This is a genomic window from Candidatus Thiodiazotropha sp. LNASS1 (assembly GCF_964212655.1).
GTDB lineage: Bacteria > Pseudomonadota > Gammaproteobacteria > Chromatiales > Chromatiaceae > Thiodiazotropha.
In genome coordinates, this window is sequence record NZ_OZ156465.1 from 4,266,445 (window position 1) to 4,323,270 (window position 56,826).

Consider the following 56,826-nt stretch of genomic DNA (forward strand, 5'->3'; position numbering starts at 1 on the left):
AGTCCCGTGGAACGATTTATCAGAAGCTTGAAAACCGAATGGATGCCTGAGATCGGCTATCGCACTTTTGAGGAAGCGAAGCACCATATCACGGAGTATATTATTGGATACTATAGCCAGTTTAGGCCACATACTCACAATGATGGATTGGCACCCAGGGTAGTTGAGCAACAGTACTGGAATGCACAGAAAACCGTGGCCAAAAATACTTGACCACTACACATTGCTATTTCCATGTATATAGGTACTTTTATAAGTGTATTAGCTTGGGGAGGATGGATTGTGATTATTACTGCTAATTATGCAATATAGTATGGAGCACATCATAAAGGCTAAAAATGTATAACGAGACAGGGGGTCTCGTTAACGTAACTGTTGAACTAAACCGCTACGCGGGGCCATCCACGCCCCACCCCTGAGTCATCATCAACCAGACTCCTAAAGGACCACTGTTGGTCTACCACACAGGAGTCAACCGATGACACAACTTCGCGAACAGATGATAGACGCCATGACCGTGCGTGGATTTTCGCCGCGTACCCACCAGAGCTATCTGATGGCGGTGAAGGATCTGGCCCGTTATTATCAGCGTCCCCCGGATCAACTCGGTGAGGATGAGTTGCAAGCTTACTTTCTGTATCTGGTCAAGGAGCGGCACTTAAGCGATGCCAGTTGCCGGCTCTATCGCCATGCCATCCGTTTCTTCTATCTCGAAGTGCTCCAGCAAGCGTCGTTCGATGTGAAGATCCAGGTGCCCAAACGCAGGCAACGTATCCCGGAGTTACTCCAGCGATCGGAGATCGTACGCATGCTCAATGCCTGTTCCAACCGTAAGCACCATATGCTATTGCTGACCTGTTATGGCTGCGGCCTGCGGGTCAGTGAACTGGTCAAACTCAAGCTTCGGCATATCGATGGAGAACGCGGATTGCTGCGCATCGATCAGGGCAAGGGTGGTAAGGACCGTTATGTGGGCTTGCCGCCGACGTTGCTCAAGCACCTACGTGACTATTGGCACGTTGAGAAACCTGCGCGCTGGCTGTTTCCCAATGAACAGCATCCCGATGAAGCGCTATCGATCAGCACGCCGCAGAAGGTATTCCGACGGGCCAAGCGCCAGGCGGGCATCACCAAGGTGGGTGGCATCCACAGCTTGAGACACGCCTATGCTACCCATCAACTGCAGGCCGGCATGGCGGTGCAGCAGTTGCAGTATCAACTGGGCCACCGCAGCATCCAATCGACCTTGCGCTATGTACATTGGGTGTTCAATGATCGTCAGAGCGATCGCCGTGGCGCCGATTTGATTGCAGCGCTGGGGCTGCGCGATGGCTGAGGCCATCGACCTGCAAACCCTGCTCAAGCGCCACCTGCCCACCTACCGCCAACACCACCGTCTCGATCTGCGCCGCTGTCAGGTATTGTCACATCTGATGCAGTGCCGGACTGAAGCCATGGGTGGGGTACGCTTAGCCTGTGACCCTTGTCAGGCGCATCAAAACCACTACTATGCCTGTCGCGACCGTCACTGCCCGCGCTGTCAGTGGCAGGCCTCGCGGCAGTGGGCGGACAAGCAGTTGCGTGCCCAATTGCCGGTAACCTATCACCACTTGGTGTTCACCCTGCCCGAGACCCTCAACGGTTGGATCGAACTGCATCCTCAGCTGATCACGACCTTGCTGTTTCAAACAACCTGGGAGACGCTGCAGGCCTTCGCTGAAGACCCCAAGCGCTTGGGCGGGGGGTTGGGGATGACCGCGGTGTTGCACACCTGGGGCTCGACGTTGACACGCCATGTGCACCTGCACTGCCTGGTGCCGGGCGGCGTGCTGAGCCCGCAAGGCGAGTGGAAACCGAGCAAGAGCGATTATCTGTTTCCTGTGCGTGCGCTCTCAAGGCGCTTTCGCGGTCTGATGGTCAGCCGATTGCGGGCCTGTGCCCAAGGTGGGGAGCTCTCACGCATCAGTCACCCGGGCGAGATCGATCTCATCCTGGAGCGGTTGATGGGACAAGACTGGGTGGTCTACAGCAAGCCCTGTCTGCGCACCGAGCATGTCATCGACTATCTGGCCCGATACACTCACCGCACTGCCGTCAGCAACCGCCGACTCCTGGGCTTGGAGCAGGATCAGGTTGGCTTGCGCTACAAAGACTACCGGGACCGGCGCTGGAAGGTCATGCAGTTGTCTGTCGATGTGTTGATCCAGCGTTTTCTGCTGCATGTACTACCCAAGGGCCTGATGCGTATCCGCCATTACGGCTTCCTGGCCAATGCCTGCCGGGCCAAGCAGTTGCCCCGCATCCTTAAGGCGATCGCCGAGGCAGGCCTACAAGCGGTGGTTGAATCAGAAACAGAGAAGCAGGTGGCCCGTTGGTGTTTTGCCTGTCCCAGCTGTCAACGACCGATGCGTGTAATCGCACAACTAGCGCCGCAATGGCAACGCATGGAAGGCGGATGACGATGCCCTAGCCTGAGCGTCGGCGTCATCCAGACACTTGATCAGCTCAAGCGCTGAGGTCAAAGTGCGGCCAATCCTCTGAAAATAGGTTATTATCGGTACAAAAGGGAGCCGCAAGCCGTGCTCGAACCACAGGGAGGTCGGTCAAAACCGCTCCCAACAGCCCTAGCGCAACGGAACGCTGTCACGCCAATCTCCCTCAGGTGCAAGGCGCCAAAAACAAATTCTTATTAATAGAGAGTGGGCAGCCGCCCCAAGGTCGGCTTAGTCCAACAGGCGTTTATCCCGCATGCGGAAAACGCACGAGGGATAAACACTACACGGTTAGCGTAATAATATGGATATGAACACTGAGCTTTTGAACGAAATAAACAACGCATTATGGATACTGGTTTACCTGGTTGGTACAGCCATCACCCTACATGTCATAAAAACAACAATTCTCTCCATCAAAGAATATCGAAAATTGATGGAGAATAAGTTTTATGAAACAACAAATGCTTTCTTCGAGAATGGTGACTATGCTGAAGTCACTCGGTTATGCGAAGAACAAATTCGGAAAAAGCCAAAAGACGCTTACGGATATTGGTTTATGGGCAAGGCTCAGTATGAACTGGGTAATTACGAAAATGCACTTTCTAATTTCAAAGCAACATTAGAAATACACCCTACTTGGGAAAAAGACTGGGTTCAGCCATACTACGAGAAAATAGAACATGCAAAACAAAACGCTAACAATTAGCTCCACAGGACAAAATACTCGCTGTGAGCCTCCCCAAAAATAATTGACACCTCAATAACAACGAGAGGTGTTACATGAGAAAGAATCATTCTTTAGATATAAAGATACAGGCAGTACTTAAAGCCAGCAGACCAGGAATTCTAGCCAGTGAGGTAGCCGAGGAGATAGGCATACATACATTTTCGCTGTATCGTTGGAAAAAGGAACTGCGAGATGCGGGGTTACTCAATAGAATGCCAAAGAAAATAGACTTTCAGGCAGACCTAAAGCTAAAGGACCAGCTGAAACAGCTGGAAAAAGAGAACAAGCAGCTAAAGATGGAGAATGCTGTCTTAAAAAAACTCAAGGAGCTAGGCGAAGCCAAAAAAAAGAAGCCTTCCAAGTAATTGATGATTTACACCATGAATATGGTATTGCGCCTCTTTGTCGGTTGTTGGGGGTCACCCGTGGTGGCTATTATGCATGGAGGAACCGACCTGGATCTTTACGAGATGTGTACAACAGCATGGTTGTGAAAGAAATTGTACAGATTCATCGAGAGGTAAAGGAAATATACGGTAGCCCGAGGATGACTCGAGAGTTGAAAAACAGGGGTTATTCACGTTGTGAGAACACAGTTGCTAATCTGATGAGGGAAGCAGGAATACGGGCAAAAATGGATCGACGATACAAGCCCAGGCAATGGCAACCTGGCTCTAAGATTGCTAAGAAGAACCTTTTGCTTGATATGCCCATGCCAGACAAGCCCCATGAAGTATGGGTAGCAGACTTCACCTACACGCGGCTTTACGGTGAGTATGTGTATTTATCGGTTATTATGGATCTATGTAGCCGAGAATTGGTAGGAGAAGAGATTGGCAAAACAAGAGACGCTGAATTGATCGCACGAACCTTTAACAAGGCAAGGAAAAAACATCCTAATGCGATACCGAAGATATTTCATTCAGATCGCGGTATTGAGTATGCAAATCATAAGATTGGTAAAATGTTGAGTGATATGTCAATTAAGCAAAGCATGTCGGGCAAGGGTAACTGCTATGATAATGCTCATATGGAGTCATTTTTTCATACCTATAAGTCTGAAATGTATTATACGGAAAGATTTTCTGATCTTGAGGACTTTAAAAGAAAAACGAAGAACTATATTCGTTTTTATAATCGGAAGAGATTACACTCAAGTTTGGGTTACATGTCTCCGGAGCAATATGCAAAGTCGAAAATTTAATGTGTCAACTTATTTTGGGGAACATCACTGCGCTCGCATTTTGCCCGTGAGCTAGGCGTTAGTTGCCCATAAGGATTCAGAGCATTGTTTGAGAAAAAGCCAATAGTCAAAGAGATCAAGTTAGGTCGTGAATACGATTTTTCGTATGAAAACTTTGTACTGGCAACGCAGCATGAGGTTTATCTCTTAATCGAGAAGTCCGAAGGCTTGATCTACGGTATTAAGTTCAAATCTAGGTTAGTGAAGTACGGCAGTCCAAACGACGAAGTTCGAGGTGGGCATCCATTAACAAAATACGGCTTGGGCTTTTATGGCCTCTTCGAGGTAGAGAATTCGCCGTGGATAAAAGAGCAAATCGAATTAAACAAGGTCCACCCTCGACATAGTGATTCATTGTTTTCTGGGCTTTCACACTTCGTAGCGTGCTTTCAAGATGTAATGCTTGAAGTAACATCAAAGTCTTATGAAGAGTTTCAAATAACCCAAGAAGAATTGGATTTAATACTTCAAGAGCAGGTGTCAAATCTTGAGGCATAAAAAATAGTAACGAGACAGGGGGTCTCGTTAACGTAACTGTTATGCACAATAAGGATCGACACATGGAGCAATGCACCAACCCAGAATGCAAAAAGCAATTTCGCGTTACCAAAATTGGCGGAGGCGTTCCTGGTGGCAAAGAACGTGAGGAGGTTATTTGCCCCTACTGTAATACCGTAGTGCGCACCGAAATGACATCTGCCTCTTTCATCACCAGTAAACTCGAAGATCAATAGCAAAGGAGTGCCTTATGAGCGAAGAGCACAAAGCAAAAATCGGCATTCCAGCCGATCACAACCTAGTTCAAACTGATACCAAATGGGAGCAGCGCAAGAGTCTGGATACCGACACCTACTGGTATGACGAAGTTGATGGAGAAGGAAACGTAGTCGCAAAGTGGGTTGTTAAAGACTCAACCTCCGTCTATCCACCTTTCGGAAGAGATATTTCTTTCGAGAAAGTCGGTTGAATGCATAAAAATACATAACGAGACAGAAGGTCTCGTTAATGTAGCTGTTAGGTTTCTCGAAACCACGGTGAGAACCTCTTGGTTTAACTATTACCGTGGCATATTGGAGAAAAGAAATGAAAAATATATTTGGAATAGTATTTTTTCTAGCATTATTCGGGCTAAGTGGGCTTGTGAGTGTTGAAGCTAGCACTCAAGAAGAGAGGCAGAAATTATTTTCACAATGCTATAAAGATCCTGCCGCCGATACGGCAAAGTATGGGCATGGTGGTAACTGTTATGCTCACTGTCTTCCCGGAGAATGCGAGCGCCTCGGATTTGTCATAAGAACCAATTTATTTAATATTTGTAGAAATAATCCAAATGCTGACGCTCAACGTTATGGGCATGGCGGTAATTGTTGTGCACACATAACTCGAAGTGAAGGTGATCTAGTCAATCGTCAAGCAGGGAAGCGCCTATGTAACTTCGACACGAATCCTAATGTATCGTTGGAAGATTTGGTTGAGGTATATAATGCAGGTTGTACTGTTGCATTAGCAGTAGGTTACACCTGCGTGCCAATTCCACAATAGAAAACCTAACCAGGGCCTCCAATCGACCTCAGCAGATCCCCCGATAAAGTGGATACTTTCTGATAACTTCAGGAGGTAAATGTGCCGAGATACAATCAACCAAGGAAAACTTGGAAATACACAAAAGATTTTAAGGTAAAAGCAGTAAAATTGAGTTACCAGCCAGACATACAGGTAAAACAAGTAGCGGAAGGACTGGATATACATCCTTTTATGCTATCCAGGTGGCGAAAAGAGTACCGCGAAGGTAAGCTTCAAGGAGATAATCAGAAGAGAGTTGGCGTGACGAAACATAAGACAACTGTGAGTCAGAGAGAGCTAAGGGAGAATGCCCGTTTAAAGCAAGAAAATGCACGTCTCAAGAAGGAGAATGACCTTCTAAAAAAGTGGCAACGGTATCTGGCGGAACAACATCAGAACGATTTGGATTTATCCAAAGGCATGGACAAGAGCTAGGTGTCAGATACCTGTGTAATTGGTTAGGCGTGAGTACAAGTGGCTACTATGCCTGGTCAAAGAGAAAAGAGCCGAGACGTATTAAAGAAGATCGAAGATTACTCATATTGATTGAAGCGATCTATTACAAGAGTCGCTGTACATACGGTAGTCCACGTGTCTATCAGGCTCTAAAAAAGCAGGGTGTACGTGTTGGTCGTAAGCGTGTGGAAAGACTGATGCGACAGGCAGGGCTTCAAGCGAGGGCGATGAAGTACTACCGGCAACTGGCAGGATTACACCGATTCTTTATGAGTATTGGTAATTTACGCACAGAAGTAGGTAAGCCGAAAGCGATCAATCAGCAATGGGTGGCAGATCTGACTTATATTAAGGTAGGTAAACAATGGCGCTATCTGGCAATAGTGATGGATCTATACTCCAGGAGAATTATAGGTTGGTCCCTGAGCCAGTCAAAAAATACAAAATTGACGATAGCCGCTCTGATGATTGCGATCAAAAGACGGCGGCCCGAAAAGGGACTGATATTTCATACCGATCGTGGATCAGAGTATCGATCTTACGATGTACTGAGAGTGCTAAAGACACAGGGGATTATACCGAGTATGAATCGACCCTACCATAGTGTGGACAACGCAGAAATGGAGTCATTCTTTAAGTCACTTAAGGGTGATGTAATTAGAGGTAAAACTTATATGGATGAAGTAGATTTGAGAAGTGATTTATGTAGTTACATCAATTATTTCTATAATAGGGAGAGATTGCACTCCAGTTTAGGATATAGGTCGCCTGTTGAATTCGAAGCTATGCAGGCTTGAAAAATGTGGTATCCATTATTTCGGGGGAAGTCCACTCGCTACCGCTCGGCGATTGAGGCCAGGCGTTATGTTGCTTAGGGGTTCTAGCATGAGAAACTTTTGCGTCACGGATGTAAAAGGGCAGTTTAATGGCTAAGAAAACTCTAGATGCCACACCGGAAAAACGTATTTTTTTATCGATTATCTCGGAATACGACTTAAAGAGATCGATATGTGAATTAATAGACAACGCGATTGATCTTTGGACTAGAACCAAGAGAGAGGGCTTGGTAATTCGAATCGAGTTAGATACTCGGCAACAATCGATATCTATACATGACAATGCGGGAGGCCTCGAGGAGGATAGACTCGATCATATTATAAGTCCCGGAAAAACTAGCAACGATATTGATGATAGCGTGATCGGATATTTCGGCGTGGGTAGCAAGAGGGCTGTTGTTGCTCTCGCAAAAGATATTAGTATTAAATCTAGGTTTGGTACTGAAAAAACGTTTCTGGTAAAGCTTGATGAGGATTGGATAACGAATGACTCAAGTTGGCATTTGCCATATGCAGAAGCTCCGACGCCGCTAAGCCCTTCATCAACAGTAATTGAACTAGGTAAACTTCGAATTCATGTTAGTGAAGATGATACTGAAGTACTTAAAGCTCAATTGTCAGAAATTTATGCGCGATTTATTGAAAGCGGGATAACTATTAAAATAGATGGTGAAATACTGGGGCCAATTCATTTTGATGATGAGTGGTCTTATCCGCCTAAACTTTTGCCGACTAGATTCACAGGTGCTGTGGAAATTGAAGGCAGAGTGGTCGAGGTCGAGATTCTATCGGGATTGATAGATCACCCAGGTGATCCAGATGATAGTTATGGGGTTTTTGTTTACTGCAACAACAGGTTAATTTCTAAAGGGCTCAAAGACTACTCAGTTGGGTTCACCTCGGGCTTGGTAGGTAATCCTCACTACAATGTTTCATTGGCTAGGACTATTGTTTCTATAAAAGGACAATCGCAAGACATGCCTTGGGATAGTAGTAAAAGTAGCATAAATGCGAAACATGAAATATGGCAATCAATCCGTAAAAGCGTAATTGATGCAACTAAAAGATATGCGCAAGTATCTAGGAGTCTTCAAGGTGCATGGGACAAGGAGGTGTTTAAACACTCCACTGGGCATATCGAAAATGCAAAGCTAGACAATATTGAAAACATCCCCAAAAGCTATCTCCCGAAGCCTGCACCTAGCAGAACAAAATGGCATCAAAAAATAATCAATAAGAATGCAGCCACTTTAAGAAAGAAGCGTTGGGCCGCCGGTATATTAGATAGTATTTTGGCTGCAGATATGATTTTTGGAGGGCCGTTAGCACATAAAAATCGAATCAGCTTAATAGTTTTGGATAGCACATTAGAAATAGCATACAAAGAGTACTTAGTTAGTGAAGTGGGGATTGGCGTTCGTAAATTTAAAGAAATTTCTGAAAATCGCAAAAGAGTACAAGACGAAGTTCTAAAGCATATCCCTCTAGATGAAGATGAAGTTAAGAAAATCGATCATTATTATAAATTGAGATGTGATCTGATCCATCAAAGAGCGACTCCAAATGTTGGTGATGATGATATAGAGGATTACCGCGCAATTGTGGGGGAGGTTTTGGAGGTGATGTTTGGTATCGAGTTGTGACATTAGTAACATAATTATAAGTTATGCCAAATAGAGAGAGTCACAAAAGTCTTGGTAGAGCATGCCTAATTGCTCCACTAATTGCGCCTGTTCTATATTATATCGGCGCTTTGATTGCGATGGTTATCGAACCAAATAATAGAGTGAGTTTAATAAGTGCTTTAATATTTATAATGAGTATCGGCATTCCAGTTAGCTATGTTGTAACTTTGGTATTAGGCTTGCCAATTTACCAAATTCTAAAAAATAAAGGGGTACTTACTTTAACTAATATCAGTCTAAGCGGTGTGTTATTAGGAGCTGTTGTGTTCTTATTATTTATTGGGTGTGTATCAACTATGAATGTAATAGAGTTTGTTAGCGTCTCTGCTATTGGTGCTACGTTGGGCGGCTCTGTTGCCCTGACATTCGGAATTATATCAGGCATAACCAGGCCTTCCATCGGACGCAGTCGCTAACGCGCCTGCTCCGCTGAAGGCAACGTTATACCTCTGATAAATAGAAGCTTTTATCCACATCGACATGTACACAAATTGTGCCTAAACTTAACTCATGGACGTTGAGTGGGATCCAAGGAAGGCGGCTGAAAATCTCCGTAAACACGGAGTCGATTTCGCTGATGCAGTGATTGCCCCGGAGGACGAAAACGACCTCACGATCGAAGATCGCGATCATCCAGAACAACGCTTTAAAACATTGGGATTAGGACCAGATCTCAAAGTTCTTTTTGTTGTTCATGCTGAGCGTAACGAAAATTTAATTCGCATTATATCTGCCCGGGACGCGGATCGCAGTCAAACCAAACAGTATTATCAAGGCCTGAGCTATGAGTGAAAATTTCAGTAAAGGAAAGCGTGGCGCAATTATCAAACCCGACCCAAATAAGGTTCGTATTACTATTCGTTTGGATGCCGATATTATCGGACACTTCAAGAGCCTGGTACATGCTGCAGGAGGCGGGAACTACCAATCTCTCATCAACGAAGCATTGCGTGAGCACATCAAAGCACACGATAAATCTCTGGAAGATGCGTTACGTAAGGTCATCAGAGAAGAATTAAAGCAAGCGGGGTGAAAGGTATAACCATGCGACCCAATCCGACGCGGCAGAGCCGCACGGCTGGCCTTAATCGTTAGATTGCTTTTTGGCAGAATTTGTAGGAATCCCGGCCAACTCTCAATAGGAAAAGCCACCGACTACTTGAATGCCGTCCGGTTATTGTCTAAAACTAAAACACCTCGATTGCGGCAAAAGGATTGGCAGGAATAACAGGAAATGCAGAGTGTTTGGTCAAACACTGGGAGCTTACCGTTTGCGTCGGAGGATTGGATGGCGCCAGTGGGACAGACGCCAACACAACGTTTCGAGCGGGTGCAATCCGACGTGAAGGATATTTTCCCGAATAGCTGATCTCTGATCGTCCGGTAGTTTGCCAACGGCGATGCCTCTATGGCCTTGAGTAACAAAGCCCGCATTGCCGGAACCCGTTTGTTCCCGTACGGCTGCTGTTCCGCGCCGTCATGCAAGCGCCCCACCATGACTGCGGCGGCAGAGGCCGAGCGCTCCCGGAATAATGTAAAAAACTGGCGACGAGAAAGCGATGGGGCCTGATATTCGAGTTCTTCCCTGTTCTGTATCAATTTGACGGCGTGGCTGGGGACAATATCCTTCAGCCGGTCGTGAGCGGCGGTAACGCTGTCCAGGATATGACTGTTCGCGCATTCGCTACAAGCAGTCAAGTTGATGTGTAACCCGTCAGGGAAAACCAGTGCAAACAGCACCATCACTTCCGGATGGGCCAAGTAGCCGAGGCATGAAAGCCGCGCATGGGCATCATTATCCGGCTGTCCCTTGCATCCGAGTACGGGAAGCGGATGGTCAGCAAGGTCGGACAGGAGGCGAGGTAGGGAAAGACCCGGGGAAGAGAGTGCCGCCGTCGGGCAAACCGAGAGACACGCAAGGCATTGAGTGCAAGTGCCGGTGTTGATGTGCAGACCTCCTTGGCCCCATGAAATGGTATCCATCGGACAAATGTCCATGCACTTGGTACAGCGATTGGCAGTGCAGCGATGACGGACACACCGTGATCGGTCGACGGTGACTGCCGTCTCGGGGGCTAGCGTCTTCAAAGCGTAGCCGCTCAGGGGCACAATCATGGCAGCAATACCATGCCCGGCTGCCGCAGGGCACCAAGGACGAAGCGCCGGGTCAGGTCGGCGAGCTTCCTGTAAAATGCTGTGCACGAGCCCTCTTTCATAGCCTCTGTAAACGGAACTATCCACTGACCCAGGTGTTCATCGAGCAAGCTGCGTTCCAACTCGGCTAAGCGGTTCCGTTCATTGGATTCAGTATGACCGTTGCCTAGGCGGGCATTTAACAGATAGAGGAATTCCAACTCCACAGCCACATGGTCGGGCATCTCGGTGAACGCCTCGGCGACATGGAATCCGCCTTCGCGGTAAAGGGCCAGCACCGCCATGGTGGTATCGCCCATAACGATGTTTCCGCGGTCCAGGTAAACCGATCCGTAGGGTTTGGATCGGATATTGAAAGGACCGAGGAACAGGCGGGTGTAATCGATCCGTAGGTCCTCGTAGCTGATCTCACGGAAGCAAGCACCCATGACTTGCGCTGCCGCGGCATATTCAGAATCCAGGGCCGACAAGGCCTGTTCCAGCTGGCCAAAGATGTCCTCTTCCAGAAAGGCTTCCTCCGGCTCGTAATAGCAGGCACTGAGCATACGGCAGGCGTCCGCTTTGGCTTGATGTCGGCGCTGTACGTCGTTTTGAAGGTTTTCCATGGAAATCCCTTTAAAGCAAAGGGCTGGGGCCAACGACCCCAGCACCAATTCATCGTGCGTGCGATCCTCAAACGGTCGGATCGTTGTAACTTCGGATATAGAAGACGTTGGGTTCGGTTCCTTCCTCTTCCTTTAGCCGAGTCGTTTTCTGAGCGGCGAGGATCTTGGCGATCGCGCTATTGGGATCATTTTGATCACCGAAGATCCGGGCGTCTGCCGGGCACGCCTCAACACATGACGGTAGTTCACCGACGCTTGTTCTGTGATAACAGAACGTACACTTCTCGATGATACCCATGTTGCGCACCGGCGGATAATCGCCTGAATTGAACCTGTTCTCGCTGGGCGGCGTCGCACCGGCCGTCTTGGCTACTTCGGCTCCCGATGCCGTGCATCCGGCGATGGCCGGGCTCTCATCGAGCCACTCCGGATGGACCGGAAAATCGAACTGATTGAAACTGATGACGCTGTAGGTTCCGCCGTCGAGACTGGAATCGTCCAGCTCCTGAGAACTATAGGGGCAGGCGTCCAGGCAGGCCCCGCAGCCAATGCACCTTTCCTGGTTGAAGAGCGTCGTACCGTCGGGCGCCTTGAACATGGCTTTGGGCTCGGTGGGACATTCTTCGATACAGGGAGGATTGCTGCAATGATTGCACAGCACTGGCATTTGCACATAGGTAGTGTTAGGAAACTCGCCCTCTGTCTTCATGACGAAGTCGGCCCAGTTGAAACTCTGATTGTGGGCCCGAGCCTGGGTGTTGTTTTCTGCCTTGCAGGCCAACGCACAACTGCCGCAACCTGTGCATTGGTGCAGATCGATTACCATTCCATATTTGACTGACATGATCTTATCCCCGTTAATTAATTCGGTCGATGGCTAGAGCTTCTGGATCTTGACGCGCGACACGGCATGACGGGCGGTCGAGCCGCTGAGGCGGTCGTAATCGGCCGGCAGCAGTTCGTTGTTGTTGAACCCGCGCGGGACATGTTTGCCGTAGTCCGCGCTGGCCAACCGGCCGTAGGCCCAGTGGCCCATGCCGAAGGTCTTGTTGACCGTGCCCGGGCGAACGCCTTCCCAGAGTTTGACTTGAATTTTCACACTCTTTTCTGGCGATGTTACCGTTACCCAGTCTCCGTCTGTCAGCTTCAGTTTCTGGGCATCCTTGGGATTGATCTTGAGGACATCTGTGTGACTGATATCGCCCGGATCGACCTTCTTGAATTCATAGAATTCGTTTAAGTTCTGTGACCGACCCTCGCGGCTCAACCGGCTACGGCTGTCCATGAAGACGAAAGGAAATTCGTTCTCGTCGCCATGGTATTTAGCCGGTTCCCAATGCGGTACAAAGACCTGCTCGCCGCGACCCGCGTATTGGGTGACTTCCATGACCTTGTCGATGCTGACCTCGTATTTCTCGGCGTGCATGCCGAGCACCTTCTTCAAAGTCTCGCTGTAGAACTCGAACTTATGGGTCTCTGTTTTGAAGCCCTTCTCCCACTTTTTCTTGAAAGGATACTGGTCGGACTGCCACAGACCGAGTTTCACGAATTCCTGCCATCCGTTGATCTTCTCGCCACTATGGTATTTGGTGGGATTCCATTGCTTCTCGGTCATGACCTTGACGACGATTTCGGCGAACTGCGCCTCGTTTTCAGCTGCCTTGCCGGTTTCAGGATCCTTCAATTCGGTTTGGAAGTAGTCGAACAGGTTCGGGAAGCCTTTTTCCTTCAGCTTCTTGGCCAGCATCCAGACCACTTCGGTCTCGTCGATGCGGGTGTCCCACAGTGGCTTGACCAAAGGTTGCTGCAGGCCTATGTAACTGTAGCGGTTGTACTTGCTCGGCACCAGGCCCCAGCGTTCGAACATATGGAACGATGCCGGCAGCACAATATCGGCAAACTGGCTCATCTCCGAGGGATTGGTCACGATGTGCGCGAAGAAGGGAACTTTCTCCAACGCCTTTTCCCAACGGGTCGCACCGGTGCACGAGAAGGTGAAATTGTTCCAATAACCGATGGCCACTTTGATTTCGTAAGGATCTTCGTCGAGGATCCCGTCGGCCGCCCGGTTGGTGACCACGCCGCCGCCCGGTTTTTTCTTGAGTGAGGGGAATTCAAGGGTGCCACGCTGGTCGATCTTCTTGTGTTTCACTCCTTTTTGGGCGATTTCGTCCAGGTACGGCTTGAATTTCTCCTTGTAAAGCGGAATATGGGTATAGGGCGCCTTCATCTTCTGCAGTGTGCCACCCTTGTTGTCGGCGCCGCCGACCAGGCCGTTGAGGGCATGGGCCGCAAGGGCGCCATAGGCGCCGCGTGGCTGCATGGCGGCACCCGGCGCCATCCATACCATGACGTTGGGTGCTGCTTTTCCGAAACCGATCGCCACGCGCCGGATCTGTTCCGCCGGCACCAGACAAATCTTTTCCGCCCATTCGGGAGTCCGGTCCTTAAGCTCGAGGTTCCACCACTTGACAACGCCATGGGTGAGTTTTTCGTCGAACGCCGTCTCGTCCACCATTGCGCCGGTCTTGAAGGCGTTGACACCGTCCTTGAAGTCACCGACGAACTCCCGGCTCCATAGCCCTTCAGTCAGAATGACATGTGCAAGTGCGAGGGCAAGCGCACTGTCTTCCCCCGGTTTGACCGGCATCCATTCGTGGGCCTTGGATGCGGTCGCCGAAAGGCGTGGGTCCACCGCAACAACGGTCGCCTGATCGAGAACCTTGCCCCATTGGCGGATGGCGTTGGGTACCTGGCGGTTGGAGGCGATGGGATCGCCGCCGAAGCAGATCACGTATTTGCTGTTCTCCAGGTCGTAATCGCGGTAGTCCCAATAACCTTCGGTGTAGTAGGAGCCGAATTTTTCCGCCTCGGCGCAGATGGCGCTGTGGGAGATATTGTTGGGAGAGCCGAAAATCCTGGGCAGCGCACCATAGATGACGTCGCGGCAATAGGTATAACGGCCGCGCATCAGCATAAATTTTTCCGTTTCGTTGTTTTTGCGCAATTCCATCATCTTGTCGGCGATAGTATCCAATGCCTCGTCCCATGAAACCGCCACGAACTTGGGATCGACGCCGCGCCCCTTCTTCGGATTGGTGCGCTTCATCGGCACCTTGATGCGGTCGGGATCGTACATCTGCCCGATAGCCAGATGCCCGCGTGGACAGACGTAGCCATTACTGCTCTTGGAAAGATGATGGCCGCGGACCTTGACCACCCGGCCTTCCTGAACGAAGGCCTCGGCAGCGCACCAGGAGGTACAGCCCTGGCAGACGGTCGGCACCCATTTGCCTTTGCCGGGAGAGGCGGGCTTGGGTGCGGGGCCATCGGCCGGCGGATCTTCAGCCATTGCCTCGCGCACCATGGCGGAGGTCGCGATAAGGCCACCAGTAGCGACAGAACTCTTGATAAAATCTCTACGATTAAGTTTCATGCTCCTCCTCCTATTTGGTCTTTTCAGGAAAATCCTGAGTAGTGTTCAATGTTCAAGAATCGATGACATGGTGGAAAACCAATTGTCGGTTCTCCACGAGCCGGATAATCAAGTTCTTAATTGTTCTTCGTTTTCGTTTTCGTCTTCGACTTCTTCCCAACCGGTAATCATCGCTTTGATATGGGCGGTCGGGGTATGTCCGGCGGTAGCCAGGTAGACATGGACGATCAGGAAGATCAACATCAGGTAGGCAGCACTGGCATGCGCCACGGCTACCCACTCCAGTGGCAGATTGGCCAGTCCGTACTCAGGCCAGACATCGTAGAACAGGTAGAGCCAGCCGCTGAACCATATGGTCGGTCCAATCACCAGCAACACGAACAGGTAGGCGAGGCGCTGCAGCGGATTATGCTTGTACCGCGTGGTCTGCCGGAACGGGTGCGGGGCATTGGTGAAGATGCCGACTGCGTAGTACTTGATCATGGCATCGGCCTTCTCCAGGGTAGGCATGTACTGCTTCCACTCCCCTGTGGTGAAGTGCCAGAAGATAGCGAAGATCCAGAGGCCGACCAGGGTCCAGGCAGCGATAGTGTGGTAGCCGACCACCTGCTCGAAGCCGAACAGGGAGTAGATACCGTGCACCTCGAAGCCGGTGACCAGCAGGGTAATGATCAGCGCCGCCTGGGACCAGTGCCAGAAACGCTCGAAACGTTTGAACACGTAGATTTTCTTTGGCATGACTTTATCCCTTCTTTTGGCTTGAGATAACGCGAATCGCGCCGTGCAAGAGCACGCCAATCAGCGCCAGCAATGCCATGGTCAAGAACAGTTTATCGAGTATGGGCAGGCTGCCAATGCCCGGCATATAAAGACCTTCAACATCTTTCATGCGGCCATCCCTGCTGTGACAGGACACGCAGGCGAGAGCATCCTCGGCTGGCGCGACCATGTGATTGACGGGGATGCGCATTTCGGTTTCGACAAAGCCGACCTGACCGCTGAACTCCCTGCCTGCCACCTTCATTGCGGCATCGATGGATGCCGGCCAGTCAAAGGTCTTCCAGTAGCCATCGTTCTTCTTTCCGAACAAGCTCGCCGGCACGAGGGTCGCCTTTTCCTCATCGATGGGTTGTTTCCCACGCAAGGTCTTGACCGGCCATATGCGGGCTTTGGGATCATCAGGACCACCCGCGAGAGTGTTGAGCTGCACGACCCCGGAGGGATCGATGCTGTCATCCATGGTTGTGAATTCGATCTGGCCACTGAACCAGACGTATTCCGGCACCAGGTTTTCGGCCCACTGAGCGCTTCCCCGTTGTGATGAGTACGTGATGCGTCCCTCGCCATCCTTTTCGACGATCGCCTTGCCCTTTTCATTGAGACGACCGGCCGTCGACCAATCCCAATAGGTTTTTGTCGGCAGGCCGCCACGCGCCAGAGCGGGGATATGGCATGTCTGGCAGGCGATCCGGTCTACGTGATTGTTTAGCTTGGGGTTGGCGCTTTCCGGGTGGGGCGTCAGGCCGTGGCAGGATTCGCAGGTGGCGCGGCTGCCACCAACGACGTCTATACCGTGTTCATCCTTGCTCGCAGGCTCATACTGGCTCCCCATCATCTGGTGCCATTCGGTTTTGTGGCATGTGGTGCAGCTATAACCGAGCCCGTCTTGCGCCATGTGCACGTCGAGGTGGCGGGGGGCTGTCGCCAGCGATGAATCGAGGTCGCCCTGTTTGATGCCATCACCCCCGTCACTGTAGAAATGACACCCACCACAGGATTGCACGGTTGGCTTGCCGACCTGTTTCGCCAGTTCGGATAAGTTCGGTTTGCGGACCACCTCGCGCGCCTTGGACTTGTCCCATTCCACATGGCAGGCCGGGCACTTGACACGCAGCTGATGCATTTTGTTGGACGCATAGGTCCCGGTGGTGTCATGACAGGCGAGGCAATCGACCTGTTCTTCGGCCGTGAAGTCGAAACCTTCGTCTTTCCATTCGTTGCTGATATGACAGCGGGCGCAATAGGGTCCGTTCGACGAGGTCGCAAACATCGTGCTGTTCAGGACGTTCCTTTTGCCGACCAACTGTCCCGTCTTGCCGTTCGGAATTTCCCAATTCCAGTGACTGGACGTATGCACCTGCTTGGCAGCCAGGTTATGGCAACTGAGGCACGCCTTCGTCAGCTCCATGCCGGACTTAAATCTCTGCTGCAAGACCTCGAAGCTGGAATGATCGGCGGTCGACTGTTGCAAGGGCGTTGGCGTGACCGTTTCCGGCTTTATTTCAAAAGCCCCGTGGGAGCTGTTGATAGTCAAACCTATAAAAAAAAGCGATGCCAAGCGCCCTAGTTTCCCGATCATTTTGCGTAACCTATTATTTTTGGTAATTAGACCTCTTCCCAAAATACCTACACTCTCTTGGGATCCTGGTCCAGGCCTTTCTCCCGATTGGAGGGTGTCAGTGGTACTCCTAACCAATAGGGTTATAGGCCGTTGAGCGGCTCGATGCGGCAGCGAGCATCGCCAATTATCCCGTCTCCTTGAGAAAGTTCGGGCGTGAAACGTGCGCGCCCCTCTCATCCGCAGGTGATAAACAACTGTACAGCGACTACTGGAAAAACCGAAAAGTGACTACAAGAAACTGCAGAAAGACAACGATATAAATCGGATTACATTCTTATTGTTAGAGCACAAGCTACCATCATTGATATATATCTTGAATGACACAGATCAACGAAAACAATGATCAGCCAATACGGTACAAACCAGGTCAACTTCGCGCAGCTACACCTGTTCGGTTATCGGTTTGAGTTTTGGTATCGGGACTTTCGAAGTAAATTCCAGACCGGGCTTTACGGTTTCAGGCATCCCAGCGCTTGTGACGGTTATCCACTGAAGCCGGTCCGATGTATCCGGGAGAATCTGATCCTATCGGAGTGGTCGATCATTGAGCGGATCCTATTGCCACTTGATTTAATGACCACCACGTAGTGTGTGATCGTCTCCAAGCTCAGCACGTATCGGCGACAGAATCGCACCAACAAAGCCTTGTGGGAGTTCGACAATATCATTAAGAGCCTTTACTTGCTCGACTACGTCGACCTGCCGATGCGTAGGAGTAATGTCCACAAGGCGCTGAACCGTTACGAAGCCTGCTATTGGTTGGGCGCGCCATCGCCTATGCACCCTAGCGTTAAAATACAATCGATAAAGTAATTATTGTTAAGTTAAACATCAGCATGATGCTCTCGCAGAGATAATTATTTATCTCAAATTTTCAATATGGAGGGAATAAATGGGGACATCCATCACATGTATTTTCTTAAAACACATACAAATCAGTAAGATGGCAAGAAATGGTCCAGTGTGATTATTGTAATATTGCGTTGGGTGTCCCGGAAATTGGCACGAGCAACTTCATATACTCATCGTGTGGATGACAACTATATCAGTAAAACAATGAAAGAGTACTGTCGAGAAGCATGTAGCAAGATATCTGTTGCACTAAATCAAGTTATTCGACAGGCTCGTTAGGCGTAATAGAAATGCGAAGATACATTGTATGGAGCTGTGTATTTATTCTTTTTGATTATATCGGGCTGCTTTTACTCTAATACTGATTTTGTTCGCGTTGAGCCAGGTAAGCATGTACCAGTTCCAGAGAATACGAAGCCGAATACGAATTATGGATGGGTAAAGGTAAATCGAAGTGAAGCGAAAGGTTTTATGGTTCGTGTAGGAAATTTAACGTACAAGAGGATAATAAAGCCACACATGGTTAACGGCGATATAACTTTTGAGGCTGCTGTGTCTGCGTTTGCTGCTTTTGCAGAGAAAGAAGTAGAGCGAAGAGACTATTGTGAATCTGCATTCGTTCCGGAGAAGGCAAGAAAACTATATGGCTCAAATACTCAACCAGAAATGAATATTTATGTGGAATGTAGGCGCTAACAATATTTCGCCTAACAAAAACTTCAACTACGCGCCTATCGGCGCCGGACGCACTAACGTGCGGCGGTTAAGTTGGCGTTCGGGTCACTTGAATAATGGCGATAATGTACATACAATGTACGTATGATAAAGTTTGAATGGAATTCAGCTAAAGCTACAGCGAATATAAAAAAACACGGTATATCCTTTGAAGAAGCTAAGTCTGTGTTTTATGACGAGTTTGCTGTTCAATTCTATGATTCTGAGAACTCCGAGCTGGAAGAAGACCGTTTTCTCATGCTTGGTCTTAGCAGCGAGTCAAGAATCTTGATTGTTTGCCATTGCGAAAGAGATTCCGGTAATACAATTCGGATAATTTCCGCTAGAAAGGCAACGAGTAGAGAGCGTATATATTACGCAGGTGACTCATCATGAAAAAAGAATACGATCTTTCTAAAATGAAATCTCGAAAGAATCCTTATGCTTCGAAACTTAAAAAGCCAATTACTATGAGGCTTAGTGAAGATGTAATAGAGTACTTTAAAGACATGGCTGAAGAGTCCGGAGTACCTTATCAAAGTTTAATAAATCTATATCTTCGTGATTGCGTGGCCCATAATCGAAAGGTGGATATTTCATGGAACAAACAACCCTAACCAGTCCATAAAACCGACGCGAAAAACACACTCGGCTTATGGAGACGTCAGGCGACAGTAATGCACCCAGATAATAACCAGGCATCAGCGGTAGAGTTATCTTCTTTCAATCCCAAAGGCGATTTGCCTATGGTCGAAAAATGGCTAAGGTATCCCCATGTGGCGCGCTGGTGGGGCAATCCCAAGGAGGCGATTGCTGCGATCCGGAACCACGACACTTTGGCTTCAGCTATTATCTTGGTCGATAGCACTCCAATCGGCTATCTTTGTTGGCAGACACCTACCCACAAAGAGCTTGCGGATACAGGACTCGCTGACCTACCCGCAGATTTGGTCGATATCGATATCATGATCGGAGAGCCGTCTGCCTTGGGACACGGATATGGTCCCGAGGCTTTGTCCCAACTACTTGCAAAGTTACGCGATGATGGTGTCCAAATTGTCGGCATGGCCACCGCTGAATCCAATCAACGTGCCAGGAAAGCTTTTAAGAAGGCTGGGTTTAGATTATTCCGAACCTTTACCGAATCAGGTGAGCAAATGCGTTACTTAACCAGAGAACCCGATACTGCCGCCTAACAAACGCATGCAGACTGACCGCTTCAAGCACCGCGCGCTTTCCGCGGCCGCTGAGTTGAGCATTAGCCGAAAAGAGAGGAGTCACACATGATCGAACCAAAAAGCTCATTTCCTGTATTTACGGTTAAGAACCTCGATGCAGCGAAATCTTTCTATACAGAGAACCTTGGCTTTGATGTTGTCTTTTCGGGTGATTGGTACATTCACCTGGTTTCAAAGTCGGGCGTTCAGCTGGGTTTTCTGCTGCCAGATCAACCTACCCAACCCCCAATATTTCAAAAGCCATACATTGGTGAAGGCGTTATTTTCAGCTTGGAAGTGGAAGATGCAGATACCGCTTTCGCAGCAGCAAAATCTAGTTCACTCAACATCGTGCTTGAGTTGCGGTCCGAGGATTGGGGGCAACGTCACTTTTGCATCCAAGACCCGAACGGGATTTATTTAGACATTGTTCAGTCTTTTGAACCGACCGAAGAATATCAGGATGATTATGTCTCGGAATAATAGCCTCGCAGACCTAAAAAATATCGGCAAGAAAATTGCCGGTAGGTTGAATGAGGTTGGGATATTTTCCGAAGACGATTTAAGGCGAGTCGGTGCTGTTGGCGCACATCGCTTGATCAAGGAGAGGTATCCAGACGAAACGCTGGCGGTCTGTTACTACCTGTATTCATTTGAAGGGGCTTTGACTGACGAGCATTGGGATGAAATCGGTGAACAGAGAAAACAACAGCTCAAGGCACAAATCGGCTAACAAGGCGCTGTGCTTCATTGCCGCCGGTGAGCTTTGTCGTTAAGCCTCAAAAGTATCGTAGTGACTGCCAATGGCAAAAATATAGATAAGAGAATCGTCAAACTTATATATGAGCCTGTCTTTTTGGCTAATCCGCCACGACCAAAAGCCAGTGAGATTATGACGAAGGGCTTCAGGCTTCCCTAAACCTGTCGTTGGATCATCGTGCAACATTTCTTTCAAAATTGCGTAAAGGTTTTTGTGCATACGTTTATCGCGTTGTCGCAAATCTTCGTATACAAGCCATGTTTTTCCCTCAAATACTAAGGATCTCATCCATTTGCCCTTCCGTGGGGGTATATCCTTTACCTGCCTTATTGGTTGTACTTGATTCAGCGATCTGGCGCATCAGGCTGGTACCTTGCAGAACGTACAGTGTCTCCTGGTCTCGTTCCCAATCTTCTGCGCTCATCACTACAAAGTCTGCACCGCTTCGGTGGGTTACACGTAGTGGGGTGTGGTGGCTAACAACCTGTTCTACAAAGGATTTTAATCTTTCTCTAAAATTATTTACTGTGGTGGTGTACATTGCAGGCGCCTTCGAAACGTACGGTATTGCCGTACAGTCTAGATGAGAAGCCTTAGCATTTTCGGGTTTTTCATCAGCCTCGTTATGTTCAATCATCGAAAAGCATGGATATAAGAGAATACCGAGAATCAGACTGGAACCAGGTATGGACAATTATCGAAAAGGTCTTTCGTGCGGGTGAAACCTATGCATTTTCACCCGAGATCAGTGAGCTGGAAGCCCGCAATGTCTGGATAGAGATGCCGAAAAAAACCTATGTGGCAATAGCCGATGACGATGAAATCCTGGGCACATATTATATAAAACCCAATCAACCCGATCTTGGTTCTCATGTTTGTAATTGCGGCTATATAGTTTCCGAAAGCGCCCGGGGTAAAGGTGTGGCTTCGAGATTGTGCAAGCATTCTCAGCAGGTGGCGGTGGAGTTGGGTTTTCGTGCAATGCAATACAATCTGGTTGTTTCCACAAATGAAGGTGCAATTCGTTTATGGATCAAGCTCGGTTTTGAGGTTGTCGGTATATTGCCGAACGCATATAAAAGCAAAAGCGCCGGCTACGTCGATGCGCTTGTAATGTACAAAGAACTTAAAACATAATAATTGGGTCGCCCGGGACGTTGGTTCGCTTTGGGTGTTTCCCCCTCTTGCATGGACCATGGAAAGGGACGCGATTACCGGGTGACTCGATGAAGCACGAAGCCATCCCGTTCCGGATCTGATTCAAACACCCAGCTGGGAATGTGATGCTAAATATGGTTCGTACTACCAGTCATCTCGTGAATAGATCCAAATAACCGGTTAACGTGGAGCTATCTGAATCCCAATTTAGGCCGGGATAGCGAATTCCGTTTGAGTCCCATATACTTGGCACTTCGGTTTTCTTCGGTCTATTCAGATTTATTCCATTGTCTGAGTAGAATGTGGGCTATAAACAATCAAACCTGAGAGGTGGATTTTCATCATGACCACGAAACATGACGGCGCCGTTCGCACAAGCAATCGTAAACTTTTAGCTTGGGTTGATGAGATCGCTCGGTTATGTGAACCGGACCGTATTTACTGGTGCGATGGTTCCCAGGAAGAGTACGATCGCTTGTGTGACGAGATGGTGAAAAGCGGTACCTTGATTCGCCTGAATCCGGAGAAGCGGCCCAACAGTTACCTGGCCCGTTCCCATCCGAGCGACGTGGCTCGCGTTGAGGAACGAACCTATATCTGCTCTAAAAGGGAAGAGGATGCCGGGCCGACCAATAATTGGATGGATCCCAAGAAGATGAAAACGATCCTGAATGGATTGTTCAAAGGCTGCATGCGGGGCAGGACGATGTATGTGATCCCATTCAGTATGGGACCGCTCGGCTCTCACATCGCCCATATCGGTATTGAAATCTCCGACTCCGCTTATGTCGCGGTTAACCAACGCATCATGACCCGCATGGGGCAGAAAGTGCTCGATGTGCTGGGTGACGAGGGTGAATTCGTGCCATGCGTGCACTCGGTTGGCGCACCCTTGACACCGGGGGAAGAGGACGTCCCCTGGCCCTGCGCCGGCAACATCGAGGATAAGTACATTACCCATTTTCCCGAGACCCGGGAGATCTGGTCGTTCGGAAGTGGTTACGGTGGCAATGCCCTGTTGGGCAAGAAATGCTTTGCGCTGCGAATCGCCTCGGTGATGGGGCGGGATGAGGGCTGGTTGGCCGAACATATGTTGATCATGGGTGTGGAAACGCCCGAGAAGAAGAAGTTCTTCGTGGCGGCTGCCTTCCCCAGCGCCTGCGGAAAAACCAATTTTGCAATGCTCAAGTCGCCAGAAGGATTTGAGGGCTGGAAGGTCACCACCATAGGTGATGATATTGCCTGGATAAAACCCAATCCTGAGGACGGTAAGTTTTACGCCATCAATCCGGAGTACGGACTGTTCGGCGTTGCTCCGGGCACCAATGAATCATCCAACCCCAATGCGCTTGCCGCATTGCGTGAAAACTGTATCTTCACCAACTGCGCCCTGACGGATGATGGGGATATATGGTGGGAGGGGCTGACGGAAGATCCGCCAGAGCACATGATCGACTGGCGTGGAGATGATTGGAACATAGGTTGCGGTCGCCCGGCGGCCCATCCCAATGCACGTTTCACCGCCCCCGCCGCCGCTTGTCCTTCGATTGATCCGGAATGGGAGAATCCTGCCGGTGTTCCAATCACCGCCTTTCTGTTTGGCGGGCGTGTCAGTCACAACTTTCCATTGGTATTTCAGAGCTACAACTGGGAGCATGGTGTCTACATGGCAGCGACCATGGGCTCGGAAGCGACCGCCGCCTCCATCGGTCAGGCCGCCATGCGACGCGATCCCATGGCCATGTTGCCGTTCTGTGGTTACAACATGGCGGACTACCTGAAACACTGGCTGCGTATCGGACGTAAAAACGTTGCGACACCACCTGCCATATTCCGGGTGAACTGGTTCCGCAAGGATGAACACGGCCGTTTCATCTGGCCAGGCTTCAGCGAGAACATGCGGGTGCTCAAGTGGATAGTCGACCGTTGCAGCGGCTATGGTCATGCCGTCGAGAGTCCCTTGGGCTGGGTTCCCTCCCATGGTTCCCTCAACTGGGATGGGTTGGAATTCGACAAGGCCGATTTTTTTGAAATCATGAATATCGATCGGGAAGTGGCGCGCCATGAAACCATTGATCAGGAAGAGTTGTTCACCCGTTTTGGTGATCACCTTCCCCGCGAAATGGAACTTGAACGCGAGCTTCAGCTGGCGCGGTTGTATCACTCTCCAAAATATTGGGATTTGTCTGCAACCTGTGATTGAGCAATGTGAGGTATAGGCCACAGAAACATCTTGGTCCTCATCGATAACCTGTTCTCACCCCTCCGCATGACCGACAGCACCGCCCTTCGGGGCGGTGTCGGTCGGCATCCTCATTCCAAACCATTATTTTTTTAAATAAAACCATGTCCGTTTTTTGTCTGAGGTGCGGCAAGCCGCACCCTTGTATCTCTTCTGATGAATTGTTTAGCTAGCAATTCATCACACGGTGATAAGACCTGCACCGCACCCTGAGACCACGAGTCTGTTTTGTAGATACAGGCTATCACCGATTCTCTATAAACTGAATGGTATCGGAGTCCCTCCGGCATTACGGAGAGAGGCTGCATGAACAAGGTGAGTGAAGAGAATGAAAGCGATAATTGGCATTGATGTGAGTAAAAATAAGCTGGATTGTCTGTGGTTACGCAGTATCGAACCACGCAAGGTCAAGTCGAAGGTCTTTCCTAATACACCAGCCGGCCATGACCACCTACTCGATTGGTCACAAAAACAGACTGGTCAGCCACTGAGTGGGTTACGCTTTGTCATGGAGGCGACTGGCATCTACCACGAGCGTCTAGCCTACGGTCTGCATGAGCAAGGTGGTGAAGTCGCGGTGCTTAACCCGGCCCAGGTGAGAGATTACGCCAAGGGTATCGCGGTGCACACCAAGACCGACAGAAAGGACTCGCTGGTGTTAGCCTTGTATGGCGCCAAAGAACCCCTGCATCTGTGGAGACCGGAACCGGCAGAGATACGTAAACTCAAAGAGTTACTGTCACGGCTGGAGGCATTGCAAGGCGATATCCAGCGTGAACGCAACCGCCTGGAGAAGGCCTTGTCAGGGATCAGTCATCTAGAGGTTGGGCACTCCATCTCGACCGTGCTCAAAGGCCTGGAGCAAGAACAAAAGCGTCTGGAAGCGATGATCGATGAGCATATCGACACCCACCCCCAGCTGAAAAACGACCAGCAGCTGCTAGAAAGTATCCCAGGCATTGGCCGGACCCTCAGTCGAATCATGATGAGTGTCTACTGTGCCCGGGATTTTGAGCATGCTAGTCAAATGGCCGCCTATCTGGGAGTGGTGCCCATCGAGCATCAATCCGGATCCAGCATCAACAAGCGACCACGACTGTCGAAAGCAGGCAGCGCGAGGATCAGGGCCAAACTCTACATGCCTGCTATCGTGGCCAGTCTACACAACCCGACGGCCAAGGCCTTATACGAGCGGTTGCTCGCGAGAGGAAAATGCAAAATGTCCGCATTAGGAGCCGTTATGCGCAAATTAGTACATCTGTGCTTTGGGGTACTCAAGCACCAGCAAGATTACTCCCCACAAGCCGCTTTATAGCTACTTGTGGGAGTAAGGGAGAGATGGTATCTATATGCTACGATCCCGTCATTCCGGCGCATGCCGGAATCCAGGGAGAATGCCAGGGTGGTGGTATGAAGCGACAACCGTGCGTGTATCTATTAGCCAGCAAACGAAATGGAACCCTATACACGGGTGTGACTTTTAACCTGCTACGGTCGACAATCGTGTGGAGCATCTGGATTCCGGCCTGCGCCGGAATGACGGGATCAGTGAAGTCTACCCACAAATTCTTCGGTGGATTCTTATTTTAGAACCATGTCTGCTTTTTCTCTGAGGTGTGGTTTGCCGTACCTTACTTTAGATTGAAGTGGGAACCATTTAGATCTGGCCGAACAGGGTCATGATAAAAAAATAGATGACGAAGGCGGCCCCGACGATGAGCCAAAACCTGTTCCATTTTTTATGGCGCAGTTTGAATTTAGCTGTCTGCGTATCGATAACGGATCTGTCATTCTCGCCCAGTGACGGATCGATCCATACCCGGGCATGGTTCAGGTCGTCGGCTTCGACGGCGGCTATCGCCTGGTTCAGATCGATGCGATAGATGTGGTTGTCCAGATCGACCAGGTTGTTGTGCAGCATGTTGTGCAGATGCATCTGGCCCGCATCGATATCGTTGAAGCGGGCGATATAGCGGATTTGTGAGCCATGACTGGCTTCCTGGGTGTTCGGCAGTTTATCCTTGACTATTACACGCACCAAATCCAGATGCTCAGGGTGAGTTTCCAATGTGAGATAGCCGGTCTTCATAGGTTTTTTATCTGTTTACCCGCATTACTCAGCCATAGTGTAAGCGACACTTTGAAGTTTTTAGTTTTTAGTTTTTAGTTTTTAGTTTTTAGTGGATGGGTTTGCTTAGCTCACGACTTTTTTAGATTATCTTTTCCTAATGCGCTTGCCGCTGAAGATGTGACGAGTGGTCAAGAAAGAGGAGTGTGGTCAAACAACTCAAAACTCAACACTAAAAACTCAAAACTTCTCAGCAGCTTTTGACTGACATGCTCCCATCCTTGATTGAGCATGATGGGCAATCAGGTAAGTTTATAACATCTACTCATCCCCCCACACCAGTTCTCCCGCTTCGCGTAGGTCATAACCGGACAGCTGTTTTGCCATGGCCTTGCATTCGGTTGAACGCAGACGCGCTATGAGATCCTGAAACAGGCGCCGAAACCAGATACTGCGGGGTAGTGTCAGATCGAAGGACTCCCAGCCGAATGGGATGAATGCCAATCCATATTCATTGGCTGCCGCGCGTGCCCCCGGGGCTACGTCCGCCTGGCCCATGGCGATATTGGCGGCGGCCTCACGTTCCGAAAGGGCGGTGGCGACACAATTCAGCTTTTCCGTGCTGGTGCCATAACCGCTGAGTACTTCCATCAGAAAACGCTGAGCGCCGGCGCCGCTTTGACGCATGGTCCAACGGAACTCGCGGTCGAAGAGATTCTCCGGCTGCAGTTTCCGTTGTTCGATCCGGCGGCTGACCATCAGTCCCTGTTCGCGGCGAAACAGGCGTATCAGCACCCACTGGCGAAATTGCGGGTATTGGCGCAGCAGTGCCGGGTGGCGCGTATGGCTCTCCTGATTCGGCCCCCAATGGATACCACAGGCGTCGATACGATTGGCCTGCAGCAGTTCCAGGCCCAGCCGGGTGCCGGTGGGGGAGTAACTGATCAGGGCATGGGAGCCGGTCTCATCGGCAAAGGTCATGATCAACCGATAGAGCAGGGGATCGTCGCTGCCGGCGATCACCAGCCTGTTGGTCATCAATCCACCGTGGGCGGAGTCGAGCATCCAACGATCGACCAGCTCTCTCGGAAACAACCACTTGCCGGTTATCTTGGTGGCGGGGATGCGCTCTTCGTTGACCAGGGCATAGATCTTCTTCTCATTCAGATGAAGATATTCCGCAACCTGTTTGACGTTCATAAAGATATGTTGATCCTGGGACATCACCGCTACCATAGCTTCCCCCCGTTATCGGCTTTTGCTCTGACCGGCCTGTCGTACCCCGGACTTTTGCGGGCGGACCTCCGGCACGGCATCGAAACTGACCTGTTCCGCCCCGTTGTAGACCAGGAAGTGTTTGCCCTTGGCGCGGGCGATCAGGGTGACGCCGACCTTTCTAGCCAATTCCAATCCCATTTGCGTGATACCTGAGCGGGAGAGCAGGACCGGTATCCCCATCTGTGCAACCTTGATCACCATCTCGGAGGTGAGCCTGCCGGTGGTATAGAAGATCTTGTCGTTGCCATCGGTTTCTTCGAGCCACATATGGCCGGCGATGGCGTCGACGGCGTTATGCCGCCCCACATCTTCGATGAAGAGATGAATCCGCTCTTCACTGCACAGGGCACAGCCGTGTACCGCTCCAGCCCGTTGATAGACCTGGTTGTACTCGTTGAGTGTCTGCAACAGTCTGTATATCTCGGATTGACGAATACTCCTCCGGGGCAGTTCGATCTTCTCCAGGTCATCCATCAGATCGCCAAACACTGTCCCCTGGCCGCAGCCGGTCGTCACTGTTTTACGCGCCATCTTCTCTTTCACGCCCTGTACGCCCTCATAGGTGGTGATGGCTGCGGAGTCGGTCTCCCAGTCGACCTGGATCGCTTTGATCTGTTCGATATCCAGGATCAGTTTTTGATTGCGCAGCCATCCCAGCACCAGCATCTCGGGACGGGTGCCCAGGGTCATCAGGGTGACCAGTTCCTGTTTGTCCAGATAGAGTGTCAGGGCACGTTCCGCGGCAACATGGCCGTTTCTGATATCGCCATACTCATCGATCGCAACAGCCTCCACCGCGGCACTGAGTCCCGCATCAGTCATCAGGGGCCGTTTTGTATCAGAGAGGGTGTCCATGGGTTCCACCTAACCACCGGTTACATTCATATGGCGGAACAGCACCGGTTTGGCCGTAAGATCGAACTCGTGGCCCTTGGGCTTGATCTCCATGGCATCGATGATCGCCTGGCGCAACGGCTCATCGTCCAGTGGATTGGCGCGCACCACCCGGCGCAAGTCCATGGAGTGTTCCTGACCGAGACATAGCAGCAGGCGCCCTTCGGCGGTGAGACGCACCCGGTTGCAGTGATCACAGAAGTTGTGGCTGTGAGGCGAGATGAAGCCGACCCGGGTGTTGCTGTCGTTGATACGGTAGTAACGCGCCGGTCCGCCGGTCGTATCCGTGGTGGCTATCAGATCGTAGTGCGGTTGCAGATCCTGCAGTACCTGTTGGCTGGAGTAGTAGAGTTCCGCCCGGTCGTGATCACCGGTCTCTCCCAGAGGCATCTCCTCGATAAAGCTGATATCCATGCCGCGTTTTTCGGCGAATTCCACCAATGCGGGGATTTCGTCATGATTGCGGTTTTTCAGGATCACCGAGTTGATCTTCACCCGCTGAAAACCTGCCTCGAGGGCGGCATCGATTCCGGCGAGGGTACGGCGAATGTCACCGATCCTGGTTATTTTCCTGAAACGCGCTTCCTGCAGTGAATCGAGGCTGATATTGACCCGCGTCACGCCTGCACGCTGCAATGTCTTTGCGTAGCGATTAAGCAGGGTGCCGTTGGTGGTCAGTGTGAGATCGTCCAGTCCATCCAGCTGGCCGAGGGACTCAAACAGCTGCATGACACCGCGTCTGGTCAGGGGCTCACCGCCGGTGATGCGGATTTTTCTCACCCCCATCTCTACGAAGGATTTGCCGACCCGAAACAGTTCTTCCAGGGTCAACAGCTGAGAACGGGGTACGAACGTCATATCTTCCGACATGCAGTAGACGCAGCGCAGGTCGCAACGGTCGGTGACAGAGATCCGCAGATAGTTGATGCGGCGATTAAAGCGGTCGACCAGGGATGATTGGGTCTGATGTTCGGGGCTCTCTCTGTTCACGCGCGGTCTCTCGGGTTGGATCTCCTGTCTGATGAGCAATTACCGTACCCGATGAAACCGATCACCAGCGTGTAAAGACCGGGAATAGTTCAGGTTTCACTCAACGGTTACCGCTCAAGGATCGGCATATTGACGCTAATCCCTTGTCTGGTGGGGGCTGGCGGCAAGTGGCGCTGTATCTGCGGTGGAATAACATGGGGGGATCAGCCCTTGCGCATCCGTCCCATGGCTGGGCAAGGCGTATAGGATTTCGCTCCCGTTACACCCATCGTGATGCCACGGTGGTGTAGCAATATGGTAAGAAATGTCCCACCTCAGTGATTCTAAACGGGACATTTTGCCCTGTTTTTCCGCTGATCCGTTTTACCGATTTTTTTCCCAATGCGACTCTCTTCTGATTTTACTGCCCTGATGATCGTTTGGTATGCAACTTGCGATGCATGAATTGGATAAGCACCGGGTATCAAACCATGACGGCAACGAATAGCGACCATACAAGGGACCATAACCCTTCAAAATTCAATGTTTCTGTGATCATCCAGCAGTCACCCAGTGATTCCCGATGGCTGGAAGACCGTTGGGAGGCCGTTGGCGTTGTAGCCGCCCTGGAAGAGGAGAGGGTCGATAGGGCCGGGCCGAGCCTGATCCACCAGGAGGGGCCGGTCAGTCACTATCTCTATCCGGGATTCACCCTGCGCCTGCATGAGGATGAGTGTGAAAGCTACTACTACAATCTGCTCTCATCGCAACCCCACTGTTACGTGGTGGCGAATTTGGACGACCAGGGCAAGCCGAACCCCTTTCTCGTCAGTCTTAGTTATGACGAGGCCCATGCCTATCTCGAGGGCGACGATACCGTCTACACCGTACCGGTACCGGCCGAGTTGTATCGTTGGACAGAGGCCTTTGTGCTGGACCACTACGCGCCGCAGAAAAGGACCAAGCGCAAGCGTGCCGACTGGAAATCTGCAGCCCGCGGGCCCGGCGATCATGAAGCCTGAGGATTCCCCGGAAACAGCCGTTCAGACAGACGCCGGCTTCTATCGTCGCTGGTCTGAAAAAAAACAGGCATCCCGGCAGCCCCTGGCGGAACAGGACGAAACGGTCGAAGAGCAACAACAGCCAGGCGACGAGGATATGCCTTCGTTGGAGAGCCTGGATGAAAACTCCGACTACAGCGGTTTCCTCTCCCCCCGGGTATCCGATCAGCTGCGCCAAGTCGCATTGCGGAAGCTCTTTCACAGTGCGGCATTCAATGTCTGCGACGGCTTGGATGATTACGCAGAGGATTTCACGAGTTTTGAAAAACTCGGGGATCTGATGACAGCGGATCTGCGTCACCGGCTTGAGCAGGAAGCACTCAGGCAGCAGCAACAAGTGGATGAGTTGGCCAAGCGCGATGCACGGGAGAGTGACGCATCAGACGATGAGGCGAGTGATGAGCCGGCGACAGCGCAGACCGGGCAAAACGAAGATCCAACCGACGAGGCAAAAACATGAGTGAATCGAACACCACGGCCGTGTCAATGGTCAACCGCCGGGCGCGGGATCTGGCGTTGCAGGCGATGCGGGAAATCGGCGTGGAGGCGACCAGTCTGGTCAACTATCAGTCCCGCGGCCGGGTGGCGGTGATCGGGGATCAGACGGCGCTGGAGATCGCGCCGCGGCTGAACGATAAGCTCAGTCCGATCGTGGTCTTGACCCGGGGTGTGGAAGAACCGGGCGCTCCGGTTGTCCCCGTGGGTGGACGTGACCTTCGGATAGAGGGGTATCTCGGGGCTTTCAAGATACATCTCGGCGAAGCCGGCCGCGCCAATGCGGAGATCCTTGCGGTGGATCTGATCCTGGATCTCTCGCACACGCCTTTGATGGATCGGGTGATGAATCCTCCCGGTTACTACCACTCAAGTATCGAGGAGGATCAGCTCTCGCCGGTACTCGATGAAATGGCTCAGATGACCGGTAATTTCGAGAAACCCCGCTATTTCGACTACGATCCGGCGATCTGTGCCCATGGCCGTTCGGGTAAGCATGCCTGCACCCGTTGCATCGATGCCTGTCCCGCCGATGCGATCACCAGCCTGGCCGAGACTGTCGAAGTGAACAGCTATCTCTGCCAGGGAGGCGGTGCCTGCGCCAGTGTCTGCCCCAGTGGGGCGATGCGCTATCTCTATCCATCGGTCAGAGACACTTTGCAACGGCTGCGTAAATTGTTGCATACCTATCTTGAGCAAGGAGGGTGTTCTCCGGTGGTGGTGTTTCATGCCGCTTCGGATCAACCGTTGCCGAACGATATGCCCGCCCACTATCTGCCGGTAGTGGTGGAGGAGTTGGCCAGCACCGGCATGGATGTCTGGTTGACGGTTCTGGCTTATGGCGCCAGGCAAGTGTTGTTGGCGGATGACGGCGGCATGCCGTCGGCCGTGAAGAGTGCGATGCAGGAACAGTTCGCCATCGCGGAGGAGATCCTGCGTGCGATGGGGTATCCCCAAACATCGATCCGGCTGATTGCACATGCTGAATTGCTGCGGGATAGCGGTGAGGGTATGCCTGAGATCCCGCTGGCGGGATTTTCCGGGATCGGCAGCAAGCGGCAATCGATCTTTCTTGCCATCGACCACCTTTACGACCAGGCCGAGCGGCCCAAACCGATGGCCAGCCTTCCCGCGGGCGCTCCCTTTGGGACCGTCTATGTGGAGGAAAAGGCCTGTACCCTCTGCCTCTCCTGTGTCGGCGCCTGTCCAGGCAAGGCGTTGCAGAGTGGCAGCGAGGGTATGCCTCAGCTTCGTTTCATCGAGGCCAATTGTCTGCAGTGCGGACTCTGTACCCGCACCTGTCCCGAGGACGCAATCTGGATCACGCCGCGGTTGCTGTTCGAAGCAGAGAGTCGTAACCAGACCCGTACCCTGCGGGAAGAGGAGCCCTTTCTCTGTACCGCCTGCGGTAAACCCTTCGCAACCCGCTCGGTGATCGAAAAGATGCGAAGCAGACTTAAAGATCATTATATGTTTCAGAGCGAAAGGGCGCTCAAGCGGCTTACCCTGTGCGATAGCTGCCGGGTGGTGGATATTGTGCAGGACGCGGAGGCCATGGGCGGGGATCTGGATGGACGGTTGCAACAGTAGAGCCCCATTTTGACCAACCATTGAGAGATGCCGATTCTGCGATTGGATCCGGGGGGAGTGAGGACTTGGTCGATTTCAGTCCAATTTGTCATTTCTTTCCCATGAGAGCTGGTCCGGTGCTTGCAAACAGTATTTTGGAGGAGAGTGTGATGACCGAAATGAGCCAAGCCGTCCAAACTGACAATGAGTGCGCGGAAAACCCGTTGCCCGGTTCGGTGACTGACACCGCACCTGCTGTCGATCTGGATCGGGAACAGCACTATCGAATCGGCGCCTACGGCATGTTGGCTCAACTGTTGCGGCAATCCCCGGATCAACTAATGCTCGAAAAGGTCACCGGTTTTGCGACCGTGGAACCAAGCAGGGACGAGTTGGCGTTGGCGATGTCCATGTTGGGTCTATCCGCATCGGATTCGCGGCCGCAAGCGGTGGAGCTGGAGTTTCACGATCTGTTCATCGGCATGGGTCGCGGTGAGTTGGTGCCCTATGGCTCCTGGTATCTTACGGGGTTCCTGATGGAGAAACCCCTGGGCAGGCTGCGGGACGATCTGGCGATGTTGGGATTTCAACGCCAGGACGGTGTCACTGAACCGGAGGATCATGTTGCCGCACTGTGCGAAGTGATGGCAATGATGATCGGCGAAGGCGTCGGTTTCCGTCAGCAATCACACTTCTTCGAATCACATATGGCTGGTTGGCTGGAGCATTTTTTCGCTGATTTGAGTGAGGCGAAAGCTGCTGTCTTCTATCGTGCGGTGGGGCGCTTCGGCGCCGCATTCGCAGCGATGGAGAAACGTTACCTGAGTATGCCCGTGTAGCGCTCTATGTATGTAGCCTGACCGATTGTCACATGACTGAACTGTGAATCCGAGTGGAGGATGATTTCATGAAAAAACAGCTTAAGCAGAAACCGGATCCGAAACGCAGGGCGTTTCTGCGCGGCACTGCGAGTGCCGGTGTCGGCGTCGCCGTCGCGGCCAGCCTGCCCGGTCTGACAACGGCCTCCACGGATGAAGCTTCAAGCGAGTCGGCCAAGACAAAGAAAGGCTACCGCCTGACACCCCATATCGCGGCCTATTACAAGTCCACCGTGAGTTGAGTTTTTCGAGGATACCTGAATGAAACTGCATAAAACCTCCGATCTGGTGAACGACAGCAGTAAAGAGTCGGTTGAACCCGAAAGATCATCCGCCGGTCAGACCATGAGCCGTCGCGACTTTCTGCGTAACTCCAGCCTGATGGCAGGCGGCGCCGCATTGGCCACCGGATTTACCCCGGGCATGATGAAAAAGGCCGAAGCGGCAACAGCCGAAAAGGGTCAGGCGGAGCAGATCAAGACCATCTGTACCCACTGTTCGGTCGGTTGCGGCATCATCGCCGAGGTCCAGAATGGTGTCTGGACCGGCCAGGAGCCCGCCTTCGATCATCCCTTCAATCTGGGCGCCCATTGCGCAAAGGGCGCTTCGGTGCGTGAACACGGGCATGGCGAAAGACGGCTGAAATATCCCACCAAGCTGGTGGATGGCAAATGGAAACGCATCTCCTGGGAACAGGCGATCAACGAAATCGGCGACAAGATGCTCGAGGTGCGCGAGCAGTCGAGCCCCGATTCGGTCTACTGGCTGGGATCGGCCAAGCATAATAATGAACAGGCTTATTTGTTCCGCAAGTTCGCCGCATTCTGGGGTACCAACAATGTGGACCACCAGGCCCGTATCTGTCACTCCACCACGGTAGCCGGTGTCGCCAACACCTGGGGCTACGGTGCCATGACCAACTCCTATAACGACATCCATAACTCCAAGTCGATTCTGATCATCGGCGGCAATCCGGCGGAGGCCCACCCGGTCTCGCTGCAGCATGTGTTCAAGGCCAAGGAGCAGAACAATGCCCAGTTGATCGTTATCGATCCTCGATTTACCCGTACGGCAGCCCATGCCAACCAATACCTGCGGCTTCGTCCCGGTACGGATGTGCCCGTTGTCTGGGGCATGCTCTGGCATATCTTCAAAAACGGCTGGGAGGACAAGGAGTTCATCCGTCAACGGGTTTACGGACTGGAGGAGGTGAAGAAGGAGATCGCCAAATGGACGCCTGAAGAGGTGGAGCGTGTCTCAGGTGTACCTGAGAACCAGGTCTACGCAGCCGCCAAGACTATGGCGGACAATCGCCCCGGCACTTTCATATGGTGCATGGGGGGCACCCAGCATACCATCGGCAACAACAACACCCGGGCCTACTGCGTCTTCCAATTGGCCCTGGGCAACATGGGCACATCAGGAGGCGGGACCAACATCTTCCGTGGCCACGACAATGTGCAGGGCGCCACCGACTTCGGTGTTCTTTCCCACACACTGCCGGGCTATTACGGCCTGTCTAAGGGGGCCTGGGGACACTGGTCCAAGGTCTGGGGTGTGGATTATGACTGGCTCGCCGGCCGCTTCGAACAGGCCAGCTACGAGCAATCCAAGGGCAAGGATGCAATGGTGATGAACACCAAAGGTATCCCGGTATCACGCTGGATAGACGGCGTGCTGGAAGAGAAGGCTAACATTGCGCAAAAGGACAATGTGCGGGTGATGGTGTTATGGGGGCATGCACCCAACAGCCAGACCCGTGGCCAGGAGATGAAGAAGGCCATGGAGAAGCTGGATATGATGGTGATCATCGATCCCTATCCGACCGTCTCGGCGGTCATGCATGACAGGACCGATGGTGTCTATCTGCTGCCCGCCGCCACTCAATTCGAGACCTATGGTTCGGTTACCGCCTCCAACCGCTCACTGCAGTGGCGGGACAAGGTCATTGAGCCGATATTCGAATCCCTGCCGGACCACACCATTATGTATCGCCTGGCGAGCAAGCTTGGTTTCGCCGACGAGTTGTTCAAGCATATCAAGGTCGAGAACGACGAACCCTTGATCGAGGACATCACCCGCGAATTCAACAACGGCATGTGGACGATCGGTTATACCGGTCAGAGTCCGGAGCGCATGAAAAAGCAGCAACAGAACTGGGGAACCTTCGACTATACCAGCCTGTTGGCGGAGGGCGGTCCCTGCGACGGTGAATACTACGGTCTGCCCTGGCCCTGCTGGGGTACGGCGGATATGGGCCATCCCGGCACACCGAACCTCTACGACACCAGCAAACCGGTGGCCAAGGGCGGCCTCAACTTCCGTGCCCGTTTCGGAGTCGAGCGCAATGGTGAAAATCTGCTGGCAGAGGGATCCTATCCGGTCGGCAACGAGATCAAGAACGGTCATCCTGAGTTCACCGCCGACCTGTTGAAAAAACTGGGTTGGTGGGATGACTTGACCCCGGAGGAGAAAAAACTGGCGGAGGGCAAGAACTGGAAGACAGACCGTTCCGGCGGTATCCAGCGTGTCGCCATCAAGCATGGCTGCGCGCCCTTCGGCAATGCCAAGGCCCGGGCTGTGGTCTGGACCTTCCCCGATCCGGTACCGGTCCATCGCGAACCTCTTTATACCAACCGGCGTGATCTGGTGGAGAAGTATCCCACCTACGAGGACCGCAAGTCCTTCTATCGCTTGCCGACCCGCTACGGCTCGATTCAGGCCAAGGACTACTCCAAGGATTTCCCCATCATTCTCACCTCAGGTCGTCTGGTCGAGTATGAAGGCGGTGGTGATGAGTCCCGCTCCAATCCCTGGTTGGCGGAGCTGCAGCAGGATATGTTTATCGAGATGCATCCGCGCGATGCAAACAATGCCGGCGTCAGGGATGGCGAAGATGTCTGGGTCGAGGGCGCCGAGGGTGCCCGCATCAAAGTCAAGGCGCTGGTGACACGGCGGGTGGCGGCTGGTGTGGCCTTTATGCCGTTCCACTTCGGCGGCCACTTTCTGGGTAAGGATCTGCGCAGCAAATATCCCGAGGGCGCGGATCCATACGTTCTGGGCGAAGCCTGTAATACGGCCATGACCTATGGCTATGACTCGGTCACGCAGATGCAGGAGACAAAATGCAGTCTCTGTCGCATCAGCAAGGCGTAACCGGGTTTTAAACAGAGGACACTAACATGGCACGAATGAAATTTTATTGTGATCCGGAACGTTGCATCGAGTGCAATGCATGCGTAACCGCCTGTAAGAACGAGAACGAGGTTCCATGGGGCGTGAACCGCCGCAGGGTGGTGACCATCAATGACGGCGACGAGGGTGAACGCTCCCTCTCGGTGGCCTGTATGCACTGTTCGGATGCGCCTTGCGCCACAGTCTGTCCGGTGGACTGTTTCTATACCACCCAGGACGGCGTTGTACTGCATGACAAGGATATCTGTATCGGTTGCGGTTACTGTTTCTATGCCTGCCCCTTCGGCGCACCGCAGTTTCCCGAGGATGGCGCCTTCGCCACGCGAGGCAAGATGGATAAATGTACCTTCTGCGCCGGCGGGCCGGAGGCCGACAACAGCTCCGAAGAGCATCGCAAGTACGGATCCAACCGACTGGCCGAAGGCAAGCTGCCGCTGTGTGCGGAGATGTGCTCTACCAAGGCGTTGCTGGCGGGGGATTCGGATACCATCTCCGAGATCTATCGCAAACGCATCATCAATCGCAGCGCGAGTGTGATGGCGCGGGGTGTCTCCTATCGCGATGCCTCGTTCCGCGCACCTTACAGTGCCGCCGGCAAGAGCAGTGCTAAAGAGTGATTGCGGGCTAAAGGGAGAGCTGACGTTCCATGTACAGGGTAAGCAACCTTTCTCAGGCCGGCCTTGGCCTCAAAACAGGGGTTTTCCTGTGGCTGCTGTGGTTGCTTCTCCTGCCGTTGGAAACTGTCGCTGATACCAAGCAGCCGAAAGGCATGCCATCGACGATGGTGCTTAATCCTGCCGCGGAATTGTGGCGGGATGTGCGTCAGCGGGATATGCCCATATCAGGCACCACCCAGGTGAAGGGAGTGGATTCGGGTGTGCTGATCAATGCCAATGGCGATAAGTGGCGTAAATTCCGCATGCAGCAGTTGATTCCCATCGGCGGTTACCTGCTGCTGGGTATCCTTGTCGGCCTGGCGGTTTTCTACATGCTACGCGGCAAGGTGAAAATCGTCGGCGGGGCATCGGACAGGAAGCTGCCCCGTTACACCAGCTATGAGCGATTGATCCACTGGTTCATGGCATCGATTTTCCTGTTTCTCGCCATCACCGGCCTGATCATTCTATTCGGCCGCCCGCTGTTGATACCCATCTTCGGCAAGGAGATCTTTTCCATCATTGCATCGGCCAGTAAGGAGGGTCACAACCTGATGGGCCCGCTGTTTATGGTTGCGCTGATCCTGGTGTTTGTAAAATTCGTCCGGCGCAATATCTACCAGAAGGGGGATATGAGTTGGCTGTTACGAGGTGGAGGCATCATCGGTAAGAAGCATGTTCCGTCCAACTTCTTCAACATGGGCGAGAAGAGCATGTTCTGGATGCTGGTGCTGGTGGGCTCGGTGATCGTCATCTCCGGGCTGGTATTGATATTTCCCGTTTTCGGTCAGAGTCGGGAGTGGATGGAGCTGGCCCATGTGGGCCACGCCATCGGCGCGATACTCATGATCGGTGTGATCCTCGGCCACATCTATATCGGCAGCATCGGCATGGAGGGCGCCATCGACGGTATGACGACCGGTTACTGCGATCTTAACTGGGCCAAGGAGCATCACGATCTGTGGGCGACACAGATGGAAAAACGGGGTGAAGCGATAGCGAATGAAGAAGTGAATCGATTCAGTGATCCCGATACGAACGAATACCTTGGCAGAGAGTTACGGGAGGCCGACAAGTGATCGCTCAATTCATCGATGGTCCCCTGTGGATCTTCTCCCTGAGCGTCTTTTTGATAGGCGTCACTTGGCGTATCGTGACGATACTCATGGCGGGCAACAGAAAAGATCTGGCCACCCCCAGAGGAAGCGCTTCCACAGGCGCCATTCGCACTGTCTTCACCCGCTCTGTATATGAACGCAGCGCAGCCACACGTGGACGGCTTCTGCTGATCGCCGGTTATCTGTTCCATATCGGACTCTTCGTGCTGCTCTTCTTCGCGCAGCCACATATCGATTTCATCGCCGAACGGATCACCGGTCTCAGCTGGACCGCGATACCCCATTGGGCCTTCATCCTTTCCGCCGAACTTGCATTTCTGGGTCTGCTGTTGTTGTGGATACATCGTCTGCTCAGTCCGGTGACCCGTCTGCTCTCCGACCTGGATGACCACGTGGGCACTCTATTGGTGTTTTTGGTCATGCTGACCGGCTGTCTGGCATTGGCGCAATCATTCGAAAGTCTGCGCCTGATCCATCTGCTGCTGGCTGAATTGCTGCTGATCTACTTTCCCTTCAGCAAGCTGATGCATACTTTCACCTTTATCTTGAGTCGCGGTTATACCGGCGCAACCATGGGGCGCAAAGGTGTCAACGCATAGCCCGCATTACTCACGCCCTAGGATCCTCCCGCTACGATCGGGTGTGAGTAATGCGGATTAGGGGGGGTTATGAATGAACAGTTTGAGCAGGGCGTAGAGGCGCTGCGCCAGCAGATAGACGCAAGGATCTCATCCTACTTCTCCAGTTGCGTCCACTGCGGACTCTGCGCCGAGGCCTGTCTCTTCTTTACAGAGACGCAAGATCCCCGCTACACACCGATCTACAAGGTGGAACCGATGAAGAAGCTGTGGCGGCGGGAGCATACCTTCTGGGGTAAGTTGGGATCTGTCTTCGGATTGCTTGAATCCCTGACCGAGAAAGACTTTGCCGATTGGGAGACGCTGGTCTATGACAGCTGCACCTTGTGCGGACGTTGCTCCATGGTCTGTCCGGTGGGCAACGACATCACCTACATGATCAGAAAACAGCGGGAGGGTTTTTCCGTTGCCGGTTATGCGCCCGACGGTATGAAGGAGGCGACCCGGCGGGCGTTGAGGATCGGCAGTCCCATGGGTGTCACGCTCAAGACACTCAAGGCCGCTCTGGCGCATGTGGAGAAGGATACCGGACTGCAAATTCCGATAGACAAAAAGGGCGCTGACTATATGACCCTCTTCTCCTCGATGGAGATAGTCAATTTCCCCGAATATATCGAGAGCATTGCACGTATCTTCGATGCGGCGGGGGTCTCCTGGACCATCAGCAGCAAGGCATTCGAGGCCACCAACAGCGGTATCCAGATCGGCAACAAAGAGGCGGCCGCAGAACTGGTCAATCGGGTTGTGATCGCCGCTGAAGAGCTGGCTGTCAACTATGTGATCAGTCCGGAGTGCGGGCATGCCTATACCGCAATACGTTGGGAGGGGCCGAACCTGGTCGGTCGCCACTATCCCTTCGAGGTGATCCATATTCTGGAATTGCTGGAGCAGCTGAAAGCCGAAGGACGTCTGCAACTGGAATACAGGGACAGCACACCGATGACGCTGCACGATCCCTGTCAGATCGTTCGGCGCGGTGGCGTGGTGCAGCAGCCCCGTGAATTGCTCAACAGCGTGGCGGAGAACTTTGTCGAAATGAAAGACCATGGCGTGATGAACTGGTGCTGTGGTGGTGGCGGTGGCGTGAGTGCCAATGAACGTTCCGAGCCATTACGGCTGCATGTGTTCGACCGCAAGAAAAAACAGCTGCGGGAGACCGGAGTAAATACCATTGTCACAGCATGCGCCAATTGCCGCATCATCCTGGAGGAGGGCATAGAACACAACGATATGGACACCGAAGTGATCAGCCTGACCGAATTGGTTGCGGATCATTTGACTGCTTCATCGGAGAAGAAATAGGAGTCCGCAAATGAACGCTAACGAACGCAAATTTAAGAGAATACTTTTTTAAGTTATCTCAATGGTATTTCTCGTTCCCATGCTCCAGCGTGGGAACGCATATATCAGTACAACAACAGAACAAAGTATGAATTCCCGCAAAGGACCGTGGTAATCAGAAGAATATAAGTCTGCAAATGAACGCGAATGAACGCGAATGAACGCAAATTTAAGAGAATACTTTTTTTTCTCGTTCCCATGCTCCAGCGTGGGAATGCATATATCAGTACAACAACAGAACAAAGTATGAATTCCCGCAAAGGACCGTGGTAATCAGAAGAATAAAAGTCCGCAAATGAACGCGAATGAACGCAAATTTAAGAGAATACTTTTTTAAGTTATCTCAATGGTATTTCTCGTTCCCACGCTCCAGCGTGGGAATGCATATATCAGTGCAACAACAGAACAAGGTATGAATTTCCGCAGAGGACCGCGGTAACTAGAAAATTTACTTTATTTGCGTTTATTCGCGTTCATTTGCGGACTATTCCAGCCAATCTTCTACGGTGGTTTCCGCCTATGAATTGCCCTTTTTTATAGGGTTATAGATGTTCAACATATGCTGTACTTGAATTGTCTTACATCACAAGGGAGTCACTTGGCTGTTTGCAGCGAAACCGACGAGGGCTTCCGGTCAATAAGTTAAAATCCAACAATTTCCTGGGGGTCATCATGTCCTCTCGTATCAATAAATTTTTTATTGCCATGCTGTGGCTTGCACTCTATGCGCCGCAGATCAATGCCGGCACACCGGCGCCTGACGGCGTCATGCTCTATATCATCTCGCCGGCCAACGGTGAACAGGTGAACAATCCGGTCACTGTGCGCTTTGGATTGAAAGGCATGGGTGTCGCGCCCGCGGGTATCGAGCGCGAGAAGACCGGTCATCATCATCTGCTGATCGATGTGGAAGCGATGCCGGCCATGGACAAACCCTTGCCGTCGGATGAGAACCATCGCCATTTCGGAGGCGGCCAGACAGAGGTCACTCTCGATCTTGCCAAAGGTACCCATACCCTGCAGCTGGTGTTGGGCGATAAGGATCATATCCCGTTCGATCCGCCCATCCTTTCCGAAAAAATCACTATTACGGTGAAGTGAATAGGGTTTGCAGTTAGTGGTGAAAGAGTAGGAGCCGCAAATGAACGCGAATCACCGCTAATTTACGCCAATAGTATATTGATAAAACAGTTGTCCTCAATGGTATGGACTCCTCCCCCGCCCAACACTTAGGTTAGGGTGGGAGAGTTAGTCAGCGAAACCGGGAGCCCATACCATGAAAAATACTACCACTATCAGCATCGACTTAGCGAAAAACGTTTTTCAAGTTGCCGTATTCAACAGGCACGGCAAGCTCAAATCGAACCAGAAGATGAGCGCCAAAAAGCTGGGGCTTTTAGTCACACGGCACCCAGAGGCGAACATCTGCATGGAGGCCTGCGGTTCCGCCCACCATTGGGGAAGACGGTTTATCAAGGAAGGCCACGAGGTCTATCTGGTGCCGGCACATATTGCCGCCAAATACCGTAGTGGCAACAAAAACGACCCGAACGATGCACTTGCCATTTACGAGGCCGCCAAAAGGCCGGAGACCCACTTTGTTGCGGTGCGTACGCTCGCACAACAGGACCTGGCGAGCCAGCATAAACTGCGGCAAGGTTACATGAAGCAACGTACCCAGCTGGCCAACCGGATGCGCGGGTTCGCCCTCGAATATGGCGTCAAATTTCCCAAAGGCATCAGCCAGCTGCGCCGCCACGTACCGGAGGCGTTGGAGGCGGCCGAGAACGAACTGACGATGATCGCCAGAAGCATCCTGAGGAACCTGCTGGAGCAGCTGTTATCGCTGGATGTGCTGATCAAAGAGATCACCCAGGCGTTAACCTGGCAGACCCGACAGTTACCCGCTTGCCGGGAACTGTTTCGCATGCCCGGTATCGGCTGGCTGGGGGCTGGCGCGCTGTACGCCAAGTTTGGGGATGGCGCGGCTTTCCGGCGTGGACGCGACGCCAGTGCCAGCGTTGGGCTGGTCCCTGGCCATCGAGGGACTGGGGGTCACAACAAAACGACGGGCATCTCCAAACGCGGGGACAAATACCTGCGTTACCTGCTGGTACACGGTGCCCGTTCAGCGGTGAGCAACGTTGGAGACAAACAAGACGGCTTAAGTTGCTGGATCAGGAGACAACGGGCCATGCATTCCATAAACAACACGAGCGTCGCTTTAGCCAATAAACTGGTCAGAATGGCCTGGGCCATTTTGAGCAGTGGCGGTCAATACCGAGTACCTGTCGCTCAGTAACAGCGGTATTGATGACAACAAAAGCACGGTTGTAAGCCGAGTATTAGCGATCGAAATTGATGGAAAAGTGCAGAATATTAGCGCACCAGGCAAAACCTGATGGGAACGATGGCAGAAAAAGCCTCCCCCTCGATAAGGAGCCTGGTAACGATGGATGACACCATTAAGGCCAGGGGTAGCTCCCCATTGTAAAGACCGGATATACGTGAACTCGCTAAATTCTCTCTATCCAGCAAAAAGGTTGCAATACATTGAGGAGTCCATATACGTTCCCACGCTCCAGCGTGGGAATGCAGACATCAGCGTAACAACAGGACATGTTATGGATTCCCACGAAGGACCGTGGGAACCAGAAGAAAACCTTTCTACCATTCGCGAATATTTGCGGTGATTCGCGTTCATTAGCGGCTAATCTCTTAAAGCAGAGCCTTTTCCCCGTTACGTCTTCGTAGATATTCAATCGCAATCCCTACCAACAACCCCAAGGCAACATTCAGCAGCAGGCAGACCAGTCCGGTGATGACAATAACCGGCAGGTTTTCCCGAGAAACTTGTGTCAACTCTTTGCTCATTGCAAGATCCAATCCGGCGAAAACCAGCAGTGCGCCAACCGCGGCAAGAGGAATCAACAACAGCAGTTGCAGGGCGTTCGGCCCCAACAGCAGGCCGATGGAGAGACAGGTGATACCGAATATTGCAGGTGCCAGGCCGGTGCGGGCACCGAACCTGTGCTGCACCACCAGGCCCCCCGCGCCATGGCAAATGGGAAAGGCGCCCAGTGGGGCCAGAAGCAGATTAAGCACACCGGTACTCATGCCAAGCTGCTGGGGGGTGATCGGTCGCGCTTGATCCTCAAAAAGACGTCTTGCGATAGCCGCGGTTACGATCATTGCGTTGGTCAGGGTCAGGGCGAGTTGTGGCAGCAGGATTGTTTCAGCCGATGTCCAGGCATCGGACCAGTCGATACTGACCCATTGGGGCAGATAAAAACCGATGGCAATCTCCGGCATCTGGCCAGGTCGGTCAATGCCGCTCCAGATGGCGCTGCCAAGAATGACCAGGATGGCGGCAACGGGTTTGAACCGTGTCGGCAGCAGCAGGAGTAATAGAACCAGTGACATCAGGCCGATCATGGGCTCCTGCAGTATCAACTTTGCCCCGGCCCAGGCAAGGATCAAACCGACACCCAATTGAATCCCGGTGAGCACCGATTGAGGTATCATTTTACCGATACGCGAGACGAGTCCCGTGAGCGTCAACAGGAGAACCGTTGCACCCAGAAGCAGGCCGGTGACGGCGATGGTGCCGGCTGTGAGGTTGTCTGCGATGACAACGGCCGCTACCGCTTTCATCGGTTGTACAGGGATGGGACGACGGTAGATCGCAGCGACCGCTAGGGCAAACAAACCGAAGCCTATGAACAATCCTGACGGATCCATCAAGTGCAGTGTGAGCACGGCGATTACAATGGGCAGGAAAGTGCCAAGATCGGCGAATGCGCCGGATAGTTCAGCGGCTACCTGTTTTGTTGTAAACGTCTTCAATGTGTTGTTGCTTTTATAAAAACCGGTATATTTTGCTCATTAAAATATAATCGTAGCAGTTGTGTCGTGAAACGCAGCCTTATCGGATTCAGGTGGATTCAAAATGAGCAAGGTGCTGTTGTATAAACCAACGACTTGTTCCAGATATCCTCAATATCAGGTTAGGATTATCCAATATGTATCGATGTAAAATGTTTGCCGTTGCACTCGTCACCCTGGCGTTTTCCGGTTTGGCCGAGTCGGATAGGAGTGATGGCTTCAATTTCATCCCCCTCGACGCGTCCGCCAATTCCGCCGATTGGATACCGGCTTCTCCCTGGAAAGTGCCAAAGGGCTTTAAGCAGTGGGCGGTCTCCGACGAGACCGACCTGAATATCTACGATGGCGGCCGCAATGACTGGCATGACATGAATACGGTGAATGAGACCGGACCTGAGAAAGGCCGTTATCTCTACCGGACCCATGAACTGCGCAGCCCGAACAACCAACCGGAAGGCGGCTCCGTCAGTGTGGTCGATCTTAAGAGCGGCGAGACCCGCATCCTGGCGCAGGCCCCCGACTATGACGCCCTCGACGGTATCCGCTGGACTCCCTGGGGCACCATCCTGTTTGCCGAAGAGGTTACCGGCGGCCGTCTGTTCGAACTCTTTCTGGAGGATGACCTGACAAAGGCCAGGAAGGTTGTGGACAGGCCCCTTCTAGGTCGTCTTGCCCATGAAGGCATAGACCTGGACCGCGACGGCAATGTCTATCTGGTGGATGAGTATCGTGGCCGTACCTCAGGTTGCAGCGGCGTCACACCTTGCGGCGGAGGTGTCTACAAGTTCGTGCCCGATGTTGCGGGTGATCTCAAAGCCGGTTCACTCTATGCCTTGAAGGTGAACGGCATGGATGGTGTTGGTCTGGGCGAGTGGGTTGGTCCCATCGATCCCCTGAAAGCCAGGGAATCGGGCAGCGTCGCGGGTGGTCAGAGCTACCAGCGTCCCGAGGACCTGGAGATTATCGGGGATACCCTCTATGTCGCCATCACCGAGGGGCCCAGAGATACGAAAGTCGATAGGCGCGGTCGGCTCGTCTTTACCTCCGAACTCTACGAGGGGCGCGTTATCGCCATCGATCTTCGCACCATGCAGGTGAGCAATTTCGTCAAGCCGGGGGTGAATGCGCCGGTGGAGATCGGCAGGCCGGGCGAGCCGGGTCACCGGTCGGGTTTCGACAGCGTGGACAACCTTGCTGAAGCGCCGAATGGCGACCTTGTGATGATCGAGGACAACAATCCATCGGATATCTGGTTCGCCAGCCAAGTGACCAATGAGTTCGGGGCATCCCGATCCGTCGCCCTGTTTGCTTCCCTGACCGATCCCGATGCGGAGGGCACGGGTATCTACTACAGCCCCGAAGATCCCGGCACCTTGTATGTCAATGTGCAACATTCGGCCGCGGACGACGGCGACGGCACCTGGGCTATCAGTCGTGAAGAACGCAAGGGAAAGTAGGCAAAGAATGCGCAGCGCAGGAATAGTCAAAGAGATGATAAATAACAGTAATGACAAGGATGTGCGTTCTTGACCGAGTGAAGACTCCACCGTCGGGACTGGGGAATTGATTTAGCCGCGAATGGACGCTAATCACCGCAAAATCACGCAAATTTATACGGGACAATTTTAATATTCATCTAAAATGTAATCCCTCTCTATTTCGGCTTGCTGCGATGAATCAATGAGAGCAAATAAGCCATATCTTCATGGCGTCGATTTGCGGTGATTAGCGTCCATTCGCGGCCTTTTCTTCCCAGTTCATAGCCGCTTGATCAGAGGAAGAACCGTTGGGATCACGACTGGAAGAGGGCTCATCCACCCATTCACACTAAATTTCACACTGCCGTCATGAAGGTGTGGTAGTTAGCCAAGGCGGATTCGCTCCTGCTGACGTTGTGATGGGATTCTGATTGCATAGCCCGCATGATGAGGCTTATATTAACTGTCAATATCTACCCGACTACCCATCGAGCTCAGCCATGTGATGGCGGACAAGACTAATGGGATTAGAGAAACTAAACAGACTTGAGCAAAGCGAACCCATTAACTCAAAACTAAAAACTCAACACTCAAAACTATTGAGAAGTCGCTAATACGATGGCTGAGTAAGGTGGGTAACCAGGAAAACTCTGACAAATCTTACCAAGGGGGCTTCTTTTGAAAGCGAAGATTGGCATAAATGGCTTTGGCCGTATGGGGCGTCTCGCGCTACGAGCCGGCCGGGATGAGGATTCGCTGGCGTTTGTACGCGTCAACGAGATCGCCGGCGATGCGGTCTGCTCGGCCCATCTGCTGCAGTTCGATTCGGTGCATGGCACCTGGGATGTGGCGTGTGCCGCCCAGGGAAGTGAGCTTGTGGTGGGGGAAGATCGCCTCGCTTACAGCTCGAACCCTGATATCGCCACTACCGACTGGTCAGATTGCGACATCGTCATCGAGGCCACCGGCAAACACCACAAGCAACCGCAGACCCTGCAGACCTATTTCGATCAGGGCGTGAAAAAGGTCATCGTCGCCGCGCCCACCGAAGGGGCGCTGAACATCGTCTACGGCATCAACGACGATCGTTACGAGCCGGAAAAGCACCACTTGATCACCGCCGCGTCCTGCACCACCAACTGTCTGGCGCCGGTGGTCAAGGTGATGCATGAAAAGGTCGGGATCGAGCAGGGCTGCATGACCACCATCCACGACATCACCAACACCCAGATCATCGTCGACAAGGGGCACAAGGACCTGCGCCGCGCCCGCGCCTGCGGCCAGTCCCTGATCCCCACCACTACCGGCTCGGCGAAGGCGATCACCAAGATCTTTCCCGAGCTCGAGGGCAAACTGAACGGCCATGCGGTGCGGGTGCCGCTGCTCAACGGCTCCCTCACCGATTTCGTCTTCCATGCCGCCCGCGATGTCACGGCGGAGGAGATCAACGGGTATTTCAAAGCGGCGGCGGAAGGCGAACTGAAGGGCATTCTCGGTTACGAGGAGCGGCCCCTTGTTTCCGTCGACTATGTCAACGAGGCGCGTTCATCCGTGGTCGACGCCCCATCCACCATGGTGGTCGATGGCTCCCTGGTGAAGATCTACGCCTGGTATGACAACGAGTGGGGCTACGTCAATCGGCTGGTTGACCTCACACGCAAGGTGGTGGGCCTCCTCTGATGGAGCAGGGACTGCGCAACTACCTGGTCGTCACCGGCGGCTACTGGGCCTTCACCGTCACCGACGGCGCCATCCGCATGCTGGTGGTGCTCTACTTCCACCTGTTGGGCTACTCACCCTTCGAAGTGGCGATGCTGTTTCTCTTCTACGAGTTCTTCGGCATCGTCACCAACCTGGTCGGTGGTTGGCTGGGCGCGCGAATCGGTCTCAACCTGACCATGCACATCGGCATGGGGCTGCAGGTGGTGGCGTTATTGCTGCTCACCGTGCCCGATCCCTGGCTCTCGGTGCCCTACGTGATGTTCGCCCAGGCCCTCTCGGGCATCGCCAAGGACCTGAACAAGATGTCGGCTAAGGCATCGGTGAAGACCATGGTAAAGGACGGCAGCGAGACCAAGCTGTTCAAGTGGGTGGCGGTGCTCACCGGGTCCAAGAATGCCCTCAAGGGCGGCGGCTATTTCATCGGCGCGGCACTGCTGGAGCTGGTCGGTTTCCGCGGCGCATTGGCGATACTGGCGGCGATGCTGCTGCTGGTCCTGATCGTCACCGCCTTTCTCCTGCCCAGCGGTCTCGGCAAGATGAAGTCGAAGCCGAAATTCACCCAGGTCTTCTCCAACATCGCCGCCATCAACTGGCTCTCGGCGGCACGTTTTTTCCTCTTCGGCTCCCGCGATGTCTGGTTCGTGGTGGGCCTGCCGGTCTTTCTCTACCAAGTGCTTGGCTGGACGTTCACCCAGGTGGGCGGTTACATGGCGCTCTGGATCATCGGCTACGGCATCGTCCAGGCCAGCGTGCCCAGGCTGGTCAAACGCAGCCACCACGGCCAGGGCCCGGGCGGCGGCACGGCAAGGCTCTGGGCCTTCCTGCTGGCCCTGTTCCCCATCGCCATCGCCGCCGGATTGAACATGGGCTGGCCCGCCGACTATGTGCTGGTGATCGGCCTGATCCTCTTCGGCGCGGTCTTCGCCGTCAACTCCGCCGTCCACTCCTATCTGATCCTGGCCTACTCCGATCACGAAAAAGTGGCGATGAACGTGGGCTTCTACTACATGGCCAATGCCGGCGGACGGCTGTTGGGCACGGTACTCTCGGGGCTGATCTATCAACTTCACGGACTCACCGGCTGCCTCTGGTGGTCGGCGGCCTTCGTGCTTGCTGCGGCCCTGCTTTCGTTTGGGTTGCCGGAGATTAAAAGGGAAGTGGTGAGGCAGCAGGAATAATATCCGGCTGGCGTGATATTAAATATCGGTGAAGCCTCCCAATTAATGCATGTGGGCATGCATATCTCTACTTCATGACTTTATTCAGAGGACAACTTTGTCGGCTGACTTCACCCTGTATAACCTCAAATACTTCCTAGGGATGAGAAGTATTTTTATTCCTAATACGACTTAAAAAAATGCTGAATCGCGTGATAGGAAGCAACTTGCCCGTAAAGCCGCGATAGCGTTTTCCCGACTGGATGGGTGTGTCGTGGGATAATGACTGGTAAGCTGATGAAAATTAGTGTAGAAAATTAATTAAACAGGGAGGTTGTTCAATTCTGATCCCAATCTTCCACGCGTAGATAGCAGGCCTGTTGCATGTTTTGTTTCGTGCAGGTTGCCTTCTATCCGACAGAATTAAGCGGGATAGCGGGCAGATTGCACGCCTAATTACTTGAATAGGTGGGTTATAAGGCAAATTGCCTTTTACTTAAATGTTATACACAACAAGGGAGTTAATAATGAATGAGATAATCTGTAAAGCAATACAGGAGAAGAGACTCTTATCATTTACATATAAAGGGCATAGGCGCGTTGTTGAGCCACATACACATGGCATCAGCACTGCTAATAATGAATGTCTCCGCTGTTACCAGATTTCTGGCGGAAGTGTTTCAGGATGAGTTCCTGATTGGAAAATTATGACCACAAATAATATTGATGGGTTAACCATAAGTGATGACACCTTTGAATGCCCTCGCGATGGATACAAAAAAATGATGGCGGTATGCATACAATATTTTGTGAATTGTAATGCTATGAATTGAAGGTATACATATATGAACGAAATCATATGCCCTAATTGCAGCAAGGCTTTTAAAGTAGATGAAGCGGGCTTTGCTGACATTCTTAAGCAAGTTCGAGATCATGAATTTGAAGAAGAGCTAGCAAATAGGCTAGCTCTTGCAGAAAAAGAAAAAGACAGTGCGGTTAAACTTGCAGAAGCGAATGTTAAAAACTCCTTACAAGAGGCGCTAACTAAAAAAGACAAAGAAATAATAGAGCTGAAAGCGAAAAACAGTAATGAGCTTGCAGAAAAATTAGCCGAAAAAGAATTAGAAATCTCTGAAATGAAATCTAAAATTCAAAACTCAGAGACAGAAAAAAAACTAGAAGTATCTGAAGCAGTTAAGAAGTTAGAGAAAGAACGAGACGACTTGACCAATGATCTAAAAATAAAAGAATCCGAAAAACAACTGCTTGAGAAATCGATTAGAGAGCAGTTTAACAATCAGCTCATGGTAAAGGACGAAACCATAAAAATGAAGGACGACGAAATCAATCGCCTTAAGGATTTCAAACAGAAATTATCAACAAAGATGGTTGGTGAAACATTAGAGCAGCATTGTGAAGTCGAATTTAATAAACTTCGCGCGACAGCGTTTCAGAATGCTCATTTTGAAAAAGACAATGATTCAAGTGGCGGAACAAAGGGCGACTTCATTTACAGGGAGAACGATGATGAAGGAAATGAAATTATTTCCTTGATGTTCGAAATGAAGAATGAAAACGATGAAACCGCCACAAAGAAAAAGAATGAAGACTTTTTTGCAAAACTCGACAAAGATCGTAAAGATAAAAAATGTGAATATGCGATTTTAGTGTCTCTTTTAGAACCAGATAACGAACTATATAATAATGGAATCATTGATGTCTCGCATAAATACGAAAAAATGTATGTGATTCGCCCACAATTCTTTATACCCATCATTACGCTACTGCGTAATGCGGCAATGAATTCTTTAAAATACAAGCAAGAGCTAAATTTGATGAGAAATCAAAATATAGACATCACTAATTTTGAGGACAAAATAACTAAATTTAAAGAAGGCTTTGCAAAAAATTACGCATCCGCTTCCAATCATTTTGAAAAAGCAATAGATGAGATTGACAAGGCTATCGTAAGAATGCAGAAAGTGAAGCAAGAATTAACAACAAGTGAAAATCAGTTGCGCCTAGCTAACCAGAAAGCTGAAGGCTTAACAATTAAAAAATTGACTTTCGGGAACCCCACAATGAAAGAAAAATTTAATAAAGCGAATGAAGATACCACCGCAAAATAAATGTATAACAAATCGCTCGTGCAGGACTTCCGCTTCGCTCCAACCCCACAGCTCAACCGTTGAGGCTATCGGAAAACCCAAAAATTCGATAAAATCATATAGACAGTAACGGTGCACGGAGAAAGGAAGATGGCACGTTATAAGGATTACAACTACGATCAGATGAAAATGCTGCCCGTCTCCTATGAGAAGCAAATTCTCGCGGGGAGTTTCGAATATTCTCTTTCCTATTTGATCGACAACGAGCTTGATCTAAAAGCATTGATCAACGCTATCACAATGACACCAATGGCTGACCAGCCTATGATCCGAGGCTGCTTCTAAAATTGTGATACTGGCTTATTCCAAAGGTATCACCAGCAGTCGTCAGATAGAACGCCTATACCGTGAGAATATCTTGTTCATGGCACTGTCGGCCGATTTGCAACCCGACCACAGTACTGTGGCGGATTTCATCTCCCGCGCTCCTGATGCATTAGCCGACCTGTTTGGACAAGTTGTCTTGATCTGCGACCGGTTAGGCCTGATCAGTAAAGAGATGTTCGCCATCGACGGGTGCAAGTTGCCTTTCAATGCCTCCAAGACATGGAGCGGTACCCATGCGGAACTGAACAAGAAACGCAAGAAGATCGACCGTGCAGTTCGGCGCATGCAGCAACGGCATCGGGAGCAGGATACGGCAGAACAACAACCGGACATCTATGAATATGAGCGAGAGCAGATCAGAAAACTAAGGGCGACTTCGCGCAAGATCAAACAGTTTTAGCTGAAGACGAAAGGCACACATTGTGCTATGCTTTTGGGATGAAAACCTTTGCATGGAGTTCGGAGAAGAATGAGCTTCTCAAGACAGAACGGGGAATTTCCTTTGAAGAGGTGGTACTGAATATTCAGCTCGGGAATGAAGTCGATATCTTCGAACACCCGAACCAAGAACGATATCCAGGCCAACAAATCTCCGTTGTCGTCATTGAGGGCTACGTCTACCTCGTTCCGTTCGTCGAGAACGAGGAAGAAGTCTTCCTGAAAACCATCATTCTCAGCCGAAAGGCTACTAAACAGTATCTTGGTGGTACAGATGAATAAGCTCGATCCTGAAGAAAAGGAAATCCTTGAAGCCTTTGAAGGTGGCCAACTCAAACGGGCCAGGGGGGCGTCGAAAATTATTGCAGAGCATCAAAAATATGCCGAAGCAACCTTCAAGAAAGATGCCCGTATCAATATTCGCCTGTCTTCCAAGGATCTCAGGGCACTTCAAGCTCGAGCCTTGAAAGAAGGCATTCCTTATCAAACGCTGGTGTCCAGCGTGCTCCACAAATTCGTGGATGGCCAACTTGTCGATAAAGCGGCTAACAAGTAGTTCCAGCTGACGCCAAACACTGTGCGGCTTATTGCGCAAGCATTCTGTATTGTTGCGCAAACGCCGCTCCGCATTTGGCTTTGCTGAACATTGGCGACATCAGTAAAACAATTTCATCCGAGAAGAATATGCGATGAATTCAAAACTTACTAAATATGCTTTCTTGGCTGGAGTCGCTTATTTTTGCTGCATGGCAACTGCACATTTTTTCGGCATAAAAGTTCCCGTATTGTTCGTGTATTACGACACACCTTTTTATGCTTACCAAGACAAAATTATATCTTTTGCTGTATGTGCGTATATCGCTTTGTTCTATTCAGCTTCGCAACACCGATCTGTGGCGCTTAACGCAATTATTGTGCTAGCAGTAACCGTGCTTGGTTTAAGCTCGGTCAATTTGTCGAGTTCCCTTGCTTCTGTGCTGGAAGAGGGGCAATCTACTTTGCCGTATTGGTTACAAACAGGTGCAATCGCATTTTATCTTGTTGCACTTGTGGTCTTATACATCAAGGATGGCAAAAGCTCATAACAAGCGACTATGGCGTAAATGGCATCACCCAAACCATTCCCTCTTAGAACTCAAGCTGAATAAAACTATTCCAAATTTAAAGGGTCAGACCCCTTTTTCTAACATATCCAGCCGATTCCAGGGATCATTCATCTCCCCTTTACGGCGTCCATGTCCCTTGCGACGTGGCTCTTTGTCGGGTTCGAATCTTATTAACTCACGGCGATCAACAATCTTTCTGCGCTGTTGCAAGCGCCGTTCGGGTCCGGAATACGGTGTTTGATTAGTCATCCCTAAACCCCCAGAAAGTGTTGTTCATTAATTATAGTCTATCAGTAGACGTGCTGATAAATGTTAATCAATGTGAATAAAGTGGTCGGCAACAATGGATAACTATTGGCATGTGGAGTTCTTTCTGAACAACTTCGAGGTGTGACTAAAAGGGTTTTATAATATTAAAATACGCAAGAACGATTTCAGTCACCAACCATTTTTATACGTCATATTCATTGGTGCTGTGTCTAGTTGATGAGTTAAAGTTTATACGTAAGGAGGTATTCAAATGGAAGGTGACATTGACAATGAACTTCTTAACACCATTGATATTCTGCCGCTGCAATTGCGAGCTATTGCACAGATGCATTTTGTTGAAAACAACTCCTACACTGAAATCTCTCAGTAACTGTCTATCACACAAGCAAATGCTCGCAAGCGCGTCCAGCTAGCCCGGTAAATCATAAAAGAACAGAAAATAGCAGGGGTAAGACCTCTTTATAGAAACCAGGCGTCGTTAGAGTTGCATGTCTGAGATGACGCAATACGATTATTCTTCCGGTACTTGATTGAAAAACCCCGCATATGCGGGGTTTCATCTTGCAGATAAAATCTAGTCAAGTTTCCAACATGATGATAAAGCTTGTTGTCAGCGCACCTGAAAGCGAGGTCAACAGCCATTTAATCGTATTATGTGCGTTGCTTTGTACCTTATCTGTTGATTTCTCTCGCATGATTATTTCTCCTGGTTCTGTCGCTTATGCGCAGGCATTCATGGGAAGTGGTGGTTCACTGGTGGCAAATGTTTCGAGTTTCTCGAAGAACGTTTTATGATCGATGTAATGCGAACCGTCACACGAGAAGGTCATCCCGATCAGACCGTTAACGCGGTTGATCGAGCCGTTGCGCAGGTAGATGTTTTTGTCCGTCGTGCGAAGACGCCTAAACTCGTTCAGTATCGCCAGCGTATCTTCGGCATGTATCACCGGTTGCAGGTGATCGATCAGGCTGTCGCGAAATTGGTCGAGGAAACCCGGTGCCAGCACCTCCTCCTTCACGAACACCCGGTAGCGGTAGGCATCATCAGCGAACCAGCAGGTCAACTGGCTGGAGGAGTGGTGTATTTTGACGTGAAACGCGCCTTTACGGGTCAACAGCGCATGGACGATTTCATGAATGCGATCGATCTCACTGTCGAACAGGCTCTCGACTCGTGACTGTTGGAAAAGGAAGGCCCTGACGGAAGGGTCGCCTTTGATTTGTAACCATCTATCCGGCATTTCGAATCCTCCTCATACGGTGGACAAAACCAAGAAAAATACTCGGTTAATAGACATTGTATCTGCTGTGTGTATAAATAATAATAAATATTATTAATTATCAGCATAGGAAATAATCTATGCCAAAGGCAGCAAACTACAATCTGGCGCGTCGCATCAGCATTCGCCAGCTCCAGGTTTTCGACACCGTGTCACGGTTGCGCAGCTTCACTCGTGCCGCGGAGGAGCTGTACTTGTCACAGCCGACCGTGTCGATGCAGATAAAAAAACTGGAGTCCGATATCGGATTGCCCTTGATCGAACAGGTGGCAAAAAAGCTTTCTCTGACTGAAGCGGGCAAGGCGCTTCAGGCGGCCGCGCATGACATCCTTGAGACGCTGGGCCGGTTCGAGATGGAGGTGGAAGATCAGAAAGGGCTACGCACCGGACAGCTGCATTTAGCGGTGGTCTCGACGGCCAACTACTTTGCGCCGCGGCTGCTCGGGCAGTTCCGGCACCAGTACCCCGGCATCAAGGTCACATTGGAAGTCACCAATCGTGAACACATCCTCGAACGCATGCTGAACAATAGTGATGATATCTATCTGATTGGTAAACCGCCCGAATCCAGTGAACTGGAATTTCAGCCATATCTACCGAATCCGATGGTTGTTGTTGCGCCCGTGGATCACAAGTTAGCGAAACGGAAAAGCGTTTCATTACAGGAAATAGCCGACGAACCGTTTATCATTCGTGAGCAGGGTTCCGGAACAAGAATTGCTGTGGAGCACAAATTCGCCAATGCCGGGCTCGAACTCAATATCGGGATGGAACTGGGAAATAACGAGTCGATCAAGCAGGGTATTACCGGTGGACTTGGGATTGCGGTGTTGTCGCTGCACACCCTGACCAGCGGTGACATGAACGAATTGACCGTCCTGGATGTTGAGGGTTTCCCCATCTCCTGGCAATGGTTTATCGGTCATCCCCGCAGCAAGCGATTGTCGATTGCGGCAAAAACCTTCATCGACTTCATGTATGAGGAGGGGCCGTTGTTGCTGCCGGAGAATGTCATCGATAGTGCTTTAGTGGACATGTCGATGATGAAAATTAAAGGGGTTGGTGAGTAAAAGGGATCAGACCCCTTTGCTGTTTCAATAAGTAGTTGAAGTGCCCATCTCAGATCATTCATAGAGGATGAAGTCGATTCAGAGAAGATGAGTTCTTGATGCTAGCTAGATCAAATCCGGCATTCTCCAAATGCGAACTTTCTAGCTTTTTTAATGCCGCAAACTAAAATCCTTTTAATACTTAGTGTCATGTTAACATCGCTAGTCCCTGGTTTATGCAGAATCATCAAGGGTCCATATCCCAGTTCAGTTGGTTGCCAGTGAATAGTACTCGATAACAGAGTGGCTGCCTAATGAACTATTGAGTCCTTCGCCGGAAATTAACAAAGAGGGTTCTTGAAACATACTCTAGGTACAAAAATGGTTCTGATTAAATGAGGCATCGTATGGGAGAGCAATGAATGGAATTTGTCACCGACTATAGCCTGTTTCTGGCAAAATCGATCACCGTGGTATTGGCCATTCTTGCTGTTGTTGGGGGCATCATTGTACTTGCCGCTCGAGGTAAGCCCCGGAGCAAGCAGCGTCTTGAAGTGAAATACTTGAACCGGGACTACGATGATTTGGCCCATGCCCTCAAGGCGGCGATGCTGCCAAAGAAGGCATTTAAGCAGATTCACAAAACACGTAAGCAGGATCTCAAGAAATCCCGGAAACTGAGATCCGATGCCCGGTCAAAAGATAAAAAGAGAGTATTCGTGCTGAATTTTCACGGTGACATCCGCGCTTCAGCGGTGGCCTCCTTGCGTGAAGAGATTACGGTCATCCTGTCCGTGGCAAGGCCGGAAGACGAGGTCGTGCTGCGTTTGGAGAGTAGTGGCGGTCTGGTCCATGCCTATGGCCTGGCGGCTTCCCAGCTTACGCGACTCAAGGACAAGAATATACGACTGACAATAGCGGTGGACAAGGTTGCCGCGAGTGGCGGATATCTGATGGCCTGTGTGGCCGATCATATCATTGCTGCACCATTTGCTGTGGTCGGTTCCATTGGTGTGTTGGCACAATTGCCAAATTTCAACCGTTTTCTGAAACGACACGATATCGATTTCGAGCAGTTCACTGCCGGTGAATTTAAAAGAACGGTCACCCTTTTTGGCGAAAACACTGACAAAGACAGAGAAAAGTTTCGTGAAGAGATCGATGAGGCACACCGGTTGTTTAAGGCATTCATAAAGTCCCAGCGCAGCGAGCTTGATATCGAAACTGTGGCGACCGGGGAAC

The 56,826-nt window shown here is 51.4% G+C and carries 61 protein-coding genes (2 of these 61 cut by a window edge); 46 read left to right on the forward strand and 15 right to left on the reverse strand.

Annotated elements, in window-relative coordinates:
• From AB8516_RS19015 to AB8516_RS19080, 14 genes are all read left to right on the forward strand, one after another.
• The gene (locus tag AB8516_RS19015) for an IS3 family transposase (RefSeq protein WP_369157505.1) occupies positions 1–213 on the forward strand (it extends 965 nt beyond the left edge of the window). Within the gene, positions 1–213 belong to an annotated coding region that runs on past the window's edge; the region does not span the whole gene.
• Positions 214–478: 265 nt separating this feature from the next.
• Entirely contained in the window at positions 479–1,336 is an 858-nt protein-coding gene (locus tag AB8516_RS19020; RefSeq protein ID WP_369162748.1) for a tyrosine-type recombinase/integrase, read from the forward strand.
• Positions 1,329–2,459, forward strand: a complete 1,131-nt coding sequence (locus AB8516_RS19025) for an IS91 family transposase (protein ID WP_369162749.1) — start codon at positions 1,329–1,331, stop codon at positions 2,457–2,459. The genes AB8516_RS19020 and AB8516_RS19025 overlap by 8 nt, the downstream gene beginning before the upstream one ends.
• A gap of 337 nt (positions 2,460–2,796) precedes the next feature.
• The gene (locus tag AB8516_RS19030; protein ID WP_369162750.1) at positions 2,797–3,201 is read left to right on the forward strand and encodes a tetratricopeptide repeat protein; all 405 of its coding nucleotides are present in this window, start codon (positions 2,797–2,799) and stop codon (positions 3,199–3,201) included.
• A gap of 74 nt (positions 3,202–3,275) precedes the next feature.
• Positions 3,276–3,587: a transposase gene (locus tag AB8516_RS19035; protein WP_369160489.1), complete on the forward strand. Its 312-nt coding sequence runs from the start codon at positions 3,276–3,278 to the stop codon at positions 3,585–3,587.
• A complete protein-coding gene (locus AB8516_RS19040) occupies positions 3,587–4,426 on the forward strand; it encodes an IS3 family transposase (protein WP_369163265.1) in 840 nt (279 codons plus the stop codon). Before AB8516_RS19035 ends, AB8516_RS19040 begins: the two co-directional genes overlap by 1 nt.
• 84 nt (positions 4,427–4,510) lie before the next feature.
• Positions 4,511–4,963 (forward strand): hypothetical protein, encoded by a 453-nt coding sequence (locus AB8516_RS19045; protein ID WP_369162751.1) that lies wholly within the window; start codon positions 4,511–4,513, stop codon positions 4,961–4,963.
• 250 nt (positions 4,964–5,213) lie between these two features.
• Positions 5,214–5,432, forward strand: coding sequence for a hypothetical protein (locus AB8516_RS19050; protein WP_369162752.1), 219 nt, complete (start codon positions 5,214–5,216; stop codon positions 5,430–5,432).
• A 116-nt stretch (positions 5,433–5,548) separates the two neighbouring features.
• A complete protein-coding gene (locus tag AB8516_RS19055; protein WP_369162753.1) occupies positions 5,549–6,007 on the forward strand; it encodes a hypothetical protein in 459 nt (152 codons plus the stop codon).
• An 81-nt stretch (positions 6,008–6,088) separates the two neighbouring features.
• A protein-coding gene (locus AB8516_RS19060; protein WP_369162754.1) for an IS3 family transposase occupies positions 6,089–7,281 on the forward strand; the annotation gives its coding sequence in 2 pieces (ribosomal slippage) (positions 6,089–6,394 and positions 6,397–7,281; 1,191 coding nt in all).
• A gap of 128 nt (positions 7,282–7,409) precedes the next feature.
• Positions 7,410–8,963: an ATP-binding protein gene (locus tag AB8516_RS19065; protein WP_369162755.1), complete on the forward strand. Its 1,554-nt coding sequence runs from the start codon at positions 7,410–7,412 to the stop codon at positions 8,961–8,963.
• 119 nt (positions 8,964–9,082) lie between these two features.
• The gene (locus tag AB8516_RS19070) at positions 9,083–9,421 is read left to right on the forward strand and encodes a hypothetical protein (protein ID WP_369162756.1); all 339 of its coding nucleotides are present in this window, start codon (positions 9,083–9,085) and stop codon (positions 9,419–9,421) included.
• A 94-nt stretch (positions 9,422–9,515) separates the two neighbouring features.
• Entirely contained in the window at positions 9,516–9,797 is a 282-nt protein-coding gene (locus AB8516_RS19075) for a BrnT family toxin (RefSeq protein ID WP_369162757.1), read from the forward strand.
• A complete protein-coding gene (locus tag AB8516_RS19080; protein WP_108341051.1) occupies positions 9,790–10,038 on the forward strand; it encodes a BrnA antitoxin family protein in 249 nt (82 codons plus the stop codon). The genes AB8516_RS19075 and AB8516_RS19080 overlap by 8 nt, the downstream gene beginning before the upstream one ends.
• Before the next feature lie 122 nt (positions 10,039–10,160).
• Here the strand turns inward: AB8516_RS19080 and AB8516_RS19085 are convergent, their stop codons facing one another.
• The 6 genes from AB8516_RS19085 to AB8516_RS19110 form a co-directional block, all read right to left on the reverse strand.
• Entirely contained in the window at positions 10,161–10,988 is an 828-nt protein-coding gene (locus tag AB8516_RS19085) for a 4Fe-4S binding protein (protein ID WP_369162758.1), read from the reverse strand.
• A 128-nt stretch (positions 10,989–11,116) separates the two neighbouring features.
• Entirely contained in the window at positions 11,117–11,764 is a 648-nt protein-coding gene (locus AB8516_RS19090) for a molecular chaperone (RefSeq protein WP_369162759.1), read from the reverse strand.
• A gap of 67 nt (positions 11,765–11,831) precedes the next feature.
• Positions 11,832–12,608: a 4Fe-4S dicluster domain-containing protein gene (locus AB8516_RS19095; protein ID WP_369162760.1), complete on the reverse strand. Its 777-nt coding sequence runs from the start codon at positions 12,606–12,608 to the stop codon at positions 11,832–11,834.
• A 33-nt stretch (positions 12,609–12,641) separates the two neighbouring features.
• Positions 12,642–15,200, reverse strand: a complete 2,559-nt coding sequence (locus AB8516_RS19100; RefSeq protein WP_369162761.1) for a molybdopterin-dependent oxidoreductase — start codon at positions 15,198–15,200, stop codon at positions 12,642–12,644.
• Between the two features lie 108 nt (positions 15,201–15,308).
• Positions 15,309–15,938: a cytochrome b/b6 domain-containing protein gene (locus AB8516_RS19105; protein WP_369162762.1), complete on the reverse strand. Its 630-nt coding sequence runs from the start codon at positions 15,936–15,938 to the stop codon at positions 15,309–15,311.
• 4 nt (positions 15,939–15,942) lie between these two features.
• Positions 15,943–17,559 carry a tetrathionate reductase family octaheme c-type cytochrome gene (locus AB8516_RS19110; RefSeq protein ID WP_369162763.1) on the reverse strand — a complete coding sequence of 539 codons (1,617 nt, stop codon included), beginning with the start codon at positions 17,557–17,559 and terminating at the stop codon, positions 15,943–15,945.
• A 633-nt stretch (positions 17,560–18,192) separates the two neighbouring features.
• Here AB8516_RS19110 and AB8516_RS19115 point away from each other — a divergent pair.
• The 6 genes from AB8516_RS19115 (at position 18,193) to AB8516_RS19140 (ending at position 21,117) form a co-directional block, all read left to right on the forward strand.
• Complete coding sequence (locus AB8516_RS19115) at positions 18,193–18,414, forward strand: Tn3 family transposase (protein WP_369162764.1); 222 nt, start codon at positions 18,193–18,195, stop codon at positions 18,412–18,414.
• An 858-nt stretch (positions 18,415–19,272) separates the two neighbouring features.
• A complete protein-coding gene (locus AB8516_RS19120; protein ID WP_369162765.1) occupies positions 19,273–19,563 on the forward strand; it encodes a BrnT family toxin in 291 nt (96 codons plus the stop codon).
• Complete coding sequence (locus AB8516_RS19125) at positions 19,560–19,784, forward strand: CopG family antitoxin (RefSeq protein WP_108289262.1); 225 nt, start codon at positions 19,560–19,562, stop codon at positions 19,782–19,784. Before AB8516_RS19120 ends, AB8516_RS19125 begins: the two co-directional genes overlap by 4 nt.
• A 60-nt stretch (positions 19,785–19,844) precedes the next feature.
• Positions 19,845–20,363, forward strand: a complete 519-nt coding sequence (locus AB8516_RS19130) for a GNAT family N-acetyltransferase (RefSeq protein WP_369162766.1) — start codon at positions 19,845–19,847, stop codon at positions 20,361–20,363.
• Between the two features lie 87 nt (positions 20,364–20,450).
• Positions 20,451–20,867, forward strand: a complete 417-nt coding sequence (locus AB8516_RS19135) for a VOC family protein (protein ID WP_369162767.1) — start codon at positions 20,451–20,453, stop codon at positions 20,865–20,867.
• On the forward strand, positions 20,854–21,117 hold the full coding sequence (locus AB8516_RS19140; protein ID WP_369162768.1) for a TfoX/Sxy family protein: 264 nt from the start codon (positions 20,854–20,856) through the stop codon (positions 21,115–21,117). The genes AB8516_RS19135 and AB8516_RS19140 overlap by 14 nt, the downstream gene beginning before the upstream one ends.
• A gap of 39 nt (positions 21,118–21,156) precedes the next feature.
• On the opposite strand, the gene AB8516_RS19145 is transcribed toward AB8516_RS19140, so the two are convergent.
• Together AB8516_RS19145 and AB8516_RS19150 are read right to left on the reverse strand one after the other, a co-directional pair.
• Positions 21,157–21,432, reverse strand: coding sequence for a Txe/YoeB family addiction module toxin (locus AB8516_RS19145; protein ID WP_369162769.1), 276 nt, complete (start codon positions 21,430–21,432; stop codon positions 21,157–21,159).
• Positions 21,413–21,685: a type II toxin-antitoxin system Phd/YefM family antitoxin gene (locus AB8516_RS19150; protein WP_369163336.1), complete on the reverse strand. Its 273-nt coding sequence runs from the start codon at positions 21,683–21,685 to the stop codon at positions 21,413–21,415. The genes AB8516_RS19145 and AB8516_RS19150 overlap by 20 nt, the downstream gene beginning before the upstream one ends.
• A gap of 104 nt (positions 21,686–21,789) precedes the next feature.
• Here AB8516_RS19150 and AB8516_RS19155 point away from each other — a divergent pair, with 104 nt between their 5' ends.
• The 3 genes from AB8516_RS19155 (at position 21,790) to AB8516_RS19165 (ending at position 25,859) form a co-directional block, all read left to right on the forward strand.
• Complete coding sequence (locus AB8516_RS19155) at positions 21,790–22,281, forward strand: N-acetyltransferase family protein (protein WP_369162770.1); 492 nt, start codon at positions 21,790–21,792, stop codon at positions 22,279–22,281.
• A gap of 364 nt (positions 22,282–22,645) precedes the next feature.
• Positions 22,646–24,505, forward strand: coding sequence for a phosphoenolpyruvate carboxykinase (GTP) (locus AB8516_RS19160; RefSeq protein ID WP_369162771.1), 1,860 nt, complete (start codon positions 22,646–22,648; stop codon positions 24,503–24,505).
• A 367-nt stretch (positions 24,506–24,872) separates the two neighbouring features.
• Positions 24,873–25,859, forward strand: a complete 987-nt coding sequence (locus tag AB8516_RS19165; RefSeq protein WP_369158780.1) for an IS110 family transposase — start codon at positions 24,873–24,875, stop codon at positions 25,857–25,859.
• A gap of 342 nt (positions 25,860–26,201) precedes the next feature.
• Here AB8516_RS19165 and AB8516_RS19170 read toward each other — a convergent pair whose 3' ends face one another.
• The 4 genes from AB8516_RS19170 to moaA form a co-directional block, all read right to left on the reverse strand.
• A complete protein-coding gene (locus AB8516_RS19170) occupies positions 26,202–26,633 on the reverse strand; it encodes a hypothetical protein (RefSeq protein WP_369162772.1) in 432 nt (143 codons plus the stop codon).
• Between the two features lie 300 nt (positions 26,634–26,933).
• Positions 26,934–27,836 carry a helix-turn-helix transcriptional regulator gene (locus tag AB8516_RS19175; protein ID WP_069127254.1) on the reverse strand — a complete coding sequence of 301 codons (903 nt, stop codon included), beginning with the start codon at positions 27,834–27,836 and terminating at the stop codon, positions 26,934–26,936.
• Positions 27,837–27,860: 24 nt separating this feature from the next.
• Positions 27,861–28,745, reverse strand: coding sequence for a formate dehydrogenase accessory sulfurtransferase FdhD (locus AB8516_RS19180; RefSeq protein ID WP_369162773.1), 885 nt, complete (start codon positions 28,743–28,745; stop codon positions 27,861–27,863).
• A 9-nt stretch (positions 28,746–28,754) separates the two neighbouring features.
• Complete coding sequence (moaA, locus tag AB8516_RS19185) at positions 28,755–29,774, reverse strand: GTP 3',8-cyclase MoaA (RefSeq protein ID WP_369162774.1); 1,020 nt, start codon at positions 29,772–29,774, stop codon at positions 28,755–28,757.
• 470 nt (positions 29,775–30,244) lie between these two features.
• Between moaA and AB8516_RS19190 the strand changes: the two genes are divergently transcribed.
• The 12 genes from AB8516_RS19190 (at position 30,245) to AB8516_RS19245 (ending at position 43,006) form a co-directional block, all read left to right on the forward strand.
• Complete coding sequence (locus tag AB8516_RS19190) at positions 30,245–30,775, forward strand: DUF3305 domain-containing protein (protein ID WP_369162775.1); 531 nt, start codon at positions 30,245–30,247, stop codon at positions 30,773–30,775.
• Positions 30,765–31,274 carry a DUF3306 domain-containing protein gene (locus AB8516_RS19195; protein ID WP_369162776.1) on the forward strand — a complete coding sequence of 170 codons (510 nt, stop codon included), beginning with the start codon at positions 30,765–30,767 and terminating at the stop codon, positions 31,272–31,274. Before AB8516_RS19190 ends, AB8516_RS19195 begins: the two co-directional genes overlap by 11 nt.
• Positions 31,271–32,899 (forward strand): 4Fe-4S binding protein, encoded by a 1,629-nt coding sequence (locus tag AB8516_RS19200; protein WP_369162777.1) that lies wholly within the window; start codon positions 31,271–31,273, stop codon positions 32,897–32,899. Before AB8516_RS19195 ends, AB8516_RS19200 begins: the two co-directional genes overlap by 4 nt.
• 149 nt (positions 32,900–33,048) lie before the next feature.
• Complete coding sequence (locus AB8516_RS19205) at positions 33,049–33,717, forward strand: molecular chaperone (RefSeq protein ID WP_369162778.1); 669 nt, start codon at positions 33,049–33,051, stop codon at positions 33,715–33,717.
• 68 nt (positions 33,718–33,785) lie between these two features.
• Positions 33,786–33,998 carry a hypothetical protein gene (locus AB8516_RS19210; RefSeq protein WP_108289253.1) on the forward strand — a complete coding sequence of 71 codons (213 nt, stop codon included), beginning with the start codon at positions 33,786–33,788 and terminating at the stop codon, positions 33,996–33,998.
• A gap of 19 nt (positions 33,999–34,017) precedes the next feature.
• The gene (locus AB8516_RS19215) at positions 34,018–36,912 is read left to right on the forward strand and encodes a molybdopterin-dependent oxidoreductase (RefSeq protein WP_369162779.1); all 2,895 of its coding nucleotides are present in this window, start codon (positions 34,018–34,020) and stop codon (positions 36,910–36,912) included.
• A gap of 26 nt (positions 36,913–36,938) precedes the next feature.
• Positions 36,939–37,568 (forward strand): formate dehydrogenase FDH3 subunit beta, encoded by a 630-nt coding sequence (gene fdh3B / locus AB8516_RS19220; protein ID WP_108289251.1) that lies wholly within the window; start codon positions 36,939–36,941, stop codon positions 37,566–37,568.
• A gap of 29 nt (positions 37,569–37,597) precedes the next feature.
• Positions 37,598–38,686: a formate dehydrogenase subunit gamma gene (locus tag AB8516_RS19225; RefSeq protein ID WP_369162780.1), complete on the forward strand. Its 1,089-nt coding sequence runs from the start codon at positions 37,598–37,600 to the stop codon at positions 38,684–38,686.
• Positions 38,683–39,324 (forward strand): hypothetical protein, encoded by a 642-nt coding sequence (locus tag AB8516_RS19230; RefSeq protein ID WP_369162781.1) that lies wholly within the window; start codon positions 38,683–38,685, stop codon positions 39,322–39,324. Before AB8516_RS19225 ends, AB8516_RS19230 begins: the two co-directional genes overlap by 4 nt.
• Before the next feature lie 69 nt (positions 39,325–39,393).
• Positions 39,394–40,665 carry a (Fe-S)-binding protein gene (locus tag AB8516_RS19235; RefSeq protein WP_369162782.1) on the forward strand — a complete coding sequence of 424 codons (1,272 nt, stop codon included), beginning with the start codon at positions 39,394–39,396 and terminating at the stop codon, positions 40,663–40,665.
• A gap of 711 nt (positions 40,666–41,376) precedes the next feature.
• Entirely contained in the window at positions 41,377–41,805 is a 429-nt protein-coding gene (locus AB8516_RS19240) for a DUF4399 domain-containing protein (protein WP_369162783.1), read from the forward strand.
• Between the two features lie 175 nt (positions 41,806–41,980).
• A complete protein-coding gene (locus AB8516_RS19245) occupies positions 41,981–43,006 on the forward strand; it encodes an IS110 family transposase (RefSeq protein ID WP_369162784.1) in 1,026 nt (341 codons plus the stop codon).
• A gap of 416 nt (positions 43,007–43,422) precedes the next feature.
• On the opposite strand, the gene AB8516_RS19250 is transcribed toward AB8516_RS19245, so the two are convergent.
• Positions 43,423–44,550, reverse strand: a complete 1,128-nt coding sequence (locus tag AB8516_RS19250; protein WP_369162785.1) for a putative sulfate/molybdate transporter — start codon at positions 44,548–44,550, stop codon at positions 43,423–43,425.
• A gap of 176 nt (positions 44,551–44,726) precedes the next feature.
• On the opposite strand from AB8516_RS19250, the gene AB8516_RS19255 reads away from it, so the two are divergent.
• From AB8516_RS19255 to AB8516_RS19295, 9 genes are all read left to right on the forward strand, one after another.
• Positions 44,727–46,046: an alkaline phosphatase PhoX gene (locus AB8516_RS19255; RefSeq protein ID WP_369162786.1), complete on the forward strand. Its 1,320-nt coding sequence runs from the start codon at positions 44,727–44,729 to the stop codon at positions 46,044–46,046.
• A gap of 699 nt (positions 46,047–46,745) precedes the next feature.
• Entirely contained in the window at positions 46,746–47,747 is a 1,002-nt protein-coding gene (locus AB8516_RS19260) for an ArsJ-associated glyceraldehyde-3-phosphate dehydrogenase (RefSeq protein ID WP_369162787.1), read from the forward strand.
• On the forward strand, positions 47,747–48,967 hold the full coding sequence (gene arsJ, locus AB8516_RS19265; protein ID WP_369162788.1) for an organoarsenical effux MFS transporter ArsJ: 1,221 nt from the start codon (positions 47,747–47,749) through the stop codon (positions 48,965–48,967). Before AB8516_RS19260 ends, arsJ begins: the two co-directional genes overlap by 1 nt.
• Positions 48,968–49,791: 824 nt before the next feature.
• Entirely contained in the window at positions 49,792–51,075 is a 1,284-nt protein-coding gene (locus AB8516_RS19270) for a DUF2130 domain-containing protein (protein ID WP_369162789.1), read from the forward strand.
• A 129-nt stretch (positions 51,076–51,204) separates the two neighbouring features.
• Positions 51,205–51,399 (forward strand): hypothetical protein, encoded by a 195-nt coding sequence (locus AB8516_RS19275; protein ID WP_369162790.1) that lies wholly within the window; start codon positions 51,205–51,207, stop codon positions 51,397–51,399.
• Between the two features lie 4 nt (positions 51,400–51,403).
• Positions 51,404–51,841: a transposase gene (locus AB8516_RS19280; RefSeq protein WP_369162791.1), complete on the forward strand. Its 438-nt coding sequence runs from the start codon at positions 51,404–51,406 to the stop codon at positions 51,839–51,841.
• A 38-nt stretch (positions 51,842–51,879) separates the two neighbouring features.
• On the forward strand, positions 51,880–52,161 hold the full coding sequence (locus AB8516_RS19285; protein WP_369162792.1) for a BrnT family toxin: 282 nt from the start codon (positions 51,880–51,882) through the stop codon (positions 52,159–52,161).
• Positions 52,154–52,435 (forward strand): antitoxin, encoded by a 282-nt coding sequence (locus AB8516_RS19290; RefSeq protein WP_369162793.1) that lies wholly within the window; start codon positions 52,154–52,156, stop codon positions 52,433–52,435. The genes AB8516_RS19285 and AB8516_RS19290 overlap by 8 nt, the downstream gene beginning before the upstream one ends.
• Positions 52,436–52,568: 133 nt before the next feature.
• A complete protein-coding gene (locus AB8516_RS19295; RefSeq protein ID WP_369162794.1) occupies positions 52,569–52,964 on the forward strand; it encodes a hypothetical protein in 396 nt (131 codons plus the stop codon).
• Positions 52,965–53,048: 84 nt separating this feature from the next.
• Here the strand turns inward: AB8516_RS19295 and AB8516_RS19300 are convergent, their stop codons facing one another.
• Both AB8516_RS19300 and AB8516_RS19305 read right to left on the reverse strand, forming a co-directional pair.
• Positions 53,049–53,234 carry a hypothetical protein gene (locus AB8516_RS19300; protein WP_369162795.1) on the reverse strand — a complete coding sequence of 62 codons (186 nt, stop codon included), beginning with the start codon at positions 53,232–53,234 and terminating at the stop codon, positions 53,049–53,051.
• 740 nt (positions 53,235–53,974) lie between these two features.
• Positions 53,975–54,496: a hypothetical protein gene (locus AB8516_RS19305; protein WP_369162796.1), complete on the reverse strand. Its 522-nt coding sequence runs from the start codon at positions 54,494–54,496 to the stop codon at positions 53,975–53,977.
• Positions 54,497–54,615: 119 nt separating this feature from the next.
• Here AB8516_RS19305 and AB8516_RS19310 point away from each other — a divergent pair, with 119 nt between their 5' ends.
• Both AB8516_RS19310 and sohB read left to right on the forward strand, forming a co-directional pair.
• Positions 54,616–55,605, forward strand: a complete 990-nt coding sequence (locus AB8516_RS19310; RefSeq protein WP_369162797.1) for a LysR family transcriptional regulator — start codon at positions 54,616–54,618, stop codon at positions 55,603–55,605.
• A gap of 401 nt (positions 55,606–56,006) precedes the next feature.
• Positions 56,007–56,826 carry the 5' portion of a protease SohB gene (sohB, locus tag AB8516_RS19315; RefSeq protein ID WP_369162798.1) on the forward strand. Its footprint extends 218 nt past the window's final position, so only the first 820 of its 1,038 coding nucleotides appear in the window; it begins with the start codon at positions 56,007–56,009; its stop codon lies off the right edge, out of view.

What these genes read in the sequence shown, in the direction of transcription:
- AB8516_RS19020 (WP_369162748.1), top strand. Translation starts at nt 479, where the DNA reads ATGACACAACTTCGCGAACAGATGATAGACGCCATGACCGTGCGTGGA.
- AB8516_RS19025 (WP_369162749.1), top strand. Translation starts at nt 1,329, where the DNA reads ATGGCTGAGGCCATCGACCTGCAAACCCTGCTCAAGCGCCACCTGCCC.
- AB8516_RS19030 (WP_369162750.1), top strand. Translation starts at nt 2,797, where the DNA reads ATGGATATGAACACTGAGCTTTTGAACGAAATAAACAACGCATTATGG.
- AB8516_RS19035 (WP_369160489.1), top strand. Translation starts at nt 3,276, where the DNA reads ATGAGAAAGAATCATTCTTTAGATATAAAGATACAGGCAGTACTTAAA.
- AB8516_RS19050 (WP_369162752.1), top strand. Translation starts at nt 5,214, where the DNA reads ATGAGCGAAGAGCACAAAGCAAAAATCGGCATTCCAGCCGATCACAAC.
- AB8516_RS19055 (WP_369162753.1), top strand. Translation starts at nt 5,549, where the DNA reads ATGAAAAATATATTTGGAATAGTATTTTTTCTAGCATTATTCGGGCTA.
- AB8516_RS19065 (WP_369162755.1), top strand. Translation starts at nt 7,410, where the DNA reads ATGGCTAAGAAAACTCTAGATGCCACACCGGAAAAACGTATTTTTTTA.
- AB8516_RS19070 (WP_369162756.1), top strand. Translation starts at nt 9,083, where the DNA reads ATGGTTATCGAACCAAATAATAGAGTGAGTTTAATAAGTGCTTTAATA.
- AB8516_RS19075 (WP_369162757.1), top strand. Translation starts at nt 9,516, where the DNA reads ATGGACGTTGAGTGGGATCCAAGGAAGGCGGCTGAAAATCTCCGTAAA.
- AB8516_RS19080 (WP_108341051.1), top strand. Translation starts at nt 9,790, where the DNA reads ATGAGTGAAAATTTCAGTAAAGGAAAGCGTGGCGCAATTATCAAACCC.
- AB8516_RS19085 (WP_369162758.1), bottom strand. Translation starts at nt 10,988, where the DNA reads ATGGATACCATTTCATGGGGCCAAGGAGGTCTGCACATCAACACCGGC.
- AB8516_RS19090 (WP_369162759.1), bottom strand. Translation starts at nt 11,764, where the DNA reads ATGGAAAACCTTCAAAACGACGTACAGCGCCGACATCAAGCCAAAGCG.
- AB8516_RS19095 (WP_369162760.1), bottom strand. Translation starts at nt 12,608, where the DNA reads ATGTCAGTCAAATATGGAATGGTAATCGATCTGCACCAATGCACAGGT.
- AB8516_RS19100 (WP_369162761.1), bottom strand. Translation starts at nt 15,200, where the DNA reads ATGAAACTTAATCGTAGAGATTTTATCAAGAGTTCTGTCGCTACTGGT.
- AB8516_RS19105 (WP_369162762.1), bottom strand. Translation starts at nt 15,938, where the DNA reads ATGCCAAAGAAAATCTACGTGTTCAAACGTTTCGAGCGTTTCTGGCAC.
- AB8516_RS19110 (WP_369162763.1), bottom strand. Translation starts at nt 17,559, where the DNA reads ATGATCGGGAAACTAGGGCGCTTGGCATCGCTTTTTTTTATAGGTTTG.
- AB8516_RS19120 (WP_369162765.1), top strand. Translation starts at nt 19,273, where the DNA reads ATGATAAAGTTTGAATGGAATTCAGCTAAAGCTACAGCGAATATAAAA.
- AB8516_RS19125 (WP_108289262.1), top strand. Translation starts at nt 19,560, where the DNA reads ATGAAAAAAGAATACGATCTTTCTAAAATGAAATCTCGAAAGAATCCT.
- AB8516_RS19130 (WP_369162766.1), top strand. Translation starts at nt 19,845, where the DNA reads ATGCACCCAGATAATAACCAGGCATCAGCGGTAGAGTTATCTTCTTTC.
- AB8516_RS19135 (WP_369162767.1), top strand. Translation starts at nt 20,451, where the DNA reads ATGATCGAACCAAAAAGCTCATTTCCTGTATTTACGGTTAAGAACCTC.
- AB8516_RS19140 (WP_369162768.1), top strand. Translation starts at nt 20,854, where the DNA reads ATGTCTCGGAATAATAGCCTCGCAGACCTAAAAAATATCGGCAAGAAA.
- AB8516_RS19145 (WP_369162769.1), bottom strand. Translation starts at nt 21,432, where the DNA reads ATGAGATCCTTAGTATTTGAGGGAAAAACATGGCTTGTATACGAAGAT.
- AB8516_RS19150 (WP_369163336.1), bottom strand. Translation starts at nt 21,685, where the DNA reads ATGTACACCACCACAGTAAATAATTTTAGAGAAAGATTAAAATCCTTT.
- AB8516_RS19155 (WP_369162770.1), top strand. Translation starts at nt 21,790, where the DNA reads ATGGATATAAGAGAATACCGAGAATCAGACTGGAACCAGGTATGGACA.
- AB8516_RS19160 (WP_369162771.1), top strand. Translation starts at nt 22,646, where the DNA reads ATGACCACGAAACATGACGGCGCCGTTCGCACAAGCAATCGTAAACTT.
- AB8516_RS19165 (WP_369158780.1), top strand. Translation starts at nt 24,873, where the DNA reads ATGAAAGCGATAATTGGCATTGATGTGAGTAAAAATAAGCTGGATTGT.
- AB8516_RS19170 (WP_369162772.1), bottom strand. Translation starts at nt 26,633, where the DNA reads ATGAAGACCGGCTATCTCACATTGGAAACTCACCCTGAGCATCTGGAT.
- AB8516_RS19175 (WP_069127254.1), bottom strand. Translation starts at nt 27,836, where the DNA reads ATGTCCCAGGATCAACATATCTTTATGAACGTCAAACAGGTTGCGGAA.
- AB8516_RS19180 (WP_369162773.1), bottom strand. Translation starts at nt 28,745, where the DNA reads ATGGACACCCTCTCTGATACAAAACGGCCCCTGATGACTGATGCGGGA.
- AB8516_RS19190 (WP_369162775.1), top strand. Translation starts at nt 30,245, where the DNA reads ATGACGGCAACGAATAGCGACCATACAAGGGACCATAACCCTTCAAAA.
- AB8516_RS19195 (WP_369162776.1), top strand. Translation starts at nt 30,765, where the DNA reads ATGAAGCCTGAGGATTCCCCGGAAACAGCCGTTCAGACAGACGCCGGC.
- AB8516_RS19200 (WP_369162777.1), top strand. Translation starts at nt 31,271, where the DNA reads ATGAGTGAATCGAACACCACGGCCGTGTCAATGGTCAACCGCCGGGCG.
- AB8516_RS19205 (WP_369162778.1), top strand. Translation starts at nt 33,049, where the DNA reads ATGACCGAAATGAGCCAAGCCGTCCAAACTGACAATGAGTGCGCGGAA.
- AB8516_RS19210 (WP_108289253.1), top strand. Translation starts at nt 33,786, where the DNA reads ATGAAAAAACAGCTTAAGCAGAAACCGGATCCGAAACGCAGGGCGTTT.
- AB8516_RS19215 (WP_369162779.1), top strand. Translation starts at nt 34,018, where the DNA reads ATGAAACTGCATAAAACCTCCGATCTGGTGAACGACAGCAGTAAAGAG.
- fdh3B (WP_108289251.1), top strand. Translation starts at nt 36,939, where the DNA reads ATGGCACGAATGAAATTTTATTGTGATCCGGAACGTTGCATCGAGTGC.
- AB8516_RS19225 (WP_369162780.1), top strand. Translation starts at nt 37,598, where the DNA reads ATGTACAGGGTAAGCAACCTTTCTCAGGCCGGCCTTGGCCTCAAAACA.
- AB8516_RS19235 (WP_369162782.1), top strand. Translation starts at nt 39,394, where the DNA reads ATGAATGAACAGTTTGAGCAGGGCGTAGAGGCGCTGCGCCAGCAGATA.
- AB8516_RS19240 (WP_369162783.1), top strand. Translation starts at nt 41,377, where the DNA reads ATGTCCTCTCGTATCAATAAATTTTTTATTGCCATGCTGTGGCTTGCA.
- AB8516_RS19245 (WP_369162784.1), top strand. Translation starts at nt 41,981, where the DNA reads ATGAAAAATACTACCACTATCAGCATCGACTTAGCGAAAAACGTTTTT.
- AB8516_RS19255 (WP_369162786.1), top strand. Translation starts at nt 44,727, where the DNA reads ATGTATCGATGTAAAATGTTTGCCGTTGCACTCGTCACCCTGGCGTTT.
- arsJ (WP_369162788.1), top strand. Translation starts at nt 47,747, where the DNA reads ATGGAGCAGGGACTGCGCAACTACCTGGTCGTCACCGGCGGCTACTGG.
- AB8516_RS19270 (WP_369162789.1), top strand. Translation starts at nt 49,792, where the DNA reads ATGAACGAAATCATATGCCCTAATTGCAGCAAGGCTTTTAAAGTAGAT.
- AB8516_RS19275 (WP_369162790.1), top strand. Translation starts at nt 51,205, where the DNA reads ATGGCACGTTATAAGGATTACAACTACGATCAGATGAAAATGCTGCCC.
- AB8516_RS19285 (WP_369162792.1), top strand. Translation starts at nt 51,880, where the DNA reads ATGAAAACCTTTGCATGGAGTTCGGAGAAGAATGAGCTTCTCAAGACA.
- AB8516_RS19290 (WP_369162793.1), top strand. Translation starts at nt 52,154, where the DNA reads ATGAATAAGCTCGATCCTGAAGAAAAGGAAATCCTTGAAGCCTTTGAA.
- AB8516_RS19295 (WP_369162794.1), top strand. Translation starts at nt 52,569, where the DNA reads ATGAATTCAAAACTTACTAAATATGCTTTCTTGGCTGGAGTCGCTTAT.
- AB8516_RS19300 (WP_369162795.1), bottom strand. Translation starts at nt 53,234, where the DNA reads ATGACTAATCAAACACCGTATTCCGGACCCGAACGGCGCTTGCAACAG.
- AB8516_RS19305 (WP_369162796.1), bottom strand. Translation starts at nt 54,496, where the DNA reads ATGCCGGATAGATGGTTACAAATCAAAGGCGACCCTTCCGTCAGGGCC.
- AB8516_RS19310 (WP_369162797.1), top strand. Translation starts at nt 54,616, where the DNA reads ATGCCAAAGGCAGCAAACTACAATCTGGCGCGTCGCATCAGCATTCGC.